48 protein-coding genes and 4 pseudogenes (2 of these 52 only partly in view) are annotated in these 56,757 nt (G+C 71.5%); 33 read left to right on the forward strand and 19 right to left on the reverse strand.

Annotated elements, in window-relative coordinates; all coding sequences use genetic code 11:
• A protein-coding gene (locus tag ACZ7EG_RS06680; protein ID WP_471073271.1) for an LCP family protein crosses the window boundary here: on the reverse strand, positions 1 to 446 show its 5' end (the start). The gene continues 517 nt to the left of window position 1, outside the view; 446 of the gene's 963 nt are visible here — the first part of the coding sequence; it begins with the start codon at positions 444 to 446; its stop codon lies beyond the left edge, outside the window.
• A gap of 222 nt (positions 447 to 668) precedes the next feature.
• On the opposite strand from ACZ7EG_RS06680, the gene ACZ7EG_RS06685 reads away from it, so the two are divergent.
• On the forward strand, positions 669 to 986 hold the full coding sequence (locus ACZ7EG_RS06685) for a hypothetical protein (RefSeq protein WP_471073274.1): 318 nt from the start codon (positions 669 to 671) through the stop codon (positions 984 to 986).
• Here ACZ7EG_RS06685 and ACZ7EG_RS06690 read toward each other — a convergent pair.
• Together ACZ7EG_RS06690 and ACZ7EG_RS06695 are read right to left on the reverse strand one after the other, a co-directional pair.
• Complete coding sequence (locus ACZ7EG_RS06690) at positions 975 to 3,074, reverse strand: bifunctional polysaccharide deacetylase/glycosyltransferase family 2 protein (protein WP_471073277.1); 2,100 nt, start codon at positions 3,072 to 3,074, stop codon at positions 975 to 977. The two genes, ACZ7EG_RS06685 and ACZ7EG_RS06690, sit on opposite strands and share 12 nt — an antisense overlap.
• Before the next feature lie 636 nt (positions 3,075 to 3,710).
• Positions 3,711 to 4,220, reverse strand: coding sequence for a MarR family winged helix-turn-helix transcriptional regulator (locus ACZ7EG_RS06695; protein WP_471073280.1), 510 nt, complete (start codon positions 4,218 to 4,220; stop codon positions 3,711 to 3,713).
• 89 nt (positions 4,221 to 4,309) lie between these two features.
• Here ACZ7EG_RS06695 and ACZ7EG_RS06700 point away from each other — a divergent pair, with 89 nt between their 5' ends.
• From ACZ7EG_RS06700 to ACZ7EG_RS06730, 7 genes are all read left to right on the forward strand, one after another.
• Positions 4,310 to 6,391, forward strand: a complete 2,082-nt coding sequence (locus ACZ7EG_RS06700; RefSeq protein ID WP_471073283.1) for an MMPL family transporter — start codon at positions 4,310 to 4,312, stop codon at positions 6,389 to 6,391.
• A gap of 115 nt (positions 6,392 to 6,506) precedes the next feature.
• The gene (locus ACZ7EG_RS06705) at positions 6,507 to 8,090 is read left to right on the forward strand and encodes an SDR family oxidoreductase (protein ID WP_471073286.1); all 1,584 of its coding nucleotides are present in this window, start codon (positions 6,507 to 6,509) and stop codon (positions 8,088 to 8,090) included.
• Positions 8,091 to 8,094: 4 nt separating this feature from the next.
• Positions 8,095 to 9,468, forward strand: a complete 1,374-nt coding sequence (locus tag ACZ7EG_RS06710; protein ID WP_471073289.1) for a cryptochrome/photolyase family protein — start codon at positions 8,095 to 8,097, stop codon at positions 9,466 to 9,468.
• A gap of 83 nt (positions 9,469 to 9,551) precedes the next feature.
• Positions 9,552 to 10,694 carry a polyprenyl synthetase family protein gene (locus ACZ7EG_RS06715; RefSeq protein WP_471073292.1) on the forward strand — a complete coding sequence of 381 codons (1,143 nt, stop codon included), beginning with the start codon at positions 9,552 to 9,554 and terminating at the stop codon, positions 10,692 to 10,694.
• Positions 10,691 to 12,253, forward strand: a complete 1,563-nt coding sequence (locus tag ACZ7EG_RS06720) for a phytoene desaturase (RefSeq protein ID WP_471073295.1) — start codon at positions 10,691 to 10,693, stop codon at positions 12,251 to 12,253. The genes ACZ7EG_RS06715 and ACZ7EG_RS06720 overlap by 4 nt, the downstream gene beginning before the upstream one ends.
• Positions 12,240 to 13,220: a phytoene/squalene synthase family protein gene (locus ACZ7EG_RS06725; protein WP_471073298.1), complete on the forward strand. Its 981-nt coding sequence runs from the start codon at positions 12,240 to 12,242 to the stop codon at positions 13,218 to 13,220. The genes ACZ7EG_RS06720 and ACZ7EG_RS06725 overlap by 14 nt, the downstream gene beginning before the upstream one ends.
• Positions 13,213 to 14,217 (forward strand): DUF5914 domain-containing protein, encoded by a 1,005-nt coding sequence (locus ACZ7EG_RS06730; RefSeq protein ID WP_471073301.1) that lies wholly within the window; start codon positions 13,213 to 13,215, stop codon positions 14,215 to 14,217. Before ACZ7EG_RS06725 ends, ACZ7EG_RS06730 begins: the two co-directional genes overlap by 8 nt.
• Positions 14,218 to 14,542: 325 nt before the next feature.
• On the opposite strand, the gene ACZ7EG_RS06735 is transcribed toward ACZ7EG_RS06730, so the two are convergent.
• The 4 genes from ACZ7EG_RS06735 to ACZ7EG_RS06750 form a co-directional block, all read right to left on the reverse strand.
• Positions 14,543 to 16,189, reverse strand: coding sequence for an FAD-dependent oxidoreductase (locus ACZ7EG_RS06735; protein WP_471073304.1), 1,647 nt, complete (start codon positions 16,187 to 16,189; stop codon positions 14,543 to 14,545).
• Entirely contained in the window at positions 16,186 to 16,917 is a 732-nt protein-coding gene (locus ACZ7EG_RS06740; protein ID WP_471073307.1) for a class I SAM-dependent methyltransferase, read from the reverse strand. Before ACZ7EG_RS06740 ends, ACZ7EG_RS06735 begins: the two co-directional genes overlap by 4 nt.
• Positions 16,914 to 18,149, reverse strand: coding sequence for a lycopene cyclase family protein (locus ACZ7EG_RS06745; protein ID WP_471073310.1), 1,236 nt, complete (start codon positions 18,147 to 18,149; stop codon positions 16,914 to 16,916). The genes ACZ7EG_RS06740 and ACZ7EG_RS06745 overlap by 4 nt, the downstream gene beginning before the upstream one ends.
• A gap of 125 nt (positions 18,150 to 18,274) precedes the next feature.
• Positions 18,275 to 19,588 carry a MerR family transcriptional regulator gene (locus ACZ7EG_RS06750; protein ID WP_471073313.1) on the reverse strand — a complete coding sequence of 438 codons (1,314 nt, stop codon included), beginning with the start codon at positions 19,586 to 19,588 and terminating at the stop codon, positions 18,275 to 18,277.
• A gap of 161 nt (positions 19,589 to 19,749) precedes the next feature.
• On the opposite strand from ACZ7EG_RS06750, the gene ACZ7EG_RS06755 reads away from it, so the two are divergent.
• The 6 genes from ACZ7EG_RS06755 (at position 19,750) to ACZ7EG_RS06780 (ending at position 23,819) form a co-directional block, all read left to right on the forward strand.
• On the forward strand, positions 19,750 to 20,355 hold the full coding sequence (locus ACZ7EG_RS06755) for an RNA polymerase sigma factor (RefSeq protein ID WP_471073316.1): 606 nt from the start codon (positions 19,750 to 19,752) through the stop codon (positions 20,353 to 20,355).
• Between the two features lie 97 nt (positions 20,356 to 20,452).
• On the forward strand, positions 20,453 to 21,280 hold the full coding sequence (locus ACZ7EG_RS06760) for a DUF4397 domain-containing protein (protein WP_471073319.1): 828 nt from the start codon (positions 20,453 to 20,455) through the stop codon (positions 21,278 to 21,280).
• A complete protein-coding gene (locus tag ACZ7EG_RS06765) occupies positions 21,273 to 21,920 on the forward strand; it encodes a class F sortase (protein ID WP_471073322.1) in 648 nt (215 codons plus the stop codon). Before ACZ7EG_RS06760 ends, ACZ7EG_RS06765 begins: the two co-directional genes overlap by 8 nt.
• Positions 21,908 to 22,303 (forward strand): hypothetical protein, encoded by a 396-nt coding sequence (locus ACZ7EG_RS06770; RefSeq protein WP_471073325.1) that lies wholly within the window; start codon positions 21,908 to 21,910, stop codon positions 22,301 to 22,303. The genes ACZ7EG_RS06765 and ACZ7EG_RS06770 overlap by 13 nt, the downstream gene beginning before the upstream one ends.
• A 65-nt stretch (positions 22,304 to 22,368) precedes the next feature.
• Entirely contained in the window at positions 22,369 to 22,746 is a 378-nt protein-coding gene (locus ACZ7EG_RS06775) for an effector-associated constant component EACC1 (protein WP_471073328.1), read from the forward strand.
• Positions 22,746 to 23,819, forward strand: coding sequence for a caspase family protein (locus ACZ7EG_RS06780; RefSeq protein WP_471073331.1), 1,074 nt, complete (start codon positions 22,746 to 22,748; stop codon positions 23,817 to 23,819). The genes ACZ7EG_RS06775 and ACZ7EG_RS06780 overlap by 1 nt, the downstream gene beginning before the upstream one ends.
• 31 nt (positions 23,820 to 23,850) lie before the next feature.
• On the opposite strand, the gene ACZ7EG_RS06785 is transcribed toward ACZ7EG_RS06780, so the two are convergent.
• From ACZ7EG_RS06785 to ACZ7EG_RS06800, 4 genes and pseudogenes are all read right to left on the reverse strand, one after another.
• Entirely contained in the window at positions 23,851 to 24,954 is a 1,104-nt protein-coding gene (locus ACZ7EG_RS06785) for an ATP-binding protein (RefSeq protein WP_471073334.1), read from the reverse strand.
• Complete coding sequence (locus ACZ7EG_RS06790; RefSeq protein ID WP_471073337.1) at positions 24,951 to 29,315, reverse strand: hypothetical protein; 4,365 nt, start codon at positions 29,313 to 29,315, stop codon at positions 24,951 to 24,953. The genes ACZ7EG_RS06785 and ACZ7EG_RS06790 overlap by 4 nt, the downstream gene beginning before the upstream one ends.
• Positions 29,316 to 29,633: 318 nt before the next feature.
• A pseudogene (locus ACZ7EG_RS06795) lies at positions 29,634 to 29,887 on the reverse strand (Txe/YoeB family addiction module toxin).
• Positions 29,884 to 30,084: pseudogene (locus ACZ7EG_RS06800) on the reverse strand (type II toxin-antitoxin system Phd/YefM family antitoxin); the annotation flags it as partial. The pseudogenes ACZ7EG_RS06800 and ACZ7EG_RS06795, both read right to left, overlap by 4 nt.
• 209 nt (positions 30,085 to 30,293) lie before the next feature.
• Here ACZ7EG_RS06800 and ACZ7EG_RS06805 point away from each other — a divergent pair.
• Entirely contained in the window at positions 30,294 to 30,569 is a 276-nt protein-coding gene (locus ACZ7EG_RS06805; protein ID WP_471073340.1) for a hypothetical protein, read from the forward strand.
• Positions 30,566 to 30,973: a PIN domain-containing protein gene (locus ACZ7EG_RS06810; RefSeq protein WP_471073343.1), complete on the forward strand. Its 408-nt coding sequence runs from the start codon at positions 30,566 to 30,568 to the stop codon at positions 30,971 to 30,973. Before ACZ7EG_RS06805 ends, ACZ7EG_RS06810 begins: the two co-directional genes overlap by 4 nt.
• Before the next feature lie 125 nt (positions 30,974 to 31,098).
• Here the strand turns inward: ACZ7EG_RS06810 and ACZ7EG_RS06815 are convergent.
• Positions 31,099 to 31,161 (reverse strand): annotated as a pseudogene (locus ACZ7EG_RS06815) (hypothetical protein); the annotation flags it as partial.
• On the opposite strand from ACZ7EG_RS06815, the pseudogene ACZ7EG_RS06820 reads away from it, so the two are divergent.
• Positions 31,147 to 31,353 (forward strand): annotated as a pseudogene (locus tag ACZ7EG_RS06820) (SDR family oxidoreductase); the annotation flags it as partial. The pseudogenes ACZ7EG_RS06815 and ACZ7EG_RS06820 overlap by 15 nt on opposite strands.
• Positions 31,354 to 31,724: 371 nt before the next feature.
• A complete protein-coding gene (locus ACZ7EG_RS06825) occupies positions 31,725 to 32,069 on the forward strand; it encodes a helix-turn-helix domain-containing protein (RefSeq protein ID WP_471073346.1) in 345 nt (114 codons plus the stop codon).
• 112 nt (positions 32,070 to 32,181) lie between these two features.
• Here ACZ7EG_RS06825 and ychF read toward each other — a convergent pair whose 3' ends face one another.
• The gene (gene ychF, locus ACZ7EG_RS06830) at positions 32,182 to 33,270 is read right to left on the reverse strand and encodes a redox-regulated ATPase YchF (RefSeq protein WP_471073349.1); all 1,089 of its coding nucleotides are present in this window, start codon (positions 33,268 to 33,270) and stop codon (positions 32,182 to 32,184) included.
• Between the two features lie 197 nt (positions 33,271 to 33,467).
• On the opposite strand from ychF, the gene ACZ7EG_RS06835 reads away from it, so the two are divergent.
• Positions 33,468 to 34,061: a DUF6542 domain-containing protein gene (locus ACZ7EG_RS06835; RefSeq protein WP_471073352.1), complete on the forward strand. Its 594-nt coding sequence runs from the start codon at positions 33,468 to 33,470 to the stop codon at positions 34,059 to 34,061.
• Positions 34,062 to 34,226: 165 nt separating this feature from the next.
• On the opposite strand, the gene ppgK is transcribed toward ACZ7EG_RS06835, so the two are convergent.
• A complete protein-coding gene (gene ppgK / locus ACZ7EG_RS06840) occupies positions 34,227 to 34,973 on the reverse strand; it encodes a polyphosphate--glucose phosphotransferase (RefSeq protein ID WP_471073355.1) in 747 nt (248 codons plus the stop codon).
• A 68-nt stretch (positions 34,974 to 35,041) separates the two neighbouring features.
• Positions 35,042 to 36,067 (reverse strand): 4-hydroxy-3-methylbut-2-enyl diphosphate reductase, encoded by a 1,026-nt coding sequence (locus tag ACZ7EG_RS06845; protein ID WP_352095700.1) that lies wholly within the window; start codon positions 36,065 to 36,067, stop codon positions 35,042 to 35,044.
• 313 nt (positions 36,068 to 36,380) lie between these two features.
• Between ACZ7EG_RS06845 and xseA the strand changes: the two genes are divergently transcribed.
• The 3 genes from xseA (at position 36,381) to ACZ7EG_RS06860 (ending at position 38,554) form a co-directional block, all read left to right on the forward strand.
• Positions 36,381 to 37,589, forward strand: coding sequence for an exodeoxyribonuclease VII large subunit (xseA, locus tag ACZ7EG_RS06850; protein ID WP_053675304.1), 1,209 nt, complete (start codon positions 36,381 to 36,383; stop codon positions 37,587 to 37,589).
• A 9-nt stretch (positions 37,590 to 37,598) separates the two neighbouring features.
• Positions 37,599 to 37,841 (forward strand): exodeoxyribonuclease VII small subunit, encoded by a 243-nt coding sequence (locus tag ACZ7EG_RS06855; protein WP_471073359.1) that lies wholly within the window; start codon positions 37,599 to 37,601, stop codon positions 37,839 to 37,841.
• A gap of 122 nt (positions 37,842 to 37,963) precedes the next feature.
• Positions 37,964 to 38,554, forward strand: coding sequence for a malonic semialdehyde reductase (locus ACZ7EG_RS06860; RefSeq protein ID WP_471073362.1), 591 nt, complete (start codon positions 37,964 to 37,966; stop codon positions 38,552 to 38,554).
• 67 nt (positions 38,555 to 38,621) lie between these two features.
• Here the strand turns inward: ACZ7EG_RS06860 and ACZ7EG_RS06865 are convergent, their stop codons facing one another.
• Positions 38,622 to 39,146, reverse strand: a complete 525-nt coding sequence (locus tag ACZ7EG_RS06865) for a DUF4245 domain-containing protein (protein ID WP_471073365.1) — start codon at positions 39,144 to 39,146, stop codon at positions 38,622 to 38,624.
• Between the two features lie 128 nt (positions 39,147 to 39,274).
• Here ACZ7EG_RS06865 and glpX point away from each other — a divergent pair, with 128 nt between their 5' ends.
• On the forward strand, positions 39,275 to 40,309 hold the full coding sequence (gene glpX, locus ACZ7EG_RS06870) for a class II fructose-bisphosphatase (protein ID WP_471073368.1): 1,035 nt from the start codon (positions 39,275 to 39,277) through the stop codon (positions 40,307 to 40,309).
• A 169-nt stretch (positions 40,310 to 40,478) separates the two neighbouring features.
• On the opposite strand, the gene ACZ7EG_RS06875 is transcribed toward glpX, so the two are convergent.
• Together ACZ7EG_RS06875 and ACZ7EG_RS06880 are read right to left on the reverse strand one after the other, a co-directional pair.
• Positions 40,479 to 40,856 carry a WhiB family transcriptional regulator gene (locus ACZ7EG_RS06875; RefSeq protein WP_471073371.1) on the reverse strand — a complete coding sequence of 126 codons (378 nt, stop codon included), beginning with the start codon at positions 40,854 to 40,856 and terminating at the stop codon, positions 40,479 to 40,481.
• Between the two features lie 113 nt (positions 40,857 to 40,969).
• Positions 40,970 to 41,686 (reverse strand): DUF1707 SHOCT-like domain-containing protein, encoded by a 717-nt coding sequence (locus tag ACZ7EG_RS06880; RefSeq protein WP_471073374.1) that lies wholly within the window; start codon positions 41,684 to 41,686, stop codon positions 40,970 to 40,972.
• Positions 41,687 to 41,852: 166 nt separating this feature from the next.
• Here ACZ7EG_RS06880 and ACZ7EG_RS06885 point away from each other — a divergent pair, with 166 nt between their 5' ends.
• The 5 genes from ACZ7EG_RS06885 (at position 41,853) to ACZ7EG_RS06905 (ending at position 49,351) form a co-directional block, all read left to right on the forward strand.
• The gene (locus ACZ7EG_RS06885; protein ID WP_471073377.1) at positions 41,853 to 43,523 is read left to right on the forward strand and encodes a fumarate hydratase; all 1,671 of its coding nucleotides are present in this window, start codon (positions 41,853 to 41,855) and stop codon (positions 43,521 to 43,523) included.
• Between the two features lie 529 nt (positions 43,524 to 44,052).
• A complete protein-coding gene (locus tag ACZ7EG_RS06890) occupies positions 44,053 to 44,643 on the forward strand; it encodes a zinc ribbon domain-containing protein (protein WP_471073380.1) in 591 nt (196 codons plus the stop codon).
• 67 nt (positions 44,644 to 44,710) lie between these two features.
• The gene (locus tag ACZ7EG_RS06895) at positions 44,711 to 46,114 is read left to right on the forward strand and encodes a class II fumarate hydratase (protein WP_471073383.1); all 1,404 of its coding nucleotides are present in this window, start codon (positions 44,711 to 44,713) and stop codon (positions 46,112 to 46,114) included.
• Between the two features lie 83 nt (positions 46,115 to 46,197).
• Complete coding sequence (gene fomD, locus ACZ7EG_RS06900) at positions 46,198 to 46,890, forward strand: cytidylyl-2-hydroxypropylphosphonate hydrolase (RefSeq protein ID WP_471073386.1); 693 nt, start codon at positions 46,198 to 46,200, stop codon at positions 46,888 to 46,890.
• Positions 46,891 to 47,212: 322 nt separating this feature from the next.
• Positions 47,213 to 49,351 (forward strand): SpoIIE family protein phosphatase, encoded by a 2,139-nt coding sequence (locus tag ACZ7EG_RS06905; RefSeq protein WP_471073389.1) that lies wholly within the window; start codon positions 47,213 to 47,215, stop codon positions 49,349 to 49,351.
• A gap of 96 nt (positions 49,352 to 49,447) precedes the next feature.
• On the opposite strand, the gene ACZ7EG_RS06910 is transcribed toward ACZ7EG_RS06905, so the two are convergent.
• On the reverse strand, positions 49,448 to 51,742 hold the full coding sequence (locus ACZ7EG_RS06910; protein WP_471073392.1) for a transglycosylase domain-containing protein: 2,295 nt from the start codon (positions 51,740 to 51,742) through the stop codon (positions 49,448 to 49,450).
• A 262-nt stretch (positions 51,743 to 52,004) separates the two neighbouring features.
• Between ACZ7EG_RS06910 and ACZ7EG_RS06915 the strand changes: the two genes are divergently transcribed.
• The 5 genes from ACZ7EG_RS06915 to ACZ7EG_RS06935 form a co-directional block, all read left to right on the forward strand.
• A complete protein-coding gene (locus ACZ7EG_RS06915; RefSeq protein WP_402701232.1) occupies positions 52,005 to 52,940 on the forward strand; it encodes an SPFH domain-containing protein in 936 nt (311 codons plus the stop codon).
• Positions 52,937 to 53,197, forward strand: a complete 261-nt coding sequence (locus ACZ7EG_RS06920) for a type II toxin-antitoxin system antitoxin (RefSeq protein ID WP_471073395.1) — start codon at positions 52,937 to 52,939, stop codon at positions 53,195 to 53,197. Before ACZ7EG_RS06915 ends, ACZ7EG_RS06920 begins: the two co-directional genes overlap by 4 nt.
• Before the next feature lie 179 nt (positions 53,198 to 53,376).
• Positions 53,377 to 53,901: a PadR family transcriptional regulator gene (locus ACZ7EG_RS06925; RefSeq protein WP_471073398.1), complete on the forward strand. Its 525-nt coding sequence runs from the start codon at positions 53,377 to 53,379 to the stop codon at positions 53,899 to 53,901.
• The gene (locus tag ACZ7EG_RS06930) at positions 53,898 to 54,587 is read left to right on the forward strand and encodes an ABC transporter ATP-binding protein (protein ID WP_471073401.1); all 690 of its coding nucleotides are present in this window, start codon (positions 53,898 to 53,900) and stop codon (positions 54,585 to 54,587) included. Before ACZ7EG_RS06925 ends, ACZ7EG_RS06930 begins: the two co-directional genes overlap by 4 nt.
• Positions 54,584 to 56,757, forward strand: the 5' portion of a protein-coding gene (locus ACZ7EG_RS06935) for an ABC transporter permease (protein ID WP_471073404.1). Its footprint extends 160 nt past the window's final position; only the first 2,174 of its 2,334 coding nucleotides appear in the window; the start codon lies at positions 54,584 to 54,586; its stop codon lies off the right edge, out of view. Before ACZ7EG_RS06930 ends, ACZ7EG_RS06935 begins: the two co-directional genes overlap by 4 nt.

Genomic DNA, 56,757 nt, shown 5'->3' on the forward strand with positions numbered 1-56,757 from the left:
GCGTAGTGGTCGATGCGCAGGCCGGTGTTGTGCTCGACGGTCCGCACGAGCATGCGCGGCCCGCCGAGGGCGTAGGCCGCGTTCAGCTTGTTCTTCGCCGCCCGGTGGAACTTGCCCGTGTCCGGGTCGACGTACGAGGGGATGGTCACCCAGGAGTCGCGCGGCAGGCTCACCATGGTGGTGCCGTGGGCACCGGTGTGCAGGAGCATCATCGAGTCGGTGCGGCTGCCCCCGGCCGTGCCGGTGTGCAGTTCCTTCCTGGCCTTCTCCGACAGTCCGTCCCGGCCGTCGGAGCCCACGACGAGGTAGTTCGTTCCCTTCCCCCGCGGCGGGCGGTCCACGATCCCGCCCAGGTCTACGGACCTGTCGAGGCGGAACTCGGCCCAGGCGCCGGTGCCCGCGCCGGTGAGGGCCAGTACGCACAGCAGCGCCGCCAGCAGGCGCACGGTCCGGCGGAACCGGCCGGGGCGCACCCGTGGGGCTCTGGTGCCGGTACTGCGGCCGCCCCGCCCGGCACCCCCGCCCGGGCCGGGCTCGGGCTCGGACTCGGGCTCGGGCTCGGGCTCGGGCTCATCGACGGGACTGTCGTACGGAGCCGCAACCGGAGCCGCCGGAGCCTGAGCCTGAGCCTGAGCCTGAGCCTGAGCCTGAGCCGGATGAGGATACGCATGCGGATCCCGATACGGTCCGAGGCCGGCGCCGCCGTGGCCCTCGTACGGGTACGGGCCGGGGTCGGCGCCGCCGTGACGGGAGTACGGGTACGGGCCGGGGTCGGCGCCGCCGTGACGGGAGTACGGGTACGGGCCTACGACATAACCCTCGTACGGCCGGACGGGCGCCTGCGGCTGAGCGGTACCGCTCTGCCACACCTGACCGGTGATCACCTGGTGCCCTTGTGCCGGCACCTGCTCGTCCGGCCGGCCGGCCCCGGGATTCACGCCTGGACCCTCACTCATGGGCTGAACCATCCTTCGTCACCTCGATGAGAGCTGTCGTTCGGCGGCCGGTGTCCTGAGCTGCTGGGTCGCGGCCGTGCCGGAGCGCTGCATGCGCTGCCACTTCAGCCGTGTGCCGAGCAACAGGGCGACCACGGACTGGATGACGACCAGGTACATCAGCTGCCGGTAGACGAAGAGCTGGAACGGCATCGACCACAGCGCCCGCAGCCGCTCACCGTCGAGTCTCAACGCGTAGGCCGCACAGACCAGTTGGGCGCCGAGGAAGGCGAGCCACACGCCCGCCGCCTGCAGGGGGTCGGCGAAGAGCGCCCCGTACACCGCGAACAGGTCGACGACCGGCGCCAGCAGGGGCAGGATCACCTGAAAGACGGTCAGATAGCTCAGCCCGCGGCGGGCGAAGCGTCCGGCCGCGCCCACTTCCACGACGGCTCGGCGGTGCTTCCACATCGCCTGCAGGGTGCCGTAACACCAGCGGTAGCGCTGGCGCCACAACTGCCGGAGTGTGGTGGGCACTTCGGTCCAGGCGACGGCCGACTCCTCGTAGACCACCCGCCAGCCGGCCCGCCACAGGGCCATCGTGAGGTCGGTGTCCTCGGCGAGGGTGTCCTCGCTGACGCCGCCGACGCCCATGAGCGCGTCGCGACGGAAGGCGCCGATGGCACCGGGAACGGTGGGCATGCACTCCAGCACCTCGAACATCCGCCGGTCGAGGTTGAAGCCGAAGACGTACTCCAGGTGCTGCCACCGGCCGAGCAGCCCGCGGCGGTTGCCGACCTTGGTGTTGCCGCTGACGGCGCCGACGGCCGGGTGCGCGAGCGGCTGGACGAGCCGGTACAGGGCGTCGGGTTCGAAGACCGTGTCGGCGTCGACCATCACGACGATGTCGTGGGAGGCGGCGGCCAGACCGGTGTTGAGTGCCGCCGCCTTGCCCGAGTTGGGCTGCCGGATCACCCGAATCCGGGGGTCGTCGATCCAGGTGGCGATATCCGCCGTCCGGTCCGTCGAGCCGTCGTCGATCACGATGATCTCGAGCCGGCGATGCGTGGAGGCCAGCAGGGAACGGACGGTGGACTCGATGCCGGCCTCCTCGTTGTAGGCGGGCACGAGAACCGTCGCGGGTGCGTTGACCTCCCGCAGCCAGGGCGCGCCGGGGCGGGGGCGGGTGAGGCGCCGGACATGGGCGCGGGCGAAGAAGACCAGCGACAGCAGCCGCAACAGGCCCAGCGCACCGGCCGCGCCCAGCACCCAGGTCATGACGTGCGTGAAGGCGTTTCCGGCCTTCACCGTCCAGTTCAGGGTTTTGCCCTCCCACCGTTCGGCGGTGGACACCCGGGTGTCGGCGGGTGGCAGCCCGACCGCGTCCGTGACGGTGGTGAACCGGTCGGCGTGCGGGTCGTCGAGGAGCCTTTTCGTCTCGTAGTAGGCCAGTTCCGTCTGGCTGAACTGGCGGACCAGGCCACGCGCCGGATCACGACCGGGACGGTCGGCGGCGACCAGGACGTAGCCGTCCGCCGCGGCCTTTTGGGCCGCCTGCCACTCGGCGCCGCACAGGGTGTCCACCCGGGTGGTCATCGGCATCCGCAGCAGGTCGGTGCGGATGCCCGCCGTCCCCGCGAGGGTCTTCTGGGTCAGTGCCAGTTCCATGCCGAAGCGGACGTGCGACGAGGAGCCGAGGTCGGCACCCGTGTAGGTGTTCGAGCCGATCTCGTGGCCCTCCGCGAGGATGCGCTCGACCAGGTCGGGATGGCGCGCCGCCTGGGCGCCGAACACGAAGAAGGTGGCGTGCGCGTGGTGCTCGCGCAGCAGGTCCAGCAGCCGGGGCGTCCACTCGGGATCGGGTCCGCCGTCGTAGGTGAGGGCAACGGTGTGTGCGGAGGGCGCGACCGACGAGACCTCGTCCCCGTCGATGCCGCGCAGGACGGGGCCGCTGCGGTCCACGGACGGGGGGACGGGCCGGGTGCACGGGCGGCGCATCTTGGCCGCGTCCACCTCGTGGACGGTCCAGCCCTCGAAGAGGAGGGCGCCGAAGACGACGGTCAGGGTCAGGGCGAGCAGCCGCCAGTGTCCACGGGGGGCACGGGAACGGGCGTGCCGACGCTGTGCGGAGCGGCTCACGCAGCCGTCCCCGGTATGGCATTGATCACAGCCGCGTCGGCGGCGGTTCCGCGGCGGCCGGTGACGAACCCGACCGTCGCCCACCCGGTGAGGGCCGCCGAGCGACCGTCGCCCGCAGGGAGGGCCACAGGGCCGGCGGAGCGGGCCGGCACCCCGGTGCGACGGCCGGAGCGGCCCCGCCGGATGGCCGCCGACCGGTTCCGTGCCCGTCTCTCCTCAGGAGGACACCCGGGCCCGCACACCCCGGCACGGGGCACCGGCCCGACCGCACGGGCGACAGATCCGGCCACACGCCACACCGCCTTCACATGCCGGTCGACGGCGTCGAGGCCCGATGGACGATGAAGCGTTTTCGGCTGGTTTGTCTTCTGGTCGCGCTCCTGCATGGGCGGCGAGTGTAGTCACAGCCGAGACCCCGGGCGGGCCGGAAACAGGCAGAACAGCGCCCCACGGCGGGAGTGTGACGATCGGCACCGCCGGTGCGCTGGACTGGTGGGGTGCGCGGAAGTGTGTCTTCACATTCAGCCCTGCCCGGACCGGGCCGCCGCGGTGCCGCACCGTGCCCAACCGGTCGTTTTCAGCCACTCGTCAGGGTCACCCTCGGCCGTTACGAGCCGCGCCCCCCGAGCCCCCCGCTCAGCCGGATCCCTTGCGCAGCAGGACGAGTTCCGCGTTCATCTCGGCGAGGAACCGGACGACCACCTCCAGCTCCTCGGAGCTGAAACGGCCCCGGGCCGCGTCGGTGCTGCGGGCCAGGGGGCGGAAGTAGTCCCGGGCCAGACCCCGGGCGGCGTCGGCGTAGTGCAGGTGCACCACGCGGCGGTCGCCGGCGTCGCGGACCCGGCGGATGTGCCCGGCCCGCTCCAGCCGGTCGAGGCAGGCGGTCACCGCGCCGGACGTGAGGTTGAGCTGCCCCCGCAGGCGGCCCGGCGTCATGGGACCGCCCTCCGCGTCAGGGTCGGAGTCGGCGTCCAGGATCGCGATCAGGGCCTGCATGTCGGTGAGGTGCAGGCCCTGCTCGTGGGCGAACTCCTGGGCGATGCGGTTGAACTCGCTGTTCATCCGGCGCAACAGAACGGCGAAGGTCTGCAACCCGGTGGGGTCGTCCGCCGGAAGAGATGCCGTGGGTGCACCGGAGCCGCTCATCCCCCCAGCCTAGTATCTCTCAATCATTGAGATACTTTATGAGTGAGTTATTTATTCTCGCGACTCACTTCCTACGGCATGGGATGCGCATGAGTACCGCACAGCGTCGGGCCCGGCGGCTCGTACCGCTCGTTCTGCTGCTCGTCTGGCTCGGGGTGGGCGGAACGCTCGGCCCCTACGCGGGCAAGCTCGGCGAGGTGGCCACCAACGACCAGGCCGCCTTCCTTCCGCGGAGCGCCGAGTCCACCCGGGCCCTCGAAGCCCGCGCCGCCTTCGACCGGTCCGGGACCGTGCCGGCCATCGTGGTCTGGACGGCGGACGGGGAACGGTTCACGAAGGAACAGCAGGCCGAGGCCGGCCGGGCCGTCGCCGCACTCGCCGGGAGGCCCGGCGTCGTCGGCCGCCCCTCCCCCGCCCTGCTCTCCGACGACCGCGAGGCGATACAGGCCGTCGTCCAGCTGAAGCCCGACCTCGGCGACGAACTGCCCACCGCCCTCGACACGGTGCGCGAGGCGGCCCGGGGCGTGCCCGGCACCACGGCGCGGATCGCGGGGCCCGCCGCCAGTCAGGCCGACCTGTCGGACGCGTTCGCGGGCATCGACGGACTGCTGCTGGGCGTGGCCCTGGGCGCCGTGCTGCTGATCCTGCTGCTGGTGTACCGGAGCGTCCTGCTTCCTTTCCTGATCATCCTGGGGTCGGTCTTCGCGCTGGGCCTCGCCTGTGCCGTGGTCTACGCGCTGGCTGACCGGGACGTGGTCCGGGTCGACGGCCAGGTGCAGGGCATCCTGTCGATCCTGGTGATCGGCGCCGCCACCGACTACGCCCTGCTGCTGGCCGCGCGGTTCCGGGAGGAACTCGCTCTGCACGGGGACCGTTTCGCCGCCGCGGTGGCCGCCGTGCGCCGTTCCTCCGGGGCGATCACCGCCAGCGCCGCCACCGTGGCACTCGGTCTGCTGGCCCTGCTCGCGAGCGACCTCACCAACAACCGCGCCCTCGGGCCGGTCGGCGCCATCGGCATCGGTTGCGCCGTGCTCGCCACGCTCACCTTCCTGCCGGCCGCACTGGCCCTGCTGGGCCGCACCGCCTACTGGCCGTCCCGGCCCAAGGCGCCGGAGGAGTCCGCGCAGGGCAGCGGCGTGTGGCGCCGGGTCGCCCGGGCGGTGGACGGCCGGCCGCGGCGGACATGGGCGGTGACGGCACTCGTCCTGGCCGTCTTCGCCGCCTTCTCGCCCTCCCTGTCCTCCAAGGGCGTGCCGCTCGACGAGATCTTCGTGAACGACGCGCCCTCGGTGTCCGCGCAGGCGACCCTCGGCGCGCACTTCCCCGGCGGGTCCGGCAACCCCGCCGTCATCATCGCCGACGCCGGCCGGAGCGCCGAGGTGACCGCCGCCGCGCGGAGCACCGAGGGCGTGGCCTTCGCCGGTGCCGTCTCCGCCTCCGGACGGCCCGGGGCGGGCAAGCCGCTCGTCGTCGACGGGCGGGTGCGCATCGACGCCACATTGAAGGCGGCCGCGGACAGCGACGCGGCCAAGGAGACCGTCGAGCGGCTGCGCACGCGGGTGCACGCGGTCCCCGGGGCCGACGCGCTGGTCGGCGGGTACACCGCCCAGCAGTACGACACCCAGCGGACCGCCGCCCGGGACCGGACGGTCATCGTGCCGATCGTGCTCGCCGTCATCCTGCTGATCCTTATGCTGCTGCTGCGTTCCCTGCTCGTGCCGGTGCTGCTGGTGGCGACCGTGGGGCTCAACTTCCTGGCGACCCTCGGGGTGTCGGCGCTGGTCTTCCAGCACCTGCTCGGGTTCGGCGGCACGGACGCCTCGGTGCCGCTGTACGGCTTCGTGTTCCTGGTGGCGCTCGGCGTCGACTACAACATCTTCCTCATGTCCCGGGTCCGGGAGGAGGCCCTCGCGCACGGCAACCGGAAAGGCGTGCTGCGCGGGCTGACCACCACCGGCGGCGTGATCACCTCGGCGGGCGTCGTGCTCGCCGCGACGTTCGCGGCGCTGATGGTGATCCCGCTGGCGTTCCTGGTGCAGATCGCGTTCATCGTCGCCTTCGGGGTGCTGCTCGACACGCTCGTGGTGCGCTCGCTGCTGGTGCCCGCGCTGGTGATCGACATCGGGCCGCGGGCGTGGTGGCCGGGCGTTCTCGCCCGCCGGGAGGGCTGAACCGCCCGCGGCGCCCGGAGTGCATCCGCCGAGGCCGCCGAGCCGGAAGTGTTCCCGTCAGGGCCGGTCGCGACCGGTGGCACGGCAGCGGTACGGGACGCCGGGAGGCACTGGTATGGGCACGGACGGGCGGCGGCTGCACTGTCTTGTCACCGGGGCGTCCGGGTACATCGGCGGGCGCCTGGTACCGGAACTGCTGCAGGAGGGCCACCGCGTCCGTTGTCTCGCCCGTTCCCCCGGCAAACTCCGCGACCACCCTTGGGCGGCGCACGCCGAGACGGTCCGGGGGGACGTCACGGACCCGGAGTCGGTCGCCGCCGCGATGCACGGTGTCGATGTCGCCTACTACCTGGTGCACGCCCTCGGCTCCGGCTCCGGCTTCGAGGACACCGACCGCACCGCCGCCCGGATCTTCGCCGAGCAGGCCCGAGCCGCGGGCGTACGGCGGATCGTCTACCTCGGCGGGCTCACGCCACGCGGCGTCCCCGAGCGGTCGCTCTCCCCGCATCTGCGGTCCCGGGCCGAGGTGGGGCAGATCTTCCTCGACTCCCCCGTACCCGCGACGGTGCTGCGGGCCGCCGTCGTCATCGGCTCGGGCTCGGCGTCGTTCGAGATGCTGCGCTACCTCACCGAACGCCTGCCGGTCATGGTCACCCCCAGCTGGGTGCACACCCGCACCCAGCCCATCGGGGTACGGGACGTGCTGCGCTACCTCGTCGGGTCGGCCACCATGCCGGACGACGTCGACCGGGCCTTCGACATCGGCGGGCCGGACGTCCTCACCTACCAGGACATGATGCGGCGCTACGCCGCCGTCGCCGGACTGCGTCGCCGGATCATCGTGCCGGTCCCGGTCCTCACCCCACGCCTGTCCAGCCACTGGATCGGCCTGGTCACCCCGGTGCCCGCCGCCCTGGCCCGGCCGCTGACCGAGTCACTGCGGCACGAGGTCGTCTGCCGCGAACACGACATCGCCCGGTACGTGCCGGACATCCCGGGCCGGCCGCTGCCGTTCGACGAGGCGCTGGCCCTGGCGCTGCGCAAGGTGCGCGAGGCGCAGGTCGCCACGCGCTGGTCCTCGGCCTCGGTGCCCGGAGCACCCAGCGACCCGCTGCCCACGGACCCGGACTGGGCGGGCGGCAGCCTCTACCAGGACGAGAGGCAGCGGCCGGTCGACGCGTCCCGGGCCGCGCTGTGGAAGGTCATCGAGGGCATCGGCGGCGACAACGGCTGGTACTCCTCCCCACTGGCCTGGGCCGTCCGGGGCCGGCTGGACCGCTTCGCGGGCGGGGTCGGCCTGCGCCGCGGACGACGGGACACCGACCGCCTGAGGGTCGGTGACTCGCTCGACTTCTGGCGGGTCGAGGAACTCGAACCCGGTCATCTGCTGCGGCTGCGCGCCGAGATGCGGCTGCCCGGACTCGCCTGGCTGGAGATGTACGCCGAGACCGACGACGACGGCCGCACCCGCTACCGGCAGCGCGCCCTGTTCCATCCGCGCGGCCTGCTGGGCCACGCCTACTGGTGGAGCGTCGCCCCGTTCCACGCCGCCGTGTTCGGCGGCATGGCCCGCAACATCGCCCGGGCCGCGTCCGAGGGCACCGGCGGACGCCGCAGGGCCTCGCGCATCCGGCGGACCCGCGCACCGCGAAGTGCCCGGCAGCAGCGAACGCCATCCGCACCACCGCACCAGGAGTGACACCATGACCGTCGCGGTCGTCCTGTTCACCTCGGACCTGCGTCTGCACGACCATCCGCCCCTGCACGCCGCGCTGAACTCGGCCGACGAGGTGGTGCCCCTGTTCGTCCGCGACCCCGCCGTGCACGCCGCCGGCTTCGACGTGCCCAACCGCGCCGCCTTCCTCGCCGACTGCCTGGCCGACCTCGACACTTCGCTGCGCCGCCTCGGCGGACGGCTGGTGGTGCGCAGCGGGCCGGTCGCCCGCGAGGTCCGCGCGGTCGCCGCCGCGTGCGGTGCCTCGGAGGTGCACATGGCGGCGGGGGTCACCGGCTACGCCCACCGTCGTGAGGAGCGGCTGCGCAAGGAGCTCGAAGCCGACCGGGTCGCGCTGCGGGTGCACGACAGCGTGGTCACCGCCGTCGCGCCGGGGGCCGTGACACCGCTCGGCTCGGACCACTTCGCCGTGTTCACCCCCTACATGCGCCGCTGGTCCAAGGAGCCGCTGCGCGACCTCCTGCCCGTGCCGCGTGCGGTGCGGGTCCCCGGCGCGGCTCGCGGCGAGGAACCGCCGTCCCGCCCGGAGCCGGCGGACCTGTCCCCGGACCTCCCGGCCGGCGGGGAGTCGGCGGGGCGCGACAGGCTCGCGCGGTGGGCGGACACCGGCCTGTCCCGGTACGAGGAACGGCACGACGACCTGGCCGGTGACGCGACCTCACGCCTGTCGCCGTACCTTCACTTCGGGGCGCTCTCGCCGGTGGAGGTCGTCCGGCGGGCCCGCGAGAAGGGCGGCACCGGGGCGGAGGCGTTCGTCCGCCAGTTGTGCTGGCGCGACTTCCACCACCAGGTCCTCGCGGCCCGGCCCGAGGTGTCCGTCCGGGACTACCGCTCCCGGGGCGACCGGTGGCGCGGCGAGGAGGAGGCCGCCGAGGACATCGCCGCGTGGCGGGAGGGCCGCACGGGCTACCCGGTGGTCGACGCGGGCATGCGCCAGTTGCGCCACGAGGGCTGGATGCACAACCGGGCGCGGCTGCTGGTGGCGAGCTTCCTGACCAAGACGCTGTACGTGGACTGGCGGATCGGCGCCCGGCACTTCCTCCGGTACCTGGTGGACGGCGACCTCGTCAACAACCAGCTGAACTGGCAGTGGGTCGCCGGCACCGGCACCGACACCCGCCCCCACCGCGTCCTCAACCCGGTTCTCCAGGGCAAGCGCCACGACCCGGACGGCACCTACGTGCGCCGCTGGGTGCCGGAACTGGCGGACGTCGCCGGCGCCGCGGTGCACGAACCCTGGCGGCTGCCGGACGACCAGCGGACCCTGCTCCGCTATCCGGCGCCGCTCCTCGACCTCGGCGAGGGCCTGGCCCGCTTCCGGCAGGCCCGGGGGCGCGGCTGAGAGCCAGTCACTCGGCGCATCCGAAACACCGGTCCGCGGGGAAGCACTGATGTGCGGAGATCGGAAGCGAGAAGGGGTTGCGCATGCTTGGACCTCGGCCGACCGTGGCCGGACCGGCGGAGACGGACGACGCCCCGCTCACGGCTCCCGGGGCCACGCGTGCCATGGAGGCGGTTCTCGAGCGGGTGCTCGAGGCGCGGCTGCGGCAGGCACGCGACACGGATGCGGTGTTCACCCATGAGATGGCCGAGCGCGTCGCCGCGTTCGTCCGGCGGGGCGGCAAGCGGCTGCGGACGGCGTTCGTGTGGTGCGGCTGGCGGGCCGCCGGCGGGTCCGGCGACGCGGACGCCGTCCTGCGTACGGGGGCCGCCCTCGAACTGCTGCAGGCCTGCGCCCTCATCCACGACGACGTGATGGACGGATCGCCGCTGCGCCGGGGCGGGCCCGCGATGCACGTGGACTTCGCCCACGGGCACCGGGCCGGCCGGGCGAACGGGTCCGCCGAGGTGTTCGGGACGTCGGCGGCCGTACTCGCGGGCGATCTGGCGCTGGCGTGGGCCGACGACCTGCTGACCGGGACGGCGCTCGCCTCGCCGTACGGCCGGCGGCTGTACGACGAGTGGCGGGCCATGCGCACCGAGATGGTCGCCGGGCAGTACCGCGACCTGCGCGCGCAGGCGAGCGGCTCGTCCGGGTCCGAAGAGGCGCTGACCATCGCCGTCCTGAAGAGTGCCCGGTACACGGTCGCGCGGCCCCTGGCGCTCGGTGCGTCGCTGGCCGGTGCGGACGCGCGGACCCTGGCCGCGCTGCGGGCGGCGGGCCGGTGCGCGGGGCTGGCCTTCCAGCTGCGCGACGATCTCCTCGGCGCGTTCGGGGACCCGGCGCTGACCGGCAAACCGGCCGACGAGGACCTGCGCTCCCGCAAGCTGACCCCTCTGCTCGCCGTCGCCGTCCGGCTCGCGGAGGCCGACGGCGACGAGGACGCGGCTACCGTGCTCGCCCCGGACGCGGGCACCCGGCCCGGGCACACCGTCGAGCGGATGCGGGCGGCACTGGAACGGACGGGCGCCCGGGCCGAGGTGGAGTCGAGGATCGCGGAGCTGGCGGCCACCGGTCTGCGGCACTTCGAGGCGACCGGCGCCGCCCCCGCCGTGCGGCGGGAATTCGCCGCCCTGGTCGAGCGGGCCTCGGGCGTCGCCCCGCAGCACACGGAGGAGCTCGTATGAGGACGGTGACGGGCCCGACGGACCATGTCGTCGTGGTCGGCGCCGGCCTGTCCGGACTGGCGTGCGCCCTGCACCTGCTGGGCGCCGGACGGCGGGTCACACTCGTCGAACGGGACCACGGCCCGGGCGGGAGGGCCGGGCGGATCGGGCTCGGCGACTACCTGGTGGACACCGGGCCCACCGTGCTGACGATGCCGCATCTGGCCGACGAGGCGTTCGCGGCGGTCGGCGAGCGTCTCGACCGGCACGTCGAGCTGGTGGCCCTGCACCCCGCCTACCGGGCCGGCTTCGCGGACGGGTCCTCACTCGACGTGCACACCGACGGCGACGCCATGGAGGCGGAGGTGCGGCGCTTCGCCGGACCGGCGGAGGCGGCGGGTTACCGCAGGCTGCGGGAGTGGCTGGAGCGGCTGTACCGGGCGCAGATGCGCCGTTTCATCGACACCAACTTCGACTCGCCGTTCCAGCTCGCGCACCCGGACCTGGCCCGGCTGGCGGCCCTCGGCGGGTTCGGGCGGCTGGACGGCCGGATCGGCCGCTTCCTGTCCGACACCCGCCTGCGCCGGGTCTTCTCCTTCCAGGCCCTGTACGCCGGTGTGGCGCCGGCCCGGGCGCTCGCGGCCTACGCGGTGATCGCCTACATGGACACCGTGGCCGGGGTCTGGTTCCCCAAGGGCGGCATGCACGCGCTGCCCCGGGCGATGGCGGACGTGGCGGCCGGTGCCGGTGCGCAGCTGCGCTGGTCGGCCGAGGTGAGCGCGCTGGAACGCTCCGCCGGACGGGTGCGGGCGGTGCGGCTCGCCTCGGGTGAGCGCATCCCGTGCGACGCGGTGGTGCTGACCTGCGAACTGCCCGCCGCGCACCGGCTCCTGGGCCGGGCACCCCGGCGTCCGGTACCGCTCAGGCACTCGCCGTCCGCGGTGGTCCTGCACGCCGGGACCGACCGCACCTGGCCCCATCTCGCCCACCACACGCTGTCCTTCGGCGCCGCCTGGGAGCGCACCTTCGACGAACTGACCCGCTCGGGAGCGCTGATGAGCGACCCGTCCCTGCTGATCACCCGGCCGACGACGCACGACGCCTCGCTCGCGCCGCCCGGCCGCCACCTCCACTACGTCCTGGCGCCCTGCCCCAACACCGCCGTCGGCCCCTCCGCCACCGCCTGGCGCGACCTCGGCCCGCGGTACCGCGACAGCCTGGTCACCGAGCTGGAACGCCGCGGCCTCGACGGTTTCGCGGACAGCGTCGAGGAGGAACTGCTGGTGACCCCGCTCGACTGGACGGCCCAGGGTCATGCGGCGGGCAGCCCCTTCTCGGTCTCCCACACCTTCGCCCAGACCGGGCCCTTCCGGCCGCGCAACCTCGTCCGCGGGCTGGACAACGTGGTGCTCGCGGGCTGCGGGACCACTCCCGGAGTCGGCGTACCGACCGTGCTCATCAGCGGGAAACTCGCCGCCGCCCGCGTCACCGGGGGCCGTGCCCGAGCGCCCCGGGCCGGGCGGCCTCCGTACCGCCGCCCGCCCACCCCGACCGGAGCAGGTGCCCATGACCCGTCGTGAACTGGACGCCGCCGGGATCACCGACCCCGGCCTGCGCGCCGCCTACAGCCGGTGCCGGCGGCTCAACGCCCGCCACGGCCGGACCTACTTCCTGGCGACGCGCCTGCTGCCGCTGGAACGCCGTACGGCCGTGCACGCGCTGTACGGCTTCGCCCGCTGGGCCGACGACATCGTCGACGACCTGGACCGGCGCCTGACACCCGACGAGCGGGACCTGCTGCTGAAGCGGCTGGAGGGCGACCTCGCGCACGCGCTGCGCACGGGCGGCGGGAGCGAGCCGGTGGTCCGGGCCGTGGCCGACACCGCCGACCGCTACGACATCGAGGTGGACCTGTTCGCCGACTTCCTGGCCTCGATGCGCGCCGACCTGACCGTGACGGACTACCCGACCTACGCCGACCTGCGGGCGTACATGCACGGCTCGGCCGCGGCGATCGGCCTGCAGATGCTGCCCGTGCTCGGCACGGTCGTCCCGCGCGAGGAGGCGGCACCGCACGCGGCGGCCCTCGGCGTGGCGTTCCAGCTGACCAACTTCCTGCGGGACGTGGGCGAGGACCTGGACCGCGGTCGCGTCTACCTGCCGGCGGACCTGCTGGCCGCCCACGGCGTGGACCGGCCGCTCCTGGAGTGGAGCCGGCGCAGCGGCCGCCGCGACCCGCGCATCCGGTCGGCACTGGTCGCGGCCGAGGCCCTGACCAGGGACGTGTACCGGGCCGCGGAACCGGGCATCGCGATGCTCGACCCGCGGGTGCGCCCCTGCATCAGGACCGCCTTCACGCTGTACGGCGGCATCCTCGACGCGATCGCGCGGCACGACTACACCGTGCTGCACCGCCGTGCCGTGGTACCGCGGCGCCGGCGGGCGGTCACCGCCGCGGCCGGTGTCCTGAAGGTGGTCCGCGCGCGGGGGGCGGCGCACGCGGCGGCTCCGGCCGCACCGGAACGGAAGGGGCGAGGTCGTGGCTGACCGAGCGGACAAGACACGCTGGACCTCACCGCTGCGGCGGCGCCGCGGCCCCGGCTGGGCGGAGCAGACGCCCACCTGGCGCGCGGCCCGTCCGGCGCTGATCGCCGACGCCCTCAAACGGGCGTCCGCCCGGCCCTCCGGCAACTGGTTCGTGGTGGGCGCCTCCCGGGACGTGCGCCCCGGCCGCCCCTACGGCAGGACCGTCGGCGGCGTGGAAGTGGTGCTCTGGCGCTCGCCGGCCGGTGAGCTCCGGGCCGGCCCCGGCGCCTGCCCGCACCTCGGTGCCCCGCTGCGGGACAGCCGGGTGGTGTGCGGCACGCTGGTGTGCCACTGGCACGGACTGGCCCTGGACGGCTCCGCGTTCGCCGGCTGGCAGCCCTACCCGGCCCACGACGACGGGGTGCTGGTGTGGGTACGGCTGGACGCGGTGGGCGGTGAGGAGCCGACGGAGCGGCCCGCGGTCCCGGCCCGGCCCGAACAGGGCAGCGGGGTGGACGCCGTGTTCACGACGGTCGGACGGTGCGAACCGCAGGACGTGGTGGCCAACCGGCTCGATCCGTGGCACGGGTCCTGGTTCCACCCGTACTCCTTCGTCGACCTGACGGTCGTGAGGGAGCCGCGGGGCGACGAGGACGACGCCTTCGAGGTCGATGTCTCCTTCCGGGTGGCGGGCCGTCTGGTGGTACCCGTGCGGGCCGAGTTCACCGCGCCGGAGCCGCGTACCGTCGTCATGCGCATCACCGACGGCGAGGGCGCCACGTCCGTGGTGGAGACCCATGCCACGCCGCTGACCGCCGCGGACGCCGAGCAGCCGCGGACGGCCGTGATCGAGGCGGTCGTCGCCGTTTCGGAGCGAGGCGGTTTCGCGTTGGCCCGCGCCGCCGCCCCCGTGCTGCGTCCCCTGATGCGGCAGACGGCCGGACGCCTGTGGCGCGACGACCTCGCCTACGCCGAGAGGCGCTGGGAGTTGCGCAGCACCGGGCGCTTTCCCGGGTGACGGGAACCCGGGTGCGCGGTACCGGGCGTTGCCCCGGGTGACGTGAACCCGGGTGCGCGGCACCGGGCGTTGCCCCCGTGACGTGAACCCGGGTGCGCGGCACCGGGCGTTGCCCCCGTGACGTGAACCCGGGTGTGCGGCACCGGGCGTTACCCCGGGTGTATTGACCCCGTCGGACGGGCCTGCGCGGAGCGGCCCGGGCCCGTCCGGCGGCCCGGCCTCACCGGGGGCACCGGGATCACCGGGGGTACCAGGATCACCGGGGCGCCGGGCTCACCGGGTCACCGGGTCACCGAGGTCACCGAGGTCACCGAGGTCACCGAGGTCACCGGCGTGCCGGACGTCCCGCGAGTGCGCCGAGTGCCCGCAGCAGCGGGGAGCGGCCCGCCCGTGGCACGGTCCACAGCACCTGGCCGCGGACGCCCCACCCGGCGAGCAGGGCGTTGGACGCCAGGAAGCCCGTGGTGGCGGCGCGCTCCATCAGGGCCACGGGCAGGTCGCAGCGGAGGCCGTCGCCGGCCAGCGTCAGCCACTGGTGCGGGGTCCTCACCGTGGGGCGCCGGTGGTGGGTGCCGACCGGGAAGAGCGGGCAGTCCGAGCGCCACTCGTGCCGGACGTCGACGACCCGCGCCCGGCCGGTCTCCGGGTACACCCTGCGCAACTGCCCGAGCAGCGCGTCCTGCACGGCCCCGGGGTCCGTACCGGGGGTGACGGCGTAGGCGTGGAGTTCCACCACGGAACCCCCGTGCTTCGCGGCCCACCGGGCGGCCTCGCCCTCGTAGCGTTCCAGGACGCTGATGTTGTCGAGGCCGTCGTAGCCGCTGGTGCCGAGGAAGCCGGGGCGGTCGGCGCGGACCGGCCGGTCGAGCCAGAGCCGCGACACGAGGAACGGCGGGGCGGTGCGCAGGGCGGCGATGCCGTCGCGCCAGGGGGCGGTGCCCAGGCCGGGCGAGGCGGCGACGACCCGGCGCAGTCCCCCGGTGTCGAGGGCGAGCACCACCGCGTCGTGCCGGTCGGCGCCGGTGCCGGTGCGCACCTCGGCTCCGCCGGTGCCGACGGGGTCGACGCCGTCGACGGGGGTGCCGGTGCGGACGGTCACGCCGAGCCGCCGGAGGTAGTCGCCGAGCGGCTCCCACAGGGCCTGCGGGAAGGGCTCGTCGGGCACGTCGAAGAGCAGCCCCTCCGAGGAGCCGAGGAAGTAGATGTGGAACATCAGCATCAGTTCGGCGGCGGAGAGTTCGCGCGGGTCGGCGAAGAAGCTGCGCGAGAACACCTCGAAGGCCAGGTGGTGCGCGGCCTCGGGGAAGCGGACGCGTTCCAGGAAGGCGGTCGCGCTGAGGTCGTCGAAGCGTGTGTACACGTCGGGCACCCGCACGTCCGTCAGCGGCAGTGCCGCCCGGGCGTCCAGGGCGGTGAGGTCGCGCCAGCCGAAGGTGGGGCTGAGGGCGACGAAGCCGAGGGCGCTCAGCGGCGGGGTGCGCGGGACGCGGGCGAAGCTGTCGGTCAGTCCGCCGCTGTGCCGCAGGGGGTAGTCGGGCAGGGGGGTGAGGCGGGCGAGGGCGGGGTCGGTGCGCCGCAGCAGGCCGCGCAGGTTGTAGTACTGCCGGAAGAAGGCGTGGAAGCCGCGGCTCATGGTCACCTCGGAGCCGTCGGCCAGCCGGGTGCGGTACCCGGCGAGGCGGCCGCCGAGGGAGTCCTCGCGTTCGTAGAGGGTCACCCGGGCACCGCGTTCGGCCAGTCCGGTGGCCGCGGCGAGTCCGGCGATGCCGCCGCCCACCACGGCGACGGACGGTGCGTCCCCGGGCGCGAACCGGTCCCGGCCGGGCGCGGGCAGCAGGACCTCGGCCTTGCGGTCCCGGCCGCGCCGGGCGGCCGGGCGGGTGCTCGTCGAGCGGCTCTTCGGTGTGCTCTTCGGGGGAATGATCGGGGGACTCGTCCGGGGACTGATCGGGGGACTCGTCCGGGGACTCATCGGGTGGCCTCCCCTGCCGCGGCTGATGCGTTGCGGGCGACGAACGTGTGCGTGATGCCGGTCTGCCATCCGGCCAGGGGCAGGGCCCGCGCGCCCGTGAACCCGGCCCGTGTCAGCCGCCCGGTGAAGTCGGAAGCCGTGTCGAAGTCGAGGACGCTGTGCCACAGGTGCCGGTACAGGACACGGTCACCGGTGAGCGTGCCCGCCGGGATGATCACCCCCTGGCACACGGCCGTCCACAGCGCCCGGTGCGCGGGAGAGCCACCGAGGCTGTACTCGTGGACGGCGAGGCGCCCGCCCGGCCGCAGCAGTCCGCGCACCGTGCCGAGGACGCCGTCCGGGTCGGAGACGTTGCGGAACAGGTAGGCGGCGAAGACCGCGTCGAAAGGTCCTTCGCCGGCCGTGGCCAGTTCCTCGGCGCTCAGGTGCAGGAAGCGCACGGTGTCGGGCCAGGGCTTGGTCCGTGCCCGCCGCAGCATGCCGGCGGAGGCGTCCACCGCGGTGATCCGCGCACGGGGTGCGGCCCGCAGCAGGGCCCGGGTGGAGGCGCCGGTGCCGCAGCCCAGGTCGAGCAGGTGCAGCCCGGCCCCGTCCTCCGGGAGCCTCAGCCGGCGGGCCGAGCGCAGCAGGTCGGCGCGGTAGCCCGGGTTGAGGCCGGTGAGGCGGTCGTAGGTGCGGGACGCGTGGTCGAAGGCGCGTGCCAGGTCGCGGTCGCGCAACTGGGTCATCGGGGGTTCTCTCCGGTTCCTGGGGCGGGGTGGGTGCGGCGGGGCAGGAAGGGCACTTCGAGCGCGGTGCGCAGCATCGGGCCCACCGGGGTGCGCAGGCCGATGCCCCACTCCTCCCGGAGCGAGGTGCCGCCGTCGAGGAAGCGCAGCAGGCGGTGCGTCGGGGTCCGGCGGAAGAGACCGGTGAAGAACGCGGGGCCGTCGATCCGGCCGGTGTCCAGGGCCCGCAGCAGCACCGCGTCCATGGCGAGCGCCCGCCGCCCGTGCGGCGCGGGTACGACGGCGCGGCCGCCTTGCAGGGCGGCGGCGACGGCCCGGCTGTGCCGCTGTACGGCGGCGAAGGTGTAGCCGGTGGCGGGGCGGGTGGCGCCCCCCGCCGTCCCGATGCGGAAGACGGCCGTACCGGCCCGCCGGGGGAAGCGGGCGTCGGTCATGGGGATGACGCCCTGCTCGGCCGTCTCCACGGCGAACTCGCCCAGGCGCAGGACCTCACGGGCGTAGTGACCGAGCGCCGCCTCGTACGCCGATGTCGTCAGCGGGCTCCGGGAGAACTCGGTGTACTCGACGAGCGCCCGGTCCGGGGCCAGCGGCAGGACGTAGCCGAAGGCGAGGCCGTGCCGCGGCTGGGGCACCCGGAAGTCCATGAGGTCGGCGACCGCCGGTTCGAACCGGTCGGTGCGGGTGCGCACGAACCAGCCACGGAAGTGCTGCAGCAACTGTGTCCGGGCCGGCGGCAGGGCGCGCAGGGGCCGCGAGTCGAACACGAGCCCGGCGCGCAGGGTCAGTGTCCGGCCGCCGGGTGCCGTGCAGCGGACCTCGGCGCCCCCGGGTACGTCGCGCACCGTGTCCGCGGTCGCGCGCACCAGCCGTCCCGCGGGAGAGCGCGCCAGCCGCGCGTGCACCAGCCGTTCGAACGCCGTGGAGCGCACCATGCGGTAGCGGGCGGGGGCGGGATCGACGGTGAGGGGGCTGCCGTCGGAGTCGTGCACCCGCAGCAGGGGCCAGGTGGCGGCCACCGCTTCACCGAAGCCGTCGTCGCCGTCGTCGCCGTCGTCGGCGCCTTGGTCCCAGTAGCACCAGGTCCGCTCCGCCGGGCGCGCGGGGCCGTCCGGCGGCTCCACCACGGTCACGGACGCGACGGCGGTCTCGACCAGCCGGTACGCGAGACTGAGGCCCGCGGCACCGCCCCCGAGAATCACCACGTCCGGCGCGCCGACAGGCCCCTGGCTCACCGGGCCCACCACACGCCGCCCATCTCCGCACCCCGCTCCCGGCCACCTCGTCGACTGTGTTCTGTCCGTTCACCGCTTCTGTCCGGCGGCCGTGTTCGGATGCAGTCGGACGCAGTCGGCCGGGGTCACCGCGACACGACCGACTCCAGAAGGGCGACGGCGTCGGCCAGCCCCGTCGGACGCGGCAGTCCGGCAATGGTCCGGCCGGCCCAGCCGGGCCCTATCGTCAGGACGACCGGCTTGCGGCGGGCACCGCGCACCCCCCACTCCATCGCGGCCACGTGCTGGGCCAGCGGCCGGCTTGCGGTCGTCCGGGACTGCGCCCACAGCCCCACCGCCGCGGGCCCCGTTCTGCGGACGGCCGTGACGAGGGACTCCACGGGCAGGGCGCCGCCGAACATCCGCACCGGCAGACCACGTTCGGCCAGTGCGGCCGCCAGCACCTCCAGGGGGAGAGTGTGGTGCTCCCCCGGCACACAGGCGAGCACGACGGTCGCGCCCGGGCGGTCGGGGGCCGCGGGCGGGGCGCCCCGCCGCAGTGCGCCGGAGACGTGCCAGGACAGGAAGTGCTCGACCTCGACGTACTTCTCACCCGAGCTCTCCCACTTGCGGCCGACCGCCTGGAGGGTCGGCATGATCACCTCGGTCCAGGCGGCGACCAGCCCGTGCTCGGCGATCGCGGACTGGAGCAGGTCGTCCAGAGCGGGGGCGTCGAGGCGCAGTGCGGCACGGGCGATGCCCTTGCATTCCTGACGCACATCACCGAGGCGCAGCCCGCTGCCCGCGCGGCTGCGGGTGGGGGTGCGGGTGCGGGTGCGGATGCGATCCGACGGTCGCGGTGGTGTGTCGGCGGGCGGCCGGGCCGGGACCGCCGGTCCCGGTGACGCCCCGGCGACCCGTCGGCCCGGGGTCGGGATCGCTTCCGGGGGCGCTGGGTCAGCCGGCCCGGCCGGGTCCGCCTCCTGCGCCGCTTGAGCGGCCCGACCGACGGGGTCCTCCGCCTGCGTCGCTCGAGAGCCGAGGCCCGCGGAAGCCGGCGCCTGCGTCGCTCGAGAGCCCCGGCCCGCAGAAGCCGGCGCCTGCGTCGCTCCAGGGGCCAGACCCCCGGAAGCCGGCGCCTGCGTCGCTCCGGCGGCCAGACCCACCGGAGTCGCCTCCTGCGTCGTTTCGCCGAGGACCGCGCGGGCCGCCTCGGCGGGCGGTATCCCGGTCGCCGTCAGGGCGCACAACCGCTCCAGCCGGGCCACGTCCGCCGGGGTCCACCGCCGGTGGCGGCCACCGGTGTGCGCCTCGGGTCCGAGACCGTAGCGGCGGTCCCACGTGCGGACCGTGGTGGGCGCCACCCCCAGCCGCCTGGCCACCTCGCCGGTGGTGAGTCCGCCACCGGGCGGTCCGCCCTCGCGTCCGCGGCGTTCGCTGTCCCGTTCGTGTGCACCCATACCCCCGACTGTACGACGCACAAACGACGCATGTTGAACCGCGTCGTTTGCGCACCGAACACTGGCCTGGAGCGCACGGGCGCGGCTCACACAGCGCGACCGGTGCGGTTCGGCAGACGGCCTTCCGTCCCCGCACGACGCACTGCAGGAGGAACCAGGCCATGATCACGAACACGCGACTCACCGCCCCCACCGCACCCGCGGAGGAAACGCGGTACGAGGAGGAGCTGGCCCGTGGCCTCGTCGCCGCCGACGAGGAGGCGTTCGCCGCGATCTACCGGCGCTGGGGCGCGCTCGTCCACACCATGGCCACCCGACTGCTCGGTGACACCCACGAGGCGGAGGACGTGACCCAGCAGGTCTTCCTCGGCGCCTGGCACGGCCGGGCGGGCTTCCGCCCCGAGCGGGGTCCGCTCGGGGCGTGGCTGGTCGGCATCACGCGCCGCAAGATCGTGGACGCGCTGGCGGCCCGGACACGACGGCTGACGCTCATCGACTCCGCCGGCCGCGACGCGGACACCACCGGCCCCGACGAGGAGGCACCGGACCGTGTCCTGGACCGGGTGCTGCTGGTCGACGCCATGGCCCGGCTGCCGCGCCACCAGCGGGAGGTGCTGTGCATGGCCTTCTACGAGGACCTGACCCAGGCGCAGATCGCGGAGCGGACCGGGATGCCCCTGGGGACCGTCAAGAGTCACGCCCGTCGCGGCCTGCACCGGCTGCGCACGGTGATCGAGCAGCCCTCGGCCGCCGACGCGGATCTGTAGCGGTGCCGCCGTACGCGCATCCGCGACGGCCCCCACACCCGAAAACAGGACCGAGACTCCGCACCGTACGGAGACTCCGTTCGAAGGGATGATTCCCATGACCTCGCACACCCGCATCGCCATCGCCGCCTCGGCCGGAGCCTGCGCCCTGGCCCTCGGCGTTTCCGCCCCCGCCCTGGCCGAACAGCAGGACCAGGCCATGGTGTCCGTCTTCCACGGCATCCCCGGCATGACCGTGGACGTGTACGCCAACGGCGACGAACTGATCGGCGACTTCAAGCCCGGCACGGTGACGGACCCCAAGTCCCTCGACGCCGGAACCTACGACATCAAGATCTTCGAAGCGGGCAAGGACCCCGGCGGAACTCCGGCCCTGGAGAAGAAGATCGAGGTGCCCGAGGGCGCGAACGCCACGGTCGCCGCCCACCTCTCCGCCGACGGCAAACCGCAGTTGACGGCCTTCACCAACGACGTCTCCCAGGTGGATGCCGGCAAGGCCCGTCTGACCGTCCGCCATGTCGCGGCAGCCCCGGCCGTCGACGTCCGGGCCGGCGGACAGCCCGTCTTCAGCAACCTGACCAACCCCAAGGAGGACACCGCCGAGGTCGACGCGGGCACCCTCAACACCGATGTGGTGCTCGCCGGTACGGACACCGTGGCCATCGGCCCGGCCGACCTGAAGCTCGGCGAAGGCACGAGCAACGTCGTCTACGCCTGGGGCAGCGCCGACGACAAGAACCTGGCCCTGGCGACCCAGACGTTCAGCGGAATGGCGTCCTCGCCGCGCGGCGTTCCCGCGGGCGGCGACGGTGCCGCCGTCGCACCGAACTCCACCGACCTGAACCCGGCCTGGGCCGCCGGGGCCGGAGTGGTCGCGGTGGCGGGCGTGCTGATGGCCCGCCGGGTCGCCCGCCGACGTGACTGACCGTACGCGACGGCTGACGGGACCGATGCTGGCGGCTGCCGCTCTGGCAGCCGCCCTCGGTCTTCCGGCCCGGCCGTCGCAACCGGCCGCGCCGGCCCCCGACTTCACGACCGCACCCTCCGGGCGGACGGCAGGCTCGACGACGAAGGCGGCACCGAGCACGGCACCGGCCCCGCCGCCCCGCCGCGTCCTGCTGCCCGACGTGGGCGTCGACGCCCGGGTCGCTCCGGTCGGCGTGACGGACCGTGGGGACATGACCGTCCCCGACGACCCGTCCGTGGCCGGCTGGTACCGCTACGGTCCGGCGCCCGGCAGCACTTCGGGTTCGGCGGTGCTCGTCGGACACGTGGACAGCGACACCGGGGCCATCGGCGAATTCGCCGAGCTGTACGACGTACGGCGCGGGGATCGCGTGGAGGTGCGGCGGACCGGGGCGGAACCGGTGCGGTACCGCGTCGTCTCACGCGTCACCGTCCCCAAGGACGAGCTGCCGCCCTCGGCGTTCCGCCGCACCGGCGCCCCGGCCCTCACGCTCATCACGTGCGCGCCCCCGTTCGTTCCCGAGCGGGGCGGATACCTGTCCAACCTCGTCGTCACGGCGGAGCCCGTGAAGTCCGGGAGGGCGCAGTGGCCCACGTAGAGCCCACGCACCTGGTGGAACTGGCGCTGCGCAACGCCACCCCGACCGAGGTCGACACCGTGGCCCTGCGTCACGTCGAACAGTGCGCCCGTTGCCGCGACGAACTCCGCATGCTGACCCGCGTGGTGGCGGCGGCCCGCACCGCGCACCTGGTGGACCTGCCGACAGCACCCCCGGAACGCGTCTGGCAGCGGATCAGCAGAAACCTCTCCCCCGAAACGAACACTCCCGAGCCGCCCCCGCACACCCCGGACCACAGGAAGCGAGCTCTCCTCGCCCTACTCGCTCTCGCCGCCGCCGTCGGCGGTGCAGCCGTCGCCCACCGGTGCCTGCACGCGCGCTCGCGTTCCGGGCTGCTCCCAGAGGCCCCGCATTGCGGGTGACAAACCATTACACTCCGCGAAGTGCCCGCATTCTCCGGGGCACTTGACGACCCGCGGGGGGCGACATGGAACTGACGATTCAGACCGACAACGGTGCCGGCACCGATCTCTACCGCTGGCTGCTGGAAGACCCCGAAGCGGCCGCCTATGCGTCCGGGGCCACACCCGCGGACATGGATCCGGCCGGCGGCGAGATGGGGGTCGGCTTCGACGTCCTCAATCTGGTGATCCCGAACGTCATCGCTCTCAGCAGCCTCGTAGTGTCGATCGCGACCTACCGCCTCCAAGCCCAGCAGAGCACGGGTACAGCGCCCAGCGTGAGCGTCAGCCAGGCAGGCGTGGTGGTCGTCGTGGAGGGGGACGGCAGCGAGGCGGTGCGTCAGCTCACCCAGGCGGTCGATACCTCACAGGCGTCTTCCGGGGTGACTCCCACCACCCCGTGATGCCTTCACGGCTGCCCGACCCCACGGCCTCCCGCGCTGTGCTCGTCGGTGTGTCCCGGTACTCGGCGATGCCTGAGAACAGGCAGCTGCCCGCAGTGAGGAACAATCTCCAGCGGTTGGCGACGCTCCTCAGCGACCCGCGGATCTGGGGCCTGCCTCCCGAGTGCTGCGCGGTCCTGCACCAGCCCGACGACGCCGACTCCGTGATCAGCGCGCTGCAGACGGCAGCCCGGGAAGCGACGGCGTCGCTGCTCTTCTACTACGCCGGCCACGGGCTCACCGACCCCCTCACCGACGACGAACTGCACCTGGCCCTGCCGAACAGCCGCGAGCCGGCGGGCATCCACCTCGCCCTGCGCTACCAGAACGTACGTGCCGAGTTCCTGCGCGCCGCGGCGGTGCCGCAGAAGGTGGTGATCCTCGACTGCTGCTGGAGCGGCAAGGCCCTGAAGGGCGCCACCATGGGTACGGACGATCTCGCGGCCGTCGCGGCGGTCAAGGGCACCGCTGTGCTCACCGCCTGTGCGTCCACCGCCAAAGCACTTTCCCCTGCTGGTGAGGCCTGCACCGCGTTCACTGGGGCCCTGGCACAGATTCTGTACGAGGGAATTCGCGGGGGGCCCCGCGAACTCGACATCGCAACCCTCTTCCAAAGCCTGGACAGTCGGCTCGGCAGCGAGAACCGGCCCCGTCCGCAGCTCGCCACCTCGGGATCCGGCTCGGGCCTCGTGCTGGCGATGAACACCTGGCAGGAGCCCGCCCGAGCGGCGGAATCGCAGCACGTCGGGGCTCCCCCCGTACCGGATGCCGTACGGCCGCCCATGCCGGACGACGAGCACACGCGCCGGCGCGTTCGGGAACTGCTGCGCACCGGCCGCTACGAGGCAGCGCAGGAGTTGCGACTGAGCCTTGCTGAGGCAGGGGACATCAGCGCGGTCCGGGATGTGGTGGCCCAGCTCCGGCGCGAGGGGCACTACCGGTCCGCTGCCCAACTGGAACGGGCTGTCCCCGGCAGCGAGGCGGCACAGCAGGTACTGCGGTGGCTGCGGCAGGGCAGCCTTCGGGAGCTCTGAGCCGCTTCGGACGCGGCTCTCCCTCGCGATGTCACGCCCCGTTCATCGCGGATATCTGGATGTAATGGGAGAACTCCCGGGAGAACAGGGCGGCTGACCCCATTGACGACGACACAACACCCATCTGCTTCAGTCGGTTCAGCTCCAAGGACGCGGGCTCGGCGGCCGTGCCGACGGCAAGCCTCCTCAGTAGTGCCGTGGCGCGCCCTTCGCTGTCCGCCTCGATGTTCTGCCGCAGCTGGGCGAACTGTGTGTCAAAGGTGGGGGCCTCGTACTCGTACGCCGCCTTCACATCCAGCCCACCCGTGGCCTGGTGGATGTCTACGATCCGGTTGCAGAGCAGCTCCAGAAGGAAAGGGTGGAGCCCGGTGCAGGCGATGATCTCTTCACGTACGGAGGCCAGTCCGATGCCGACGCCCGCGGCGCGGGCCAGCATCAGATCCGCCTCCTCATCGGTGAACATGCCGACGTAGCGGCGAGTGGCCACTACACCGCCCAGGATCGAACCCCCCGCGGCATCGACTTCAATGGACTCGATATCCCGCCGGGAAATGGTGATCAGTCCCAAGGAGAACGCCGGATCACTCGCCAGATTGCGCAGCAGCTGGAACTCCGCCAGCCGTGTGAACGTGGTCGAGGCCCGGTCGAACTCGTCGAGCACGGCAAGGACGTAGTACCCGTTCCTGCACAGGGCCTTGAAGAAGTCCCGTATCGCTTCTCGCAGGTCGCTCCAACCCCCGTCCTGTTGAACCGCGGCGTTGATCGCGTCCAGTGCGTTCGGCGCACCCGTCTCACGACACTCGCCGCGCTCACGGAACTCCTCCATCACCTGCCGGGCCATCGACCGGAACATGTCCGCCCCGGAATCGTGTGTGCCGACGTCGAGCCACACGGTGATCAAGTCGGTTCGTCGCGCGGAGGACGACTCCAGCGCCCGCCGCACCAGGCTGGTCTTGCCGGTGCGGTGGTATCCGAGCACGCGTGCGTTCGACGGACGACCGGGCTCCTGCCAGGCGTTCTGTATCAGGCGCACCAGGCTGCCTCGGCCGACGAAGCGGTCGCCCTCGGCCACCATGCCGACCTGGCGATACGGATTGGCCGGGACGGGGGCCTCGCCGGCCACGGGCGCCGTCACGAGGCACCTGCCTTCGAGCTCGCTCCGAGATACTTGAGGAGCCATTCCTGGTAGAGACGGACCACGATCTGGTAGGCGCCGGACTCACGGCGCACCACGTCGCGCAGGACGAGGTCGTCGAGCAGCTCCTCCAGTTGCTCGCCCCGGTACTCCTCGCGGATCGCCGCCAGCGTGGCCGGTTGGTTGCGGGACGCCCGGGCCACTGCCAGCAGGACGGGCTGATACTGCTCGCTCGTGAAAGCCTCCGGGTCTGTGTAGCCGGGTGACTCGAGGTTGTCGAAGTCCTCGCGCGTCAGCCTGCCGAGGAACTCGTCACGGACCCGTTCGACATCCGCCTCCGTCACCACCGGCGCCCGCTCGGAATTCATGTACTCGACGAGATACGAGCAGAAACGCTGGATGTAGAAGGCGCTTCCACCGGTCAGCTCGATGATCTGGCCGACTGCGTGTTCGCGGTATCTGCTGGTGGTCCGGCCCCCCTCCTCGATGCGGATCGGATTTTCGATCAGGGCGCGCGCGGCTGGCTCTGCGAGGTATGTCACGCGTTCCTTGTGGAACACCCCGAAGACGTTGGGGTCCTGCTGGATCAACCGGTCAAGGGCGTCCTGGCCAACGATCACCAGATGGAAGAGCCGCCGCTCGATGAGAGCCTTGAACGCCTGCATGAAGGACGGCGAAAGCAGCTCCATCCTGATCCACCGGTCGATGTACTGGAACTCGTCGATCAGCACGATCAGCGGTGGTGGGGTGCCCTGAATAGCCTCCCGGTGCCGCTCGATGTACTTGGCGCAGTCATGGACCGGTTCTTCGCTGGTGAGGAATTCCTTGCGGGTGAGTCCGTCGGGAATCAACGGCGCTGAAACACCGACCGGCTCGTCGAGCTGTGTCAGCGCGTCGTGGGCGCCCTCCAGGATGCGCCACATCAGCAGAGCCAGCAGGCGGGTTCCGGTCAGGTCGTCGGACTCCGGGGAGAGGTCTCCGATGTTGCCCACGTTGACGATCGGCAGGCCGTCCGCTTTCAGCCGCTGCGCCAGATGATGGGCGATGGAAGACTTCCCGGCCCGCTTCTGGCCGTAGATCGCCATGCCTACCCCGGGTGAGGAGACCTCCCGCAGGCCGGTGCGAATCCGCTCTATCAGTTCGTCCCTGCCGAAGAACATCTTCGGGTCGATCACCGGACGTCCCGTGGCACCGTCCTGGAACGGATTGAAGATGGGCTCGAACTCCTCCTCGCGCGCCAGCCGGACCGGCAACGTGGCCTCGAACGTCGCGTAGACGGCACTGGAACGCCTTCGGTACCGAAGGGTCACCGGCAGGGAGAAGGCACCCGCGGCGAAGCCCTTGTCGGTGACACGTAGTTTGACCTGCTCGATCCGGTGGTCGCCGCCGCGGACTGCCGTCGGAAGCTGCACCTTCGACTCCCCGACGGAGAACAGATCGACGTCGGCCCCCACAGTCAGCTCCGGGGACTCCAGCGGTGCCATCCCGACCGCGTTCGCCACCTTGATCTGGACGGTGACGACACCGTTCTGGCCTCCACTGCTCTCCTCCAGCGCCAGGCTCAGTTCCGGCTGGGGCGTCTGCGTGTCGAGCAGATTCTGCTGGGTCTCGGCGACGAGAGCCCGGATCCGCGCCGCAACCGGCTCGACGAGCCCGACGGCGAGGCTGGTCGGACCGCGTCGAATGTCCGCGCTGAGCGCCCGGGCCTTCTGGTCGGCGAGCCGCAGGCAGCTCTCCCGCTCTTCGAAGGAGCGCTCGTTGATGAACCTCCGGAGCTCGAACAGGGCCTCCTCGATCCGGCCGAGGGCCTCGCTCAGGGACGGTGAAGTCAGCGTGTCCCGGTCCCGAAGCCGGTCGAGCGCCGACTCCAGATCGTTCTCCGACATCGACAGTTGCTGCAGTTCGGCCATGCTGTGTTCCAGCCTTCGGCGGTCCCGCGTCCACTTGTCGCTGGCCTGCTGCCATGCCTCACGCACCGCATGCTGGTCCGGCCGGGACCGTTCGGGGCCCTCGGCGAGGCGCAGATGTACGGCCGCCGCAGCAAGCAGATCGGGCTTCGAGCACATGGCGTCCAGCACCAGATCCCGGGCCACGCTGGTATCCGCGAAGAGGGGAGGGATCAGCGAGAAGATCACCTTGGGGTCGTGCTGGCGGATCCCGTCCCAGAGAACCCGAGCGACTTCGTCCCGCAGGGAGGTTCCTTCGTCCCGGTCCCGGTCCCGGTCCCGGTCCCGGTGCCGGGTCGGCGCGGCGCGGCGGCCCTTCGGTGAGCGGAGGTAACCGAGCAGCGCCGATCTGACGTCCGGGGTGAGCTCGCCGTCGTCCCGCTCGTCCGCCACGGCCAGTGCGGCGCAGTACAGGTCCTGGGCCGACTCGTACTCCTGCCGGTCGAGGACGATGCCGGCCAGCGTGGTCAGCCCCAGGTACAGATACCGCTGCGCTCCTTCCTCGCCCACTTCCTTCGCGAGCACCGCGGCCGAGATGTACGCCTGCGCGCTGTTGACCGGCTGCTTGCCGCTCATCTGACGTGCCGTCTCCGCGATGACGTTCAGGTCGCTCCGGGTGACCGGGCGCTGCGTACGTTCCCGCTCCTCCTTCGTCCGCGCGGCGAGCTCCGAATAGTTCTGCATCACGAAGGTGACGAGCGGTGGGGTCGAGTCGACGAATCGCGGAACCTCTTCCAGCAGTCGCTCCACCCAGCCGGGGTCGGTGCCGGCGTCCCCGCTCTGTCGCAGGGCGTCGATCTGACGCAGGATCCGGACGGATCGGTCGTCCGTGTGATGACCGATCAGTTTCTCGGCTTCCTCCAGGTCCTCGGAAGCCCCGCGCCGGACGAGTGCCAGTGCCATTCCGCGCTGCGCGTTCTGGTTGTCCGGGGACATCTGAAGCAGCATGCGCCATTCGGCCGTGGAGTCCTGGCCGTGGGCAAGTTTCACGTACGCGATCTGGTGACAGAGGTGGTGGCGCCTGCTGCTGGTGAGGTCGGTCCGCTGGAATTGACGGTCCAGTACCTCAAGCGCCTCCGCATAGCGCTTCGCGCCTATGTAGAAGTCGGTGAGGATGTTGTCGAGGGCGTGGCCGGGCTCGATCATGCCCTGGCACTCCTGCTCTATGACACGCAGTGCGGCTTCGGCGCCGTCCACACGCCGAGTCAGCCAGGCCAAATCCTTGGCGGCGCTCTCTCGCTTCACGTTCTGCTTGATCGCCTGGCGGTAGGCGGCCTTCGCCTCTTCCAGGTTCTTCTCACGGTGTTCCAGGTACTTGGCGCGCTGGTAGGGGTTCTCCGAGCGCCGCTGCCCGCCGGACCGCACCGTCGTCGGCTCGGTCCTGCCCCGTGTGTCACCGGCCAGGGGCCGGGGCCTGTTCCTCGGCACGGGCTCCGGAGGGACCACACGCCGGGCGGCCAGGGCCGGCACGGCACCTGGTGGCCGCGGAGCCGGTACTGTCGCCGGCGAGGCGCCGCCGAGCGCGGCGCGCACCGTCTCACGCGCGGCCTCGCTGTGCGCGGGAGAGCCGATGAGTTCCCCCAACTGCCCCCGGCCGCCGTACGCGTCGAGCAGGCCGAGCAGAGCTTGCCAGACCTCGGGGTCGTCATCGGGGGCCACCTCGTGGAAGTACCGCAGCAAGGCGAACCTGGCGGTCTCCGCATCGTCCCGATGAGCAGCGCTGACGGCCATCAGCCGCCGCGCCTGCACATCGTCCGCCTCCGCCTGGATGAGGAAGTGGTGTGCCGAATCGGCGTCACCCTTGAGAAGCGCCAAGGCCCCGACCAGGCGCGTGACTTCGGGGTTGCCCCGCTCCACGTTCCACAGGTGTCTGGCTTTGGCGTACACCCGCGCGACCCGACCGAAGCGCGGATCGAGTTCACCGATCTTCTCGGCGTTGAGGTACGAGTTCCGGATCCGCTCCAGCTCCTTGCGGTTCTCCGGACTGACGTAGACGTCCATGTCGAGCGGGCCGACCGGCAGTTGGGTGACGGCGGCGAGCGCCTCGGCACGCGACACCGAGTTCTCCCTGCCTAACCCCGCGGGCGCAACCGGCTGCGGTTCGTGCGCCCGAGGAGCGGGCGCAGCATCCACCGACACAGCCACGACCTGCGCCGGGGGCGCTTGCTCGGTAAGCGTCTGAACGCTGGACCCAGGGGCGCCGGCCGTGGCAAGGACGGGCTGTGCGGTGGATCCCGGCTTGATGAGTGCCACCGTTTGCAGCGCCACCGCGATGGCCTGCCCCTCGGGCGTGCGCAGGTTCAGGCGGGTGAGCGTCAGCCCCTCAAGAACGCCCTCGAAGCGGTCCCCGGTGAGCAGCATGATCTCGACGGGGTCTCCGACCCGGGCCACCGACTGGATGTCATCCGCGTCCACGCCGATCCTCCTGCACCGGCCTCGCTCTGTCCTACCGTCGGCGAATGACCGGCCTGCTCGCGACGGTGCCGGGGAGGATGTCGCGCTCGAACCGGCCCCCCGAAGAAAATCTTCACCGGCACGCAATCACTGTAATACGAATCACACCTAGTGATTCAGTTCTCGACCAACACCGAATCGACCGAACGGCAACCCGCCATCCGCATACGTTGAACCCGCATAACCGGCACAGCGCTACGACCTGCGAAAATCACTGCTTCGAGACAGGCCGCCCCAGCACGGTGGCCCTTCCCAGCACAGGCCGAACCGACTCAGGGGTCAGTAGTGGTAGCGGGCGGCGAGGAGCACGATCTCCTTGACCGTGACCAGATGGACGAGGCGGTGCTCGTCGTCGATCCGCCGCGACCATGCTCCAGCAGGTGGTACTTGAGGGGCTCGGGCTTGCCGATCCCCGTGAAGGGGTCGCGCTTGACGTCCTAGATGAGCTTGTTGATCCGAGCAAGGATCTTGCGGTCGTTCTTGAGCCGGAACGTGTAGTCCTCCCAGCCCTGATCCGCGAAGACAAGCCTCACTCGGCACCCGCAGCACGGTCCGCGGCATCCGGATCGATCAGCTCGCGCTCCGACACGTTGACGTCACCCAGGGCGTTCTCGTACGCCTTGAGCAGTCGCCGTGCGTTTACAGGAGAGCGCAGCAGGTACGAGCCCTCGCGCAGCGCCGCGTAGTCCTCTGGTGAGACGAGCACGGCATTGCCGTGCTCGTTCAACAGAAGTGACGTGGTGGACCTGCGCCTACACGTTGAAGCGGAACTCCACCACAAGGCTCTGACCTGCAGGTATGCGGGCGCATCCCAGCACCGTCCCAGCACGGGAGCAGCGACAAAGTACAAGAAGATCCGGGACGCCAAGACTATGCGCCACCGTTGCAGGCTGCACAGCACCCCCAGCGCTGTAATAGTTCTTGTACTAGACTGACCTCATGAAGTCACCCCGCCCCGGCGGCACGGAGAACATCTCCGTCTCGATGCCCTCGGAACTCCTCGGTGCTCTGCGCTCACGTACCGGCAAGCGCGGCGTGTCCGCCTATGTGACCGCGGCGGTCCGGCATCAGCTGGCGATGGACGGCCTCGCCGAGATCGTGGCCGCCTACGAAGCCGAGCACGAGCCTTTGAGCGAGGCCGAAGTCCAGGCCGCGCAGCGTGAATTGTTCGGTGACGCACCGGCGCCCTACGCGTCGAACGACAGCGCCGCATGAAGGAGCCCGCGGCCAGGTCCCTGGTTCTGGACTCCCAGGCGTTGTCGCTGCTGCTGCGCAACGACCGCCAGATGATCACCCGGATCGAGGCCGCTCGGCGGGTGGGCGTGCCCGTCCTCGTGTCGGCCCTGACGGTGGTGGAGGCCGTCTACGGGAAGACGGACACCGCCCGGCTGCACTGGGTGCTCTCCCGCCTTCAGGTCCAGGACGTCACCCAGGCGGACAGCCTCACCGCGGTGCAGCTGCTGAGCGATGCCGGCGGTCTGCACGGCCACAAGTACGCCATCGACGCCCTCGTCGCCGCGATGGCACTCCGCTCCCCGGCACCCGTCCTCGTACTGACCTCGGACCACGACGACTGGTCGAACCTGTGCGGCGACCGCGTACAGATCAAGGACGTCTGACCGAGCGCGCGGGTGCGGTGGCCCCTTGGGTGGCGGCCCAGGAAGCGAGCAGGCGCTGGCCCCTCCCCGGAGGGCGAGCCCGGTTCAGCCGTGTAGATGGTGAGGGTGAGGCCGGGTTCGGCGGCCATCTCCAGGCCCTCGAAGGCGAGGGTGAACTCGCAGACCGTCGCGTGGTGGAAGCGCTTCACCCCGGTGCCGCGGTGGCGGACGTCGTGGGCGGCGAACTCGACCGCAGCCAGGCCGAAGCGGGCCAGGCCATCGACCGGTTCGGAACCACCGATGAGATCGCCCAGGCCGTCCTGTGGCTGAGCAGCCCCGGCGGCGTCGGCTACGTCACCGGCGTCGCCCTGCCCGTCGATGGCGGCTACGTCGCCCAGTGACCACCCGTCATTGCGCCGCGCGGACACCCGCGGCGCACGCCCCCGCACTCCTCACGTGAAGGACCACATGAACCACCCGAACCCGCTGCCGTACCGACGTCGGGTGACGGTGTGGATTCGGCGCCGGGTGGTATGCCAGCGCCCGGGATGAGCTCAGGCGGCTCGACCGGTGAAGGAGCGGCTGAACCGCTGTCCCGACTGGACCATGCCGCGGACGTTGCCGAGCCGCTTCCTTTCGTACCCTGTGAGGGCCTGCGCCACCGTCGATCCACGCACGCCCACAGCAACGGATTCGGCGACGGCCTCGGCGTCGTGGAGCGATGCGCTGAAGCCCGAGCCGGTTATCACGCATCAGCCCCGAGGAAGCCGGCGTGACGGTCTTCGGCGGTGCGCGCCGCGTCCCCGGGCTGCGCCGCGAGGAGGTCGCCCAGCTCGTCGGCGTGAGCACCGCTTACTCCACCCGGATGGAACGCAGGAACCTACGCGGCGTCTCCGAGAGCGTCCTGCGTTCACTCGCCCGCACCCTACGCATGGGCGAAGCCGAGACCCAGCACCTGTTCGACCTCGCCCGCGCCGCCTCTGACGACACCCGGGCGCGCCGTGCCGCCCACCCCTCACGCAGAAGCGCACACGGTCCGAAACCCAGCACGAGCATTCTCATCCCGTCCCAGCACCATCCCAGCACGGTAGGGATGAGCAGGGGTGACGACAGGTGACGAGGGATCAGCTATCCCAGCACGGGAAAGAATAAGGGGCCCGCCCCTGGAGAGTCGGACCCCTTCTGACCTGCATGTTTGCCAGATCAGCGAAGTGGCGTTACATCACCCGCTACACATTGAAGCGGAACTCCACCACATCCCCGTCCTGCATCACATACTCCTTGCCCTCCATCCGCGCCTTCCCCTTCGCACGGGCCTCCGCCACCGAACCCGTCTCCACCAGGTCGCCGAAGGAGATGACCTCCGCCTTGATGAAGCCCTTCTGGAAGTCGGTGTGGATGACGCCGGCGGCCTCGGGGGCCGTGGCGCCCTTCTTGATCGTCCAGGCTCGGGATTCCTTGGGGCCGGCGGTCAGGTACGTCTGGAGCCCCAGCGTGCGGAAGCCGACGTGGGCGAGGGTCGCCAGGCCCGGCTCCTCCTGGCCGACGGACTGGAGGAGTTCCAGCGCCTCGTCCTCGTCGAGCTCGGCGAGGTCCGCCTCCAGCTTGGCGTTGAGGAAGATCGCCTCGGCCGGGGCGACCAGGGCCCGCTGCTCGTTCTTGAAGTCCTCGTCGGTCAGCTCGTCCTCGTCGACGTTGAAGACGTAGAGGAACGGCTTGGTGGTGAGCAGGTGCAGGTCGTGCAGGAGCTCGGCGCGCTCGCTGCCCTGGACGAGACCGTGCGCGAAGAGCGTGTCGCCCTTCTCCAGGATCTCCTTCGCCTCCTCGACGGCCTTGACCTTCGGCGCGATGTCCTTCTTGATGCGCGACTCCTTCTGGAGGCGCGGCAGGACCTTCTCGATGGTCTGCAGGTCCGCGAGGATCAGCTCGGTGTTGATCGTCTCGATGTCGTCCTTGGGCGAGACCTTGCCGTCCACGTGCACGACGTTCTCGTCCTTGAAGGCACGGATGACCTGGCAGATCGCGTCGGACTCGCGGATGTTCGCGAGGAACTTGTTGCCGAGGCCCTCGCCTTCGGAGGCGCCGCGCACGATGCCGGCGATGTCGACGAAGTCGACCGTGGCCGGAAGCACCCGCTGCGAGGAGAAGATCTCGGCCAGCTTGGTGAGGCGCGGGTCGGGGACGCCGACCACGCCGACGTTCGGCTCGATGGTGGCGAACGGGTAGTTGGCCGCCAGCACGTCGTTCTTGGTCAGGGCGTTGAACAGGGTCGACTTGCCGACATTCGGCAGACCGACGATTCCGATCGTGAGCGACACGTTGCGACTTCCCGTGAGTGGAGGGCCAGGGGGCCGGGTTCCCGTGAGTGCGGGGCCAGGGGGCCAGGGGACCGGCCGATCCACCAGTCTACGGCGTGTCCGGAACCGCCCCGGCGACGTATCGAACGCTTGGCCAAGCTCGGTCGACGGTGTGTCAGAAGGGCCATTCGGCATATTGAACGACCTAAGTTGGTGCGGTGGAGCAATACAGGACGCGATCTCCCCGGTACGGACCGCGACGGGACCGGCCCAGGCCGCCCCGGCAACCCGTGCCGTCGCAGGCTGGGCGGGGGGCGGGAGGTGAGCCCGTGCGTGCGGCACGGCCGCCCGGGCAGCAGCGCCGTCCGGCGCCGGTACGACGGCCCGCGCCCGCACCGGCGCCCGCCGCGGGAGGCCTGCCGAACCCCCGGCTGACCGGGCTGGGCAGCGGGCTGTTCTGCACGGTGGTGATGTTCCTGCTCGGCGTGCTCTGCTCGAAGCTGTTCGGGACGTCCCTTACGGCGTACGGCGTGCTGTTCCTGCCGGTGTGTGCGCTGACCGCCCTCTGGGTGCGGCCGGGGGACCTGATGACCGCGACCGTCGTGGTGCCGATCGCGTTCGCCGTGGGGTTGCTGCCGGTGGCCGACGGCGAGGGAGGGGCCGGCGGCACGCTGATGGGCCTGGTGACCGCGCTCGCCACGCAGGCCGGATGGCTGTACGGAGGGACGCTGATCGCCGGGCTGATCGTGATCGTCCGGCGGATCCGGCTGGTGCACCGGCGGCGGACGGCAGGAGTCCGGCCACCGGCCTGACGCCCCTCGGCCCGAAACCACCCTCAGCCGACCACCGGTCTCACACCACCCGCCGGCCCCGGCCCGAAACACCCCTCACACCGAGACCACCGGTCTCACCCCACCCGGCGATACAGCCCTCACACCGACGACCGCCGGTCCGAGGACGCCCGGCCCGAAGCGGCCCTAGTGTCCGGCCGCCCGCATCGCCGCGCCCACGATGCCCGCGTTGTTCTGCAGCTGCGCCGGGACGATCTCCGCCTTGATGCCCTCGATGTGGGGCAGGAACTTGTGGGCCTTGCGGCTGACGCCGCCGCCGATGATGAACAGCTCCGGCGAGAACAGCATCTCGACGTGGGCGAGGTACTTGGTCACACGGTGCACCGCCCAGTGCTCCCACGTCATGTCGTGGTCCTCGCGGGCCTTGCTGGAGGCCCGCTTCTCCGCGTCGTGCCCGTCGAGCTCCAGGTGGCCCAGCTCGGTGTTGGGCACGAGGACGCCGTCCACGAAGAGCGCGCTGCCGATGCCGGTGCCGAAGGTCAGCAGGATCACCGTGCCCCGGCGGTCGCGGCCGGCGCCGAAGTGCATCTCGGCCACTCCGGCCGCGTCCGCGTCGTTGACCACCGTCACCGGCAGCCCGCCCAGCCGCTCGCCGAGCAGCGCACGGGCGTCGGTGTCGATCCAGCTGTCGTCGACGTTCGCCGCCGTGCGGATCGTGGCTCCGTCGGTGACCACGCCCGGGAAGGTCACTCCGACCGGGCCCGTCCAGCCGAAGTGGTCGACGACCTGTTTGACGCCGTCGGCCACCGAGTCGGGCGTGGCCGGGTGGGGGGTGAGGACCTTGTGGCGCTCCTGCGCCAGGTCGCCCTTGTCCAGGTCCACCGGCGCACCCTTGATCCCGGATCCGCCGATGTCCACTCCGAAGATCTGCATGGCCCTACGCTACGACGAACGACTGACAGTCACAGGCCGGACAGCTGTGCTGCCCGGCCTGTCCCCGATCACTCCCCGGAATTTTCACCGGTCCCGGCGCCGCCCCGCTCGGCGGCCAGGGCCGCGGCCTCCTCGCGCAGGTCGCGGCGCAGTTCCTTGGGCAGGGAGAACGTGATGGACTCCTCGGCCGCCTTGACGATCTCGACGTCCTCGAAGCCGCGCCGGGAGAGAAACTCCAGGACCTGCTCGACCAGGATCTCCGGGACGGAGGCGCCCGAGGTGACGCCGACCGTGCTCACGCCCTCCAGCCAGGCCTCGTCGATCTCGTCGGCAAAGTCCACGAGGTAGGCCTCGCGAGCACCCGCGATCTTGGCGACCTCGACGAGCCGCTTGGAGTTGGAGGAGTTGCGGGAGCCGACCACGATGACCAGGTCCGACTCGGCGCCCATCTGCTTCACGGCCAGCTGGCGGTTCTGCGTGGCGTAGCAGATGTCGTCGCTGGGCGGGGAGATGAGCTGCGGGAACTTGTCCTTCAGGGCGTCGACGGTCTCCATGGTCTCGTCGACGGACAGCGTGGTCTGGGAGAGCCAGACGACCTTGGACGGGTCACGGACCTCGACCTTCGCCACATCGCCCGGCCCGTCGACGAGCTGGATGTGGTCGGGGGCCTCACCGGAGGTGCCGATGACCTCTTCGTGGCCCTCGTGGCCGATCAGGAGGATGTCGTAGTCCTCGTTCGCGAAACGGACGGCTTCCTTGTGGACCTTGGTGACCAGCGGGCAGGTGGCGTCGATGGTGGCGAGCTTGCCGCGCTCGGCCTCCTCGTGGACGACGGGGGCCACGCCGTGCGCGGAGAACATGACGATGTTCCCCGGGGGCACTTCCTCCGTCTGCTCGACGAAGATCGCACCCTTCTTCTCCAGGGTCTGCACGACGTACTTGTTGTGGACGATCTCGTGCCGGACGTACACCGGAGCGCCGTACTGCTCCAGGGCTTTCTCGACGGCGATCACGGCGCGGTCCACACCCGCGCAGTAGCCACGGGGGGCGGCGAGCAGGACACGGCGGCCAGGCGAAGCAGACATGCGTCCCATCGTAAGGCCGCGTTCGGCGGGTCGAAGATCGCGTGTGCGCGCCGCCCCGGGGAAGAGGGGCATGGCGCAACGCGAGCGGGCGTGGCGGGAGCACGCGCGATCGCGTGTGCGCGCCGCCCCCGGGAAGAGGGGCATGGCGCAACGCGAGCGGGCGTGGCGGGAGCACGCGTGGCGACAGCACACGTGGCGACAGCACACGTGGCGAGAGCGGCGAGCACGATCGCCGTGATCGCCGCGGCGTCGGGAAGCGAGGTGCCACTGCCCGCAGGGCGGCTGAGCCGTGTTGTCGGCGGTGGCCACTACGCTCGCGGGCATGGCTGTGAACACGACTCCGGAAGCCCCGCTGCCCGTCGGCGAGGTGTCGCGGCTCATCGGGGGCTGGATCGACCGGCTCGGGGCGGTGTGGGTCGAGGGGCAGATCACGCAGTTGTCGCGGCGGCCCGGCGCCGGTGTGGTGTTCCTGACACTGCGGGACCCCTCGTACGACATCTCCGTCAGCGTCACCTGCTACCGGCAGGTCTTCGACGCCGTCGCGGACGTGGTGAGCGAGGGCGCCCGGGTCGTCGTCCTCGCGAAGCCCGAGTGGTACGCCCCGCGGGGGCAGCTGTCGCTGCGGGCCGCCGAGATACGGCCCGTCGGGGTCGGTGAGCTGCTCGCGCGGCTGGAGCAGCTGAAGAAGGCCCTCGCGCGGGAGGGGCTGTTCGCGCCGGAGCGCAAGAAGCCGCTGCCGTTCCTGCCGCAGCTGATCGGGCTGGTCTGCGGACGGGCCTCGGCCGCCGAGCGGGACGTCCTGGAGAACGCCCGGCACCGCTGGCCCGCCGTCCGCTTCGAGGTGCGCAACGTCGCCGTGCAGGGCGTGCACGCCGTGCCGCAGGTCGTGCAGGCGGTGAAGGAGCTCGACGCGATCGACGACGTGGACGTGATCATCGTGGCCCGGGGCGGCGGCAGCGTGGAGGACCTGCTGCCGTTCTCCGACGAGCAGCTGATCCGCACGGTCGCGCAGTGCCGTACGCCGGTGGTGTCCGCCATCGGGCACGAACCGGACAACCCGCTGCTGGACCAGGTCGCCGACCTGCGCGCCTCCACGCCGACCGACGCGGCCAAGAAGGTCGTACCGGACGTCGGCGAGGAGTACGAGCGGGTGCGGCTGTTGCGGGACCGGGCGCGGCGGTGTGTGGCGGCGTTGGTGGAGCGTGAGGAGCGCGGGCTGGCGCACGCGCTGGCGCGGCCGTCGATAGAGGATCCGCACCGGATGATCGACGTGCGGGCCGACCAGGTGGCGGACCTGCTCGACCGGGGCCGGCGGTGTCTGCGGCACCAGCTCGACCGGGCGGACTCGGAGCTGGCGCACACGCACGCGCGCGTGGTGGCCCTCTCCCCCGCCGCGACCCTGAAGCGCGGCTACGCCGTGCTGCAGAAGGCGGACGGGCACGCCGTCCGCGACCCGGGCGAGGTGGAGGCCGGCGAGGCCCTGCGCGCGCGGGTCTCCGAGGGTGAGTTCTCCGTACGAGTGGACACATAGGGTGGGTGGATGACCAGCGAGGTTGATGAGACGCCGGGCACCAGCGAGGCGCTCGGGTACGAGCAGGCGCGGGACGAGCTGATCGAGGTCGTCCGTCGCCTGGAGGCGGGCGGTACGACGCTGGAGGAGTCCCTCGCGCTCTGGGAGCGGGGCGAGGAGCTGGCCAAGGTGTGCCGGCGCTGGCTGGACGGCGCCCGGGCGCGACTGGACGCGGCGCTGGCGGAGGAAGCCGCGGAGGGCACGGAGCGGTAGCCGGGGCCGTTCGGTTGGGCGTGACACACGACACCCTGGTGTTAGTTGAACGTTGAACTTCACTGGCGTACGGTCGAAGCCGTCAGCCGATCTTCCGGACCAGACGCGAGAAAGTGCGATCCATGTCCCTCGTTCTTGACCCCGCCGCCCAGGACCTGCTGTTCCGCGAGGCCCGGTCCGCCAACACCTTCACCGACGAGCCGGTGACCGACGAGCAGGTGCAGGCGATCTACGACCTGGTCAAGTACGGTCCGACCGCCTTCAACCAGACCCCGCTGCGTATCACCCTGGTCCGCTCCCCCGAGGCCCGCGAGCGCCTGGTGGCGCACATGGCCGAGGGCAACCGGCCCAAGACGGCGAGCGCCCCGCTGGTGGCGATCCTCTCCGCGGACAACGAGTTCCACGAGGAGCTGCCGCACCTGTTCCCGGCCGCCCCGCAGATCAAGGACATCTTCTTCGCCGAGCGCCCGGCCCGCGAGAACGCCGCCGCGCTGAACGCCGCCCTCCAGGCCGCGTACTTCATCGTCGGTGTCCGCGCCGCCGGTCTCGCCGCCGGCCCGATGACCGGCTTCGACTTCGAGGGCGTCCGCAAGGAGTTCCTGGACGACGACCACACTCCGCTGATGGTCGTCAACATCGGCCGCCCCGGCCCGGACGCCTGGTTCCCGCGCTCGCCGCGCCTGGAGTTCGACCAGGTCGTCACAACGGTCTGAGCCGCCCCCGCGGACGCGCATGAGGAAGGCCCCCGGCAACAGCGCCGGGGGCCTTCCTCATGCGCGCTCACTTCGTCTGCAGCGCCTCGGCCATCTTCGTCAGCTGCGCGAACGACGCGGTGCCCGTCACGAGCGTCGTCGAGCCCTTCGTGCCCTCGAGGACCAGCGCGTCGTAGCGTCCGCCCTCGTAACGGGTCCAGGTCTCGCCGTCGATCTTCTCGGTCTTCCCGGTCTCGCGGGCGCCCTGTGTCGCCTCGTCCAGGAAGACGGGGCGGCGCTGAGTGGACTGCTCGACCGCCACGTACTCCCCCTCGGGATCGTGGAAGCCGAGGTGCCAGGCGTCGTACTCGTCGCCCCGGAAGCGGACGGAGGTGGCCTTCCATGCGTCGGGCAGACCCTCGGGCGCGGCCACGGGGTAGGAGGCGGCGCGGCGTGCCGTGAGCAGCTCGACCCGGTAGTCGACGGCCTTGACGTCGGGCGCGCTGTCGTCGTGCGGGATGAAGAGGTACACGAAGCCCGCCACCAGGACGATGACTCCCATGGAGAGGATCATGTCCCGTGCCGTCTTCTGCTTGCCGTTCTTGCCTGCCACGCCCCCTATCGTCGCAGGTCCCTGCCGCGCTCATCCGTGGGGGCCCCTGCTCATTTTGTGGGCTCGGCGATAGAGTCGGGCGAAGAACACCCTCATCCGGCCGTCGTCGTACAGAAAGGTGCGCTCCGATGACCGAGCATCATCACTTGCCGTCCGAACTCGATGTGCCCTCCGAGGCCCCCGACCGCAACCTCGCCCTGGAACTCGTCCGGGTCACCGAAGCCGCGGCGATGGCCGCGGGCCGTTGGGTCGGGCGGGGTGACAAGAACGGCGCCGACGGTGCCGCGGTGCGTGCCATGCGGACCCTCGTCTCCACCGTCTCGATGAACGGCGTCGTCGTCATCGGCGAGGGCGAGAAGGACGAAGCCCCGATGCTGTTCAACGGGGAGCGCGTGGGCGACGGGACCGGGCCCGAGTGCGACATCGCCGTCGACCCGATCGACGGCACCACGCTGACCGCGAAGGGCATGACGAACGCGATCGCGGTGCTGGCCGCCGCCGAGCGCGGGTCCATGTTCGACCCGTCCGCGGTCTTCTACATGGACAAGCTCGTCACCGGACCGGAGGCGGCCGACTTCGTCGACATCAACGCCCCGGTGTCGGTGAACATCCGCCGGGTCGCCAAGGCGAAGCGGTCCGCGCCGGAGGACGTGACGGTGGTGATCCTGGACCGCCCGCGGCACGAGGGCATCATCAAGGAGATCCGGGAGACCGGGGCGCGCATCAGGCTGATCTCCGACGGCGATGTCGCCGGCTCGATCCTGGCGCTGCGGGAGGGCACCGGGGTCGATCTGCTGCTCGGCGTCGGCGGTACGCCCGAGGGCATCATCTCGGCCTGCGCGGTGAAGTGCCTGGGCGGCACGATCCAGGGCAAGCTGTGGCCCAAGGACGACGAGGAGCGGCAGCGGGCGATCGACGCGGGGCATGATCTCGACCGGGTGCTGACGACCGAGGACCTCGTCACCGGCGAGAACGTGTTCTTCGTGGCGACCGGCATCACGGACGGCGAGCTGCTGCGCGGGGTGCGCTACCGGGCGGAGACCGCCACCACCGACTCGATCGTGATGCGGTCGCGGTCGGGCACGGTCCGCCGGATCTCCTCGGAGCACCGGCTGAGCAAGCTGCGGGCCTACAGCGCGATCGACTTCGACAAGGGGAAGTAGCGCCGCCGAGGGGTGGGGCTGTGATCGCCGTCTCGTGCGGGGTCGGGCGTGATCGATCACGCCCGCGCGGCGGGCCGCACATCGATCCAGCCCCGCGCCCCGAGAAGGCCACCTGAAGGAAAGGGCGTCCCCGGTGCGGTGGGGACGCCCTTTTCGTGCTGCTCGGCCGTCAGCCGGCCGCGGCTATCCGGCCCGCCGGGCGGGCCGTCTTCTTCAGCTCCATCTCGCGGCGGCGCCGCCGGGCCAGGACCACCCGGCGTTCCGCGGCGGTGAGGCCGCCCCAGACGCCGTAGGGCTCGGGCTGGAGCAGGGCGTGTTCGCGGCACTCGACCATCACGGGACAGCGGGCGCAGACCCGCTTCGCCGCTTCCTCCCGGGACAGCCTCGCGGCGGTCGGTTCCTTGGAGGGGGCGAAGAAGAGTCCGGCCTCGTCGCGCCGGCACACGGCCTCGGTGTGCCACGGGGCGTCCTGGTCCCTGTCTCGCGCTGGCACCCGCGGGGCCGGAACGGCAGCGACCTGCAGGGACGAATGCGGCGGTTGCAGCACGGTCTACTCCTGACGACGGCTTCGGGAGCGAGAGACGATGCAGCAAGGCCTACCCGCTGTACGCGCGCCTATGCACTGAGTTCCGAACCGCCGGTTTCGGGGCTTCGCGGCTGTCAATGCCCCAGGTGTTTGCGCAAACTTCTGTCGACCTTGCGCTGCACCCGGTCCATGATGTCCGCGACGATCTTGCCCCGCTTCGGCCGCGCCTCGACGCTGCCCAGGACGGCCCAGCCGTCGACGTAGACGATGGGTGCCTCCGGGTCGTCCGAGTCGAGCGTGGCCACCTCGAAGCTGCCGAGGACACCACCGCCCATGCCGCGCAGCGACACGTTCTCCGGGACGCGGATGTCGACGCTGCCGAAGATCGCGAAGGACTTGACGACGACCTGCTGGTGGTCGAAGAGGGCCTCGCTGAGGTCTATTTCGACGCTGCCGAAGATCGCGTACGCGTGGATACGGCGGCCCGCGCGCCGACGGCCCCTGCGGACGGCGCCGCTGAACACCGCGACCACGTTGTCGTCCGGGTCGATCGGGATGGCCCCGGCGGTGGGGCGCCAGGGGGCCGGGGCGTGGGCGGGGCCGGGGCCCTGGCGGTGGGCCGCCGGCAGGTCCCGCACGAAGACCTCCAGCTCACCGACGGTCTTGGCGCGCAGCACCCCCTCGACGCGCTCGGCGTGCTCGTCCGCGGTGAGGCGACCCTCGGCCAGGGCGTCGTGCAGGAGGTCGGCGATGCGGTCGCGCTCGGCGTCGGAGGCGCGGAGATCGGAGGCGGCGGGCGCGCCCTGCTGCCGTGGAGCCGGCTTCTGGAGGTCCTGCTTCTGAAGGTCCACGGCAGCAGCGTACCCAAACACGATAGATCGCGACACCCCCGCTTTCACGGACGGGTGTGACGAACTGAGCCTTACCTCACAGGCTCGCCGTACAGCGGCAGGTTCTACGCTGGTGGGCGCTCGCCAACGGAGGCGGGCCGCGTCTGTCGAGTGAGGAATGGGCGAGATGCCTGAGTTCGCGTACACCGATCTGCTCCCCCAGGGAGAGGACACCACCCCCTACCGGCTGGTGACCTCCGAGGGTGTCTCCACGGTCGAGGGGCCGGACGGGCGGACCTTCCTCCAGGTGGAGCCGGAGGCGCTGCGCAAGCTCGCCGAGGAGGCCATCCACGACATCCAGCACTACCTGCGCCCGGCCCACCTCGCGCAGCTCCGCCGCATCATCGACGACCCCGAGGCGTCGTCCAACGACAAGTTCGTGGCGCTGGACCTGCTGAAGAACGCGAACATCGCGGCTGCGGGCGTGCTGCCGATGTGCCAGGACACCGGTACGGCGATCGTGATGGGCAAGCGCGGACAGAACGTGCTGACGCGGGGCCGTGACGAGGAGGCCCTGAGCCGCGGCATCTACGACGCGTACCAGAACCTGAACCTGCGCTACTCGCAGATGGCCCCGCTCACCATGTGGGACGAGAAGAACACCGGCTCCAACCTCCCCGCGCAGATCGAGCTGTACGCGGCCGACGGCGGCGCCTACAAGTTCCTCTTCATGGCGAAGGGCGGCGGCTCGGCCAACAAGTCGTTCCTGTACCAGGAGACGAAGGCCGTCCTGAACGAGTCCTCCATGATGAAGTTCCTGGAGGAGAAGATCCGTTCGCTGGGCACGGCGGCCTGCCCGCCGTACCACCTGGCGATCGTGGTCGGCGGCACGTCCGCCGAGTACGCCCTGAAGACCGCCAAGTACGCCTCCGCGCACTACCTGGACGAGATCCCGGCCGAGGGCTCCGAGCTCGGGCACGGTTTCCGGGACAAGGAGCTGGAGGAGAAGGTCTTCGAGCTGACGCAGAAGATCGGCATCGGCGCGCAGTTCGGCGGCAAGTACTTCTGCCACGACGTGCGCGTGGTGCGCCTGCCCCGGCACGGCGCGTCCTGCCCGGTGGCCATCGCGGTGTCCTGCTCCGCCGACCGCCAGGCCGTCGCGAAGATCACCGCCGAGGGCGTCTTCCTGGAGCAGCTGGAGACGGACCCGGCGCGCTTCCTGCCGGAGACGACCGACGAGCACCTCGACGAGTCCTCCGACGTGGTGAAGATCGACCTCAACCAGCCGATGGACACGATCCTCGCCGAGCTCACCAAGTACCCGGTGAAGACCCGCCTGTCCCTCACCGGTCCGCTGGTCGTGGCCCGCGACATCGCCCACGCCAAGATCAAGGAGCGGCTGGACGCGGGCGAGGAGATGCCGCAGTACCTGAAGGACCACCCGGTGTACTACGCCGGTCCGGCCAAGACGCCCGAGGGCTACGCGTCGGGCTCCTTCGGCCCGACCACGGCCGGCCGGATGGACTCCTACGTGGAGCAGTTCCAGGCGGCGGGCGGCTCCAAGGTGATGCTGGCCAAGGGCAACCGCAGCAAGCAGGTCACCGACGCGTGCGACGCCCACGGCGGCTTCTACCTCGGCTCCATCGGCGGCCCGGCCGCCCGTCTCGCCCAGGACTGCATCAAGAAGGTCGAGGTCGTCGAGTACGAGGAGCTCGGCATGGAAGCCGTCTGGAAGATCGAGGTCGAGGACTTCCCGGCCTTCATCGTGGTCGACGACAAGGGCAACGACTTCTTCCAGGACCCGGCGCCGGCGCCGACCTTCACCTCCATTCCAGTACGCGGTCCCGGACTCGCCTGAGAAGGGCGGTGACGATTCGCCTCGACTTTGCTTGCCGGGCAGGTGCCCGTTCCTTTAGGGCCGGGGTGAATGCCCGCTCCCGCGTAGCGGGGCAGGGGATGCCGAATCGCGAGGGGATGCCGAATCGCCGCCAGGGCGATTCGGCATCTCGGGAGAGACGGCGGTGAGACTGGCTTCGAGCCGTTCGTGGTGCCGGCGGGTTGAGGGTCCTGTGGTCGGGGCTGCCCTGGAAGGTGAGAGTGTGCCGACCACTCTCACGGGTGATGCTGACCGAAGACGTGCGCGGGAGGCGAACGGGACGGCTAAGTTCGTGGTGTGTCACGTTCCGGATGTATCCGTCATCCGTGCATGCCGAGCGGATGCTCATGCACTGTGCGCACGCCCGGTACGTGTGTGTGGACCCCGGCGCCCGGCACGGGCGAGGTGATCGGCATCGACCGGGGTGTCACGATCACCGCTGCCCTCTCGGACGGCCGGAAGCTGAACTGCCCACAGCTCACCGTCAAGGAACGCACCCAGATCCGAAAGCATGAGCGGCGGGCGGCCAGAGCGAGGAAGGACAGCCCCCGGAAGGCGGCCGAGTACGCGAAGGCCGCCAGGCTCAAGGCGCGGGAGCTCGAACCGGCGCAAGGACTGGTGCGAGAAGACCAGCACGCACCATGCTCGCCCGCTCTTATGGCCTCGTCCGGTTCGAGAAGCTGAACATCAAGAACATGACCCGTTCCGCGAAGGGACCGTGGAGCATCCCGGCCAGAGAGTCGCCCAGAAGTCCGGCCTGAACCGGGCGATCCTCGCCCGGGGCTGGGGCCTGCTCCGCCAGCGCACCGAGCACAAAGCCCCCGGCCGGGTCGAAGACGTTCCCGCCCCCTACACCAGCCTGCGGTGCAGCGCCTGCGGATGGATCGAGAAGAGGTCACGCAAGAGCCAAGCTGACTTCGAGTGCGTACCCTGCGGCTTCACCTGCAACGCGGACAACAACGCAGCAAGCAACGTCGCGGCAGGACAGGGCGGGATCCCCCGCCCCCGGTGCTCAGCCGGTGCCGGAGGGGCGACAGCGGCCACCAGCCGTTCGAGCGCCCGTGAACCTCGACCCAGCTGGGTGGGAATCCCCCTCTTCTAGAGGGGGAGGATGTCAAGGGGAACAGTGGTCGCGGCGCGGACGCTGTGACACGTGGAGGTGATCGTCGATGACCGACGAGCAGGACAGGACCGAGTACCGCACCGAGCACGACTCCATGGGCGAGGTGCGGGTGCCCGCGCACGCCAAGTGGCGTGCCCAGACCCAGCGGGCCGTGGAGAACTTCCCCGTCTCCGGACAGCGCATCGAGCGTGCGCACATCGAGGCGCTGGCCCGGATCAAGGGCGCGGCGGCCAAGGTCAACGCCGAGCTGGGGGTCCTGGACAAGGACATCGCGCAGGCGATCCAGGAGGCGGCCGGGGAGGTCGCCGAGGGCAGGTGGGACGAGCACTTCCCGGTCGACGTGTTCCAGACCGGGTCCGGGACCTCGTCCAACATGAACACCAACGAGGTCATCGCCACCCTCGCGAGCGAGCGCCTGGGCAGCGGCGTCCACCCGAACGACCATGTGAACGCCTCCCAGTCGTCCAACGACGTCTTCCCCTCCTCGATCCACATCGCCGCCACCGCCGCCGTGACGCGCGACCTCGTCCCGGCCCTGGAGCATCTCGCCGCCTCGCTGGAGCGCAAGGCCGAGGAGTTCGCCGACGTCGTGAAGTCGGGGCGGACGCACCTCATGGACGCCACGCCCGTGACGCTGGGCCAGGAGTTCGGCGGGTACGCCGCCCAGGTGCGGTACGGCATCGAGCGGCTTCAGGCCTCCCTCCCCCGGCTCGCCGAACTGCCCCTCGGCGGTACGGCCGTCGGCACCGGCATCAACACCCCGCCCGGCTTCTCCGCCGCCGTCATCGAGGAGGTCGCCCGGACGACCGGGCTGCCCCTCACCGAGGCCCGCGACCACTTCGAGGCGCAGGGCGCCCGGGACGGCATCGTCGAGACCAGCGGCCAGCTGCGGACCATCGCCGTGGGCCTGACGAAGATCGCCAACGACCTGCGCTGGATGTCCTCCGGGCCGCGCACCGGTCTCGCGGAGATCGCCCTGCCCGACCTCCAGCCCGGCTCCTCGATCATGCCGGGCAAGGTGAATCCGGTCGTTCCCGAGGCCGTGCTGATGGTGGCCGCGCAGGTCGTGGGCAACGACGCCACCGTCGCGACCGCCGGCGCCGCCGGGAACTTCGAGCTCAACGTGATGCTGCCCGTCATCGCCAAGAACGTGCTGGAGTCGATCCGGCTGCTCGCCAACGCGACGCGGCTGCTCGCCGACCGCACCGTCGACGGCATCACCGCCAACCGCGAGCGGGCGCGGGAGTACGCCGAGTCCTCCCCCTCCGTCGTGACCCCGCTGAACAAGTACATCGGGTACGAGGAGGCCGCGAAGGTCGCCAAGAAGGCGCTGGCCGAGCGGAAGACGATCCGTCAGGTCGTACTGGACGGCGGGTACGTGGAGCGCGGGGACCTGACCGCGGAGCAGCTCGACGAGGCGCTCGATGTCCTGCGGATGACGCACCCGTGACAAAGGGGCTCGTTCGTGTGCCCGGCGCGTGAACCGTGACACGCGCCGCAGCGTCGTATGCCTACGGCACCTAATATCTGGTCATGGCAGACGGTGGAGCGATGAGACGCGTGGAAACGGGTGGTGCGGCAGGCTTCTGGGCGCCCGGAAGCCGGATCCTGTGGCGGTACCGGGAGAACGGCGGCACGCAGGTGCACATCGCGCGCCCCGTCACCGTCGTCCGGGACGACGCGGACCTGCTCGCCGTGTGGCTGGCGCCCGGCACCGAATGCGTGAAGCCCGTGCTCGCCGACGGCACGCCCGTACACCTGGAGCCGCTGGAGTCGCGTTACACCAAGCCGCGGACCGTGCAACGCGACCGGTGGTTCGGCACCGGCGTGCTGAAGCTGGCCCGGCCCGGCGAGCCCTGGTCGGTGTGGCTGTTCTGGGAGCCGGGCTGGAAGTTCAAGAACTGGTACGTGAACCTGGAGGAGCCGCTGGCCCGTTGGGCGGGCGGCGTCGACTCCGTCGACCACTTCCTGGACATCTCCGTCCATTCCGACCGCAGTTGGCACTGGCGGGACGAGGACGAGTTCGCCCAGGCCCGCCGGGACGGGCTGATGGACGACCAACTGGCGGAAAAGGTACAGGAGGCGGGACGAGAAGCGGTGGAGGTGATCCGCGCCTGGGGGCCGCCGTTCTCGGAAGGCTGGCAGCACTGGCGCCCGGACCCCTCCTGGGCTGTACCGTCACTCCCGGAGGACTGGGATCGTACGCCCGCGCATGTGTCCTCATGAGACCCTTGCTGCGCCCCCGGGCAAGAAACGTAGGATCGTCCTCCGCAAGGGCGCGCGGCGGCAACTACCGAAGCACGCGCTGAGCTTGACCGATCGTCACCGAGGGGCGGCAGGACGTGAGCGAGGGGTACGAGGGCAACACCGACAAGGCCTGCGCCACAGGCCCTGGGGGCCGTCAGAAGGCCTGTGAGGGCCGCAGACGGTCCTTCGGTGGCACAGGAACAACCTCTGACCACGCGGGAATTCCGTTCCTGGGGCACGTAATCCGGGTATCGGAGTTTCGGCGGGACCAACTGCGCGCGCGGCGCGCAGCCCCGGACGGATGGATTCGACACGCGTGACGGAGCAGCCGACCTCGTTCGAACGCCCCCAGGCGGGCGTCGACCCCGCGGACCCCCGCGGGGCTTTCGTGCATACCCCGGCACCGGCGCGCGCGCCCGGCGCCTTACCGGTACAGGGCCGCCCCGGCGGCGACGTCAGCGTTCCGGTCACGACGGCACACAGCACGCCGGGCACGTCGGAGCCGGGCACCTCCACGCCGTTCGGCAAGGGCAAGGACACCGTGAGCGACCCCGCCTCCGAGCACTCCCAGCCGGGTGCCGAGCAGACCGCCGAGCGCGAGACGCCTCGGCCGCGCCCCGCCCCCGAGGGCATTCCGGTCCAGCCGGCCGACGAACAGGACCGGCCGCCGGTGAACAGCGACGGACAGGAGCGCCGCAGCGGCCAGAGCCTGCCACCCGGCCGCCCCACGCCGATGCGGCGGGACGGCGACCGGCTCAGGTTCGTGGGGGCCGCCACCCGGCGGATCGCCCGCGGCATCGACCTCGACGAGATCGTCATGGGGCTGTGCCGGGCCACCGTGCCCACCTTCTCCGACGCGATCCTGGTCTATCTGCGCGACCCGCTGCCCGTCGGCGACGAGCGGCCCACCGGCCCGCTGGTGCTGCGGCTGCGCCGCACCGACCGGATACCGGCGGAGCGGGACACCGAGAACGGCTTCCTCCCGGCCGCGCAGCCCGAGCCGAACGAACTGGACACGGTCGGCGCCGAGCTGTGCGAGGTGCGACCCGGCAGCGCGCTCGCCGAGGTGCTGCGGGGTGTGCGCCCGGTGTTCACCGACGCTCCCGCGGCCCGCGCCGCACTGCCGGAACTGCTCGGAGAGGACGGCGTGTTCGCCGTGCCGGACGGGCAGCGCGCGATCCTCGCCCCGCTGCGCGGACGGCGCCGGGTGATCGGTGCCGCCCTGTTCCTGCGCCGCCCCGAGCGCATCGCGTTCGACCCGGACGACCTCCTGGTCGCCGCCCAGCTCGCCACGCACAGCGCCCTCGGCATCGACAAGGCCGTGCTGTACGGCCGCGAGGCCTACATCGCGGACGAGCTGCAGCGCACCATGCTGCCCGAGACGCTGCCCCGCCCGACGGGCGTGCGGCTGGCCTCCCGTTATCTGCCGGCGGCGGAGACGGCCCGGGTGGGCGGCGACTGGTACGACGCGATCCCGCTGCCCGGCAGCCGGGTCGCCCTGGTCGTCGGTGACGTCATGGGGCACTCCATGACCTCGGCCGCCATCATGGGCCAGCTGCGCACCACGGCCCAGACCCTCGCCGGCCTCGACCTGCCTCCGCAGGAGGTCCTGCACCACCTCGACGAACAGGCCCAGCGTCTCGGCGTGGACCGCATGGCGACCTGTCTCTACGCCGTGTACGACCCGGTATCGCACCGGATCACCATCGCCAACGCCGGTCATCCGCCGCCCGTCCTGCTCCACCTGGGCGGCCGCGCCGAGGTGCTGCGCGTGCCGGCCGGTGCCCCGATCGGCGTCGGCGGCGTGGACTTCGAGGCGGTGGAGCTGGACGCGCCCGCCGGCGGGACGCTGCTGCTCTACACCGACGGCCTGGTCGAGTCCCGGTTGCGCGACGTGTGGACCGGCATCGAGCAGCTGCGGGAGAAGCTCGCCGCGGTCGCGCAGCTCACCGGGCCGGACCATCCGCCGCCCCTGGAAGCGCTGTGCGACGAGGTGCTCGACATGCTCGGCCCGGGCGATAGGGACGACGACATCGCGCTGCTCGCCGCCCGCTTCGACGGGATCGCGCCCAGCGACGTGGCGTACTGGTTCCTGGAGCCGGAGGACGCGGCCCCCGGCCGGGCCCGCCGGCTGGCCCGGCGCGCGTTGCAGCGCTGGGGGCTGGAGGAGCTCAGCGACTCCGTCGAGCTGCTCGTCAGCGAGGTCGTCACCAACGCCGTGCGCTACGCCTCGCGGCCGGTGACGCTGCGCCTGCTGCGCACGGACGTGCTGCGCTGCGAGGTCGGCGACGACGTGCCGCAACTGCCGCGGCTGCGCCAGGCGCGCGCCACCGACGAGGGCGGGCGTGGGCTGTACCTGGTGAACCGGCTGGCCCGGCGGTGGGGCGCGACCAGGCTCAGCACGGGCAAGGTGGTCTGGTTCGAGCTGAACCGCGGCTGACGGAGCCACGTCGGCACGACGAACACGCCGAAGGGCGCCCGGGTTCGCCGGGCGCCCTTCGGCGTCTGCTGCCTGCCGTCTGCTGCCGGCCCTCTCCTACTGGTCGTCGTCGTCCGGCTTGACCGGGTCGAACGGGTCACCGCCGTCGCCCGGCGGTGTCGTCGGCGGGGTCGTGGGCGGGGTGATGCTGGGCGGACTCGTCGACGGGGTGGCGGGCGGGGACGACGACGGCTCCTCCGTCGTCGGCGGCGGGGACGACGACGGCTCCTCGGTCGTCGGCTCCTCGGTCGGCTCCTCGGTCGGCTCCTGCGTGGGCGTCGGCGTCCAGGTCGGCTGGACGGCCGCGCCCTGCTGGGTCTCGAGGTCGAACTCGCTGACGCCGCCCATCACGCCGAAGGTGTACTCCGCCCAGATCCGCGCCGGGAAGTCACCGCCGTCGAGCCGGGGCTTGCCGGCCGCCTCGTACATCGCGACCTGGGCGTGGGTCTTGGCGTCCTCGCCGAACAGGCCCACCGAGGTGACCAGCTTCGGCGTGTAGCCGGTGAACCAGGCCGACTTGTTGTTGTCGGACGTACCCGTCTTGCCCGCGACCTGCTGGCCGTCGCGCAGGGGATTGTTGCGCACGGACGCCTGGGCGGTGCCGTCGTCGACCACGCCGGTCAGCACCGAGGTGACCGTGTCGGCGGCCTCGCGGCTGATGACCTGCTCGCCGATCGGGTCGGGCATGGTGACCGTCTGGTTCAGGTGCTCCGCCGACTTCAGGAGGGCCGGGGTGACCTTCCTGCCGTGGTTGTCGAGGGTCGCGTAGACACCGGCCATCTGCAGGGGGCTGGCTCCCATGCTTCCGAGGGTCTGCGCGGGCACGGCCTCCATGTTCTCGGTGTCCATGCCGAGCTTGCCGGCGACCTTCACCACCTCGGACATGCCGACGTCGACGCCCATCTGCGCGAAGACGGAGTTGACGGACTTGTTCATCGCCGTCTGGACGGAGATCGGGCCGTAGCTCCGGTCGTCCTCGTTCTCGGGGGCGAAGCCGACCTTGGTGCCGTTCTCCACGACCTGGCGCTTGCTGGTGCCGTCGTAGACCGTGTTCGCGGTGATCGGCTTGCCGCTCTGCGTCTTCGCCTGCTCCTCCAGGGCCGCGGCCAGGATGACCGGCTTGAAGGTGGAGGCCGGCTGGTAGTCGGAGCGGGTGGCGTTGTTCGTGTAGTGCTTGAAGTAGTCCTCGCCGCCGTACATCGCGACCACGGCGCCGGTCTTCGGGTTCACCGACGCGGCACCGGCCTGTACGTTCGCGTCGACCTTGCGCTTGTCGGGGTCGAGCTTGCTGGTCAGCTGCCGCCGGACGGACTTCTCCAGCGCCGCCTGCTTCTTCTTGTCGATGTTGAGCGTCAGGGTCCAGCCGCCGGCGTTGACCAACGCCTCGGCTTCCTTGGCGTTGTCGGCGGTGCCTTCGGCGACGAGCCGCTTCTCCAGTGCCGCGTTGGCCGCGTTGACCAGGTAGCCCTTCTGACCCTCCATGCCGGGGGTGGGCTTGGGCTCCTCCGGCACCGGGAATGTCATGTCGGCCCGCTTGGACGCGCTCAGCCAGCCCTCCTCGACCATGTTGTCCAGGACGTAGTTCCAGCGCGCCTTCACCAGTTTCTTCCCCTCCTTGGAGGCGACGGCCCAGTCGTACTGGCTGGGGGCCTGGAGGAGTGCGGCGAGGTAGGCGCCCTGCGCGACCGAGAGGTCCTCGGCGTCCTTGCGGTAGTAGGCCTGGGCTGCGGCCTGGATGCCGTAGGCGTTGCGGCCGTAGTAGCTGGTGTTGATGTAGCCGGCGAGGATGTAGTCCTTGGACTTCTCCCGGTCCAGCTTCAGTGAGATGACCAGTTCCTTCAGCTTGCGCGAGACGGTCTGTTCCTGCGTCAGGTAGTAGTTCTTGACGTACTGCTGGGTGATCGTCGAACCGCCCTGCGCGCCCCGGCCGGACAGCGTGTTGAACAGGCCGCGGGCGGTGCCCTTCAGGTCGACGCCGGCGTCCTTGAAGAAGGTCTTGTTCTCGGCCGCGACGAAGGTGAGCCGCACCTCCTTGGGGACCTTGGACAGGTCGACGACCTCGCGGTTGACCTTGCCGTCGCGGGCCATGACCGCGCCGTCGCTGTACTTGTAGATGTTGCTCTGCCGCTCGGCGTCGACGTTCCCGGCCGCGGGAATGTCGATCATCATGTACAGCGCGACGAAGGCACCCATGGCCAGCAGGCACAGGCCGAAGAAGGTGCCGACGATCTTCTTCCAGGTGAAGAGCCTGCGTATGCGGCTCTTCCCGGTCGCGCCGGACGAACGGTGGCTCTTGGGTGCCGCCCGGCGCCCACCGCGCTGTCTGGCGCGTCTCTCTTCCGCTCGTCCCATGGGTCCGATCCGCTCCGCTTCGTTCATGTGTGCTCATGTGTCACACAGGTTCGCCGCTCAGGTCAGCTCAGAAAGCTAACACCGGGAGATAAGAGATAGGGCAGCCGATCCGGCCCTTTGCGGACGTGACAATCAGCACCCATTCCCAACGGAACCGACGTTCGAGACACCCACAGGGTTGCCAGAAACGATAAAAGTGATATCACTTAGATAGACGGAAGCTAAGCAGGAGCGGCTTCCCAGGAGAAACGGGGGATCACCCATGTCCACACCTGAACCGCAGGTCACGGCCGATGTGCCCGAGATGCCGGCACCCCGCGTGCGGGAGTTCACCGCCCACAGCATCGGCGGCGGGCTCGCCCTGCTGCTCGGCCTGCTCGGCCTGCTGGCCGGCGCCGGGCTGATCGCGGCCGCCACCTCGGTGCAGCCGACCGGCGCGCAGGCCGGGCTGATCATCGGCGGCATCCTGATCGCGCTCGCGGCGTTCCTCGCCATGTGCGGGCTGAACATGGTGGCTCCCGGCGAGGCCCGGGTCGTCCAGCTCTTCGGCCGGTACCGGGGCACCATCCGCCAGGACGGCCTGCGCTGGGTGAACCCCTTCACCTCGCGCACGAAGATCTCGACGCGCGTCCGCAACCACGAGACCGCCGTCCTCAAGGTCAACGACGCCTACGGCAACCCGATCGAGCTCGCCGCGGTCGTGGTCTGGCGCGTCGAGGACACCGCCCAGGCCACCTTCGAGGTCGACGACTACATCGAGTTCGTCTCCACCCAGACCGAGGCGGCCGTACGGCACATCGCCATCGAGTACCCCTACGACGCGCACGAGGAGGACGGCCTCTCGCTGCGCGGCAACGCCGAGGAGATCACCGAGAAGCTCGCGGTCGAACTGCACGCGCGCGTGGAGGCGGCCGGAGTGCAGATCATCGAGTCCCGCTTCACGCACCTCGCGTACGCCCCCGAGATCGCCTCGGCGATGCTCCAGCGGCAGCAGGCAGGAGCGGTGGTCGCGGCGCGGCGGCAGATCGTGGACGGCGCGGTGGGCATGGTGGAGGCGGCGATCGCCCGGATCACCGAGCGCGACATCGTGGAGCTGGACTCCGAACGGAAGGCGGCGATGGTCTCCAACCTGATGGTGGTGCTGTGCGGTGACCGGGCCGCGCAGCCGGTCCTCAACACCGGGTCCCTCTACCAGTGACGGTCCCTCCCGAAGGCCAGGGCCCGCAGCGCCGGCCGCAGCAGCAGCGCAAGCAGGTGCTGCTGCGGCTGGACCCCGCGGTGTACGAGGCACTCGCACGGTGGGCCGGGGACGAGCTGCGGTCGGCCAACGCGCAGATCGAGTTCCTGTTGCGGAAGGCGCTGGCGGAGGCGGGGCGGTTGCCGCGGGAGACCGGGCCGCTGCCCCGGCGGGGGCGGCCCCCCGGGGGCTCGCCCCCAGGACCCCCGCCGGCCTGACCGGCCCCCGGCCCCGGCCCCGGCCTCGAGCGCCGGACAGGCCGGTTCACCCCAGTCCCGGCCGGAGGCTGTTGCGGAATCGTGACAACGGCCCTCGACCTGCACTCCCGCACCCCCGGCCACGATCTACACACTCCGCGTATACATCCGGCGTATACACCCCGTGTACAGTCCTGCCCATGTCCATCGGTCACACACTCCTGGGACTCCTGGAGTCCGGCCCGCGCCACGGTTACGACCTGAAGCGGGCCTTCGACGAGAAGTTCGGTCACGACCGGCCGCTCCACTACGGCCAGGTCTACTCGACGATGTCCCGCCTGCTGAAGAACGGGCTCGTCGAGGTCGACGGCATCGAGGCGGGCGACGGGCCCGAGCGCAAGCGGTACGCGATCACCGAGGCCGGGGTCACGGACGTCGCGCGCTGGCTCGCCACGCCCGAGAAGCCGGAGCCCTACCTCCAGTCGACCCTCTACACGAAGGTCGTCCTCGCGCTGCTCACCCACCGCGACGCCGGTGACATCCTCGACACCCAGCGCTCGGAGCACCTGCGCAGCATGCGGATCCTCACCGACCGCAAGCGCAAGGGCGATCTGGCCGACCAGCTCATCTGCGACCACGCGCTGTTCCACCTGGAGGCGGACCTGCGCTGGCTGGAGCTGGCCGCGGCCCGTCTGGACAAGCTCCGTGAGGCGGTGGCCCCGTGACCATTCCCCCTGGTTCGCTCCTCACCGCACAGGACCTGCGCAAGGTGTACGGGCCCACGACCGCGCTCGACGGCGCCGGGTTCTCCATCCACCCGGGCGAGGTCGTCGCCGTGATGGGCCCGTCCGGCTCGGGCAAGTCGACCCTGCTGCACTGCCTGGCCGGAATCGTCATGCCCGACTCGGGCTCGATCACGTACAACGGGCGCGAGGTGACCGCGATGGGCGACGCCGAGCGCAGTGCGCTGCGGCGCTCGGAGTTCGGGTTCGTGTTCCAGTTCGGGCAGCTCGTGCCGGAACTCACCTGCGTGGAGAACGTCGCGCTGCCGCTGCGGCTGAACGGCTCCTCCCGCAAGGAGGCCGAGCGGACCGCGCTGGCGTGGATGGAACGGCTGGAGGTCGACGACCTCCGCAAGAAGCGGCCCGGTGAGGTCTCCGGCGGTCAGGGCCAACGGGTCGCCGTGGCCCGCTCGCTGGTGACGAACCCGCGGGTGGTCTTCGCCGACGAGCCGACCGGCGCACTCGACTCGTTCAACGGCGAGCGCGTGATGGAGCTGCTCACGGACGCCGCCCGGTCGGCCAACACGGCCGTGGTGCTCGTCACCCACGAGGCGCGGGTGGCCGCGTACTCCGACCGCGAGATCGTCGTCCGGGACGGCAAGTCCCGTGACATGGAGCGCGTCGTATGAGCGTCAGGCAGTGGAGCCGGGACCTGGGCATGGGGGCCCGGTTCGCCCTCGCCGGCGGACGCGAGGGGTGGACCCGGGCGCTGCTCACGGCCGTCGGCGTCGGGCTCGGAGTGGCGCTGCTGCTGCTCACCACCGCCGTCCCGGGCGCGCTGGCGGAACGGGACCGGCGCGAGGAGGCGCGCAGCGACCACACCTTCAGCCAGCAGGAGATACCGAAGGCCGACAACACCCTGATCGTCCTGGACGCGGACACCACGTTCCGGGACCAGGACGTGCGCGGACGCATGCTGGAGGCCGAGGGCCCGAAGGCTCCGCTGCCCCCGGGGGTGCCGGCGTTCCCCGCGGACGGCGAGATGGTCGTCTCCCCCGCGCTGAAGGAGCTGCTCGCCTCCGGTGACGGCAAGCTGCTGCGGGAGCGGCTGCACTACCGGATCACGGGCACGATCGGCGAGCAGGGGCTGGTCGGCTCGAAGGAACTCGCCTACTACGCGGGCGGCAAGGGGCTCGCGGAACTGCTGAAGGGTTCCGCCAGCGGGGCCCGGATCGACAGCTTCGGCAGTGACCTGGGGTCGTCCGACCCGTGGGACCCGGTGCTGCTCCTGCTGGTCCTGGTCGTCTTCGTGGTGCTGCTGATGCCGGTCGCCGTGTTCATCACCGCGGCCGTACGGTTCGGCGGCGAGCGGCGCGACCGCAGGCTCGCGGCGCTGCGGCTGGTCGGCTCCGACAGCCGGATGACCCGGCGGATCGCCGCGGGCGAGGCGCTCGCCGGTTCCGTGCTGGGGCTCGTCCTCGGCACCGGGTTCTTCCTGCTCGGACGGCAACTGGCGGCCTCCGTCGAGGTGTTCCGCGTCAGCGTGTTCCCGAGCTATCTGACCCCCTCCCCCCTGCTGGCCGCGCTGGTCGCAGTGGTGGTGCCGGCGGCCGCGGTCCTGGTGACGATCCTCGCGCTGCGGGGCGTGGTCATCGAGCCCCTCGGCGTGGTGCGCACGGCCAAGCCCGCGCGACGCAGGCTGTGGTGGAGGCTGCTGCTGCCGCTGGGCGGACTGGCGCTGCTCTACCCGATGATCGGGCAGGGCGACGACGGCGGGAACTTCAACCAGTACCTGGTCGTCGGCGGCGTGATGCTGCTCCTGATCGGTGTCACAGCGCTGCTGCCCTGGGTGGTGGAGACGGTCGTCGCCCGGCTCGGCTCGGGCGGGGTCGCCTGGCAACTGGCCGTGCGCCGACTCCAGTTGAGCAGCGGTGTGGCGGCCCGCATGGTCAACGGCATCGCGGTGGCGGTGGCCGGGGCGATCGCGCTGCAGATGCTGTTCGCCGGAGTGGAGGGCACCTACACCAGGGCGTCGCAGTACGACGTCTCCCGGGCCCAGATGAGCGTGGACGTGCCGGACGGCAGCGACGCCGCCCCGGTCGCCGCGCAGTACCGCGACACCGAGGGCGTACGCAAGGTCACCGCCCTGTCGGATTTCCATCTCGGCCACCGGCGCGAGGCGGACGCCCTCATCCAGATCACCGTGGCCGACTGCGCGTCGCTGCGTGAAGTCGCAACGCTCCCCGACTGCCGCGACGGTGACATGTTCGCGGCCAAGGGCTCGGAGTACGACAGCGACAGCGAGCGCCTGGCCGTGCCCGGCACGCCCCTGTGGGCCGAATCGGAGGAATCCGGCCGCGCCGGCGACCGTACGGTCTCCTGGACCGTTCCGCGGGGCATCCGGCAGGCCGAGTCCCGCGAGGACCCCACCGGGTACGAGCGCGGCGGCATCCTGATCACCCCCGGCGCGCTGCCCGAGAAGCTCGAAGCGCTCATGTCGACGCGGCTCTTCCTGAGCGTGGACCCCTCGGTGCCGGACGCCTACGACCACGTGCGCAACACGGCCGCGCGGCTCGACCCGGTGTCCCAGCCGATGACCTGGCACAGCATCGAGAGCAACGACCGCTACGCCGCCATCCGCACCGGCCTGTCCGTCGGAGCCGCATGTGTGCTGGCCCTGATCGGAGCGAGCCTGCTGGTCTCGCAGCTGGAGCAGTTGCGCGAACGCCGCAAGCTCCTGTCGTCCCTGGTCGCCTTCGGCACCCGGCGCCGCACCCTGGGCCTGTCGGTGCTGTGGCAGACCGCCATCCCGATCGGTCTCGGCCTGCTGCTCGCCGCGACGGTGGGCATGGCCCTGGG

The organism is Streptomyces sp. NPDC037100, assembly GCF_055606225.1.

Coding starts and splice junctions, on each gene's coding strand:
- ACZ7EG_RS06685 (WP_471073274.1), top strand. CDS start 669: ATGCGGATCCCGATACGGTCCGAGGCCGGCGCCGCCGTGGCCCTCGTA.
- ACZ7EG_RS06695 (WP_471073280.1), bottom strand. CDS start 4,220: ATGAGCGGCTCCGGTGCACCCACGGCATCTCTTCCGGCGGACGACCCC.
- ACZ7EG_RS06700 (WP_471073283.1), top strand. CDS start 4,310: ATGAGTACCGCACAGCGTCGGGCCCGGCGGCTCGTACCGCTCGTTCTG.
- ACZ7EG_RS06705 (WP_471073286.1), top strand. CDS start 6,507: ATGGGCACGGACGGGCGGCGGCTGCACTGTCTTGTCACCGGGGCGTCC.
- ACZ7EG_RS06710 (WP_471073289.1), top strand. CDS start 8,095: ATGACCGTCGCGGTCGTCCTGTTCACCTCGGACCTGCGTCTGCACGAC.
- ACZ7EG_RS06715 (WP_471073292.1), top strand. CDS start 9,552: ATGCTTGGACCTCGGCCGACCGTGGCCGGACCGGCGGAGACGGACGAC.
- ACZ7EG_RS06720 (WP_471073295.1), top strand. CDS start 10,691: ATGAGGACGGTGACGGGCCCGACGGACCATGTCGTCGTGGTCGGCGCC.
- ACZ7EG_RS06725 (WP_471073298.1), top strand. CDS start 12,240: ATGACCCGTCGTGAACTGGACGCCGCCGGGATCACCGACCCCGGCCTG.
- ACZ7EG_RS06735 (WP_471073304.1), bottom strand. CDS start 16,189: ATGAGTCCCCGGACGAGTCCCCCGATCAGTCCCCGGACGAGTCCCCCG.
- ACZ7EG_RS06740 (WP_471073307.1), bottom strand. CDS start 16,917: ATGACCCAGTTGCGCGACCGCGACCTGGCACGCGCCTTCGACCACGCG.
- ACZ7EG_RS06750 (WP_471073313.1), bottom strand. CDS start 19,588: ATGGGTGCACACGAACGGGACAGCGAACGCCGCGGACGCGAGGGCGGA.
- ACZ7EG_RS06755 (WP_471073316.1), top strand. CDS start 19,750: ATGATCACGAACACGCGACTCACCGCCCCCACCGCACCCGCGGAGGAA.
- ACZ7EG_RS06760 (WP_471073319.1), top strand. CDS start 20,453: ATGACCTCGCACACCCGCATCGCCATCGCCGCCTCGGCCGGAGCCTGC.
- ACZ7EG_RS06775 (WP_471073328.1), top strand. CDS start 22,369: ATGGAACTGACGATTCAGACCGACAACGGTGCCGGCACCGATCTCTAC.
- ACZ7EG_RS06780 (WP_471073331.1), top strand. CDS start 22,746: ATGCCTTCACGGCTGCCCGACCCCACGGCCTCCCGCGCTGTGCTCGTC.
- ACZ7EG_RS06805 (WP_471073340.1), top strand. CDS start 30,294: ATGAAGTCACCCCGCCCCGGCGGCACGGAGAACATCTCCGTCTCGATG.
- ACZ7EG_RS06810 (WP_471073343.1), top strand. CDS start 30,566: ATGAAGGAGCCCGCGGCCAGGTCCCTGGTTCTGGACTCCCAGGCGTTG.
- ppgK (WP_471073355.1), bottom strand. CDS start 34,973: ATGCAGATCTTCGGAGTGGACATCGGCGGATCCGGGATCAAGGGTGCG.
- ACZ7EG_RS06845 (WP_352095700.1), bottom strand. CDS start 36,067: ATGGGACGCATGTCTGCTTCGCCTGGCCGCCGTGTCCTGCTCGCCGCC.
- xseA (WP_053675304.1), top strand. CDS start 36,381: ATGGCTGTGAACACGACTCCGGAAGCCCCGCTGCCCGTCGGCGAGGTG.
- ACZ7EG_RS06855 (WP_471073359.1), top strand. CDS start 37,599: ATGACCAGCGAGGTTGATGAGACGCCGGGCACCAGCGAGGCGCTCGGG.
- ACZ7EG_RS06860 (WP_471073362.1), top strand. CDS start 37,964: ATGTCCCTCGTTCTTGACCCCGCCGCCCAGGACCTGCTGTTCCGCGAG.
- glpX (WP_471073368.1), top strand. CDS start 39,275: ATGACCGAGCATCATCACTTGCCGTCCGAACTCGATGTGCCCTCCGAG.
- ACZ7EG_RS06885 (WP_471073377.1), top strand. CDS start 41,853: ATGCCTGAGTTCGCGTACACCGATCTGCTCCCCCAGGGAGAGGACACC.
- ACZ7EG_RS06890 (WP_471073380.1), top strand. CDS start 44,053: ATGAGCGGCGGGCGGCCAGAGCGAGGAAGGACAGCCCCCGGAAGGCGG.
- ACZ7EG_RS06895 (WP_471073383.1), top strand. CDS start 44,711: ATGACCGACGAGCAGGACAGGACCGAGTACCGCACCGAGCACGACTCC.
- fomD (WP_471073386.1), top strand. CDS start 46,198: ATGGCAGACGGTGGAGCGATGAGACGCGTGGAAACGGGTGGTGCGGCA.
- ACZ7EG_RS06905 (WP_471073389.1), top strand. CDS start 47,213: ATGGATTCGACACGCGTGACGGAGCAGCCGACCTCGTTCGAACGCCCC.
- ACZ7EG_RS06910 (WP_471073392.1), bottom strand. CDS start 51,742: ATGGGACGAGCGGAAGAGAGACGCGCCAGACAGCGCGGTGGGCGCCGG.
- ACZ7EG_RS06915 (WP_402701232.1), top strand. CDS start 52,005: ATGTCCACACCTGAACCGCAGGTCACGGCCGATGTGCCCGAGATGCCG.
- ACZ7EG_RS06925 (WP_471073398.1), top strand. CDS start 53,377: ATGTCCATCGGTCACACACTCCTGGGACTCCTGGAGTCCGGCCCGCGC.